The 56728-nt window shown below is 63.4% G+C and carries 54 protein-coding genes, 1 pseudogene and 1 riboswitch (1 of these 56 running past the window's edge); of the genes and pseudogenes, 34 read left to right on the forward strand and 21 right to left on the reverse strand.

Annotated features, from left to right (window positions below; genetic code table 11):
• Nucleotides 1-683, reverse strand: the 5' portion of a protein-coding gene (locus V1288_RS15640) for an NAD(P)H-dependent flavin oxidoreductase (RefSeq protein WP_334357887.1). It extends 292 nt beyond the left edge of the window; the window shows 683 of its 975 coding nt (coding positions 1-683); it begins with the start codon at nucleotides 681-683; its stop codon lies off the left edge, out of view.
• Nucleotides 684-890: 207 nt separating this feature from the next.
• Between V1288_RS15640 and V1288_RS15645 the strand changes: the two genes are divergently transcribed.
• Complete coding sequence (locus tag V1288_RS15645) at nucleotides 891-1778, forward strand: LysR family transcriptional regulator (RefSeq protein ID WP_334357888.1); 888 nt, start codon at nucleotides 891-893, stop codon at nucleotides 1776-1778.
• Here V1288_RS15645 and V1288_RS15650 read toward each other — a convergent pair.
• Entirely contained in the window at nucleotides 1735-2427 is a 693-nt protein-coding gene (locus V1288_RS15650; RefSeq protein ID WP_334357889.1) for a DNA-3-methyladenine glycosylase family protein, read from the reverse strand. The genes V1288_RS15645 and V1288_RS15650 overlap by 44 nt on opposite strands.
• 194 nt (nucleotides 2428-2621) lie before the next feature.
• Between V1288_RS15650 and gluQRS the strand changes: the two genes are divergently transcribed.
• Nucleotides 2622-3533: a tRNA glutamyl-Q(34) synthetase GluQRS gene (gluQRS, locus tag V1288_RS15655; RefSeq protein ID WP_334357890.1), complete on the forward strand. Its 912-nt coding sequence runs from the start codon at nucleotides 2622-2624 to the stop codon at nucleotides 3531-3533.
• A 64-nt stretch (nucleotides 3534-3597) separates the two neighbouring features.
• Entirely contained in the window at nucleotides 3598-4854 is a 1257-nt protein-coding gene (locus V1288_RS15660) for an ATP-binding protein (protein WP_442893955.1), read from the forward strand.
• On the opposite strand, the gene V1288_RS15665 is transcribed toward V1288_RS15660, so the two are convergent.
• On the reverse strand, nucleotides 4778-5638 hold the full coding sequence (locus tag V1288_RS15665) for a YihY/virulence factor BrkB family protein (RefSeq protein WP_442894027.1): 861 nt from the start codon (nucleotides 5636-5638) through the stop codon (nucleotides 4778-4780). The two genes, V1288_RS15660 and V1288_RS15665, sit on opposite strands and share 77 nt — an antisense overlap.
• Nucleotides 5639-5830: 192 nt before the next feature.
• Between V1288_RS15665 and V1288_RS15670 the strand changes: the two genes are divergently transcribed.
• From V1288_RS15670 to V1288_RS15695, 6 genes are all read left to right on the forward strand, one after another.
• Entirely contained in the window at nucleotides 5831-6025 is a 195-nt protein-coding gene (locus tag V1288_RS15670; RefSeq protein ID WP_334357892.1) for a twin transmembrane helix small protein, read from the forward strand.
• 21 nt (nucleotides 6026-6046) lie between these two features.
• Nucleotides 6047-6619, forward strand: coding sequence for a cob(I)yrinic acid a,c-diamide adenosyltransferase (locus tag V1288_RS15675; RefSeq protein ID WP_334357893.1), 573 nt, complete (start codon nucleotides 6047-6049; stop codon nucleotides 6617-6619).
• A gap of 125 nt (nucleotides 6620-6744) precedes the next feature.
• The gene (locus V1288_RS15680) at nucleotides 6745-7494 is read left to right on the forward strand and encodes an electron transfer flavoprotein subunit beta/FixA family protein (protein ID WP_334357894.1); all 750 of its coding nucleotides are present in this window, start codon (nucleotides 6745-6747) and stop codon (nucleotides 7492-7494) included.
• A complete protein-coding gene (locus tag V1288_RS15685; protein ID WP_334357895.1) occupies nucleotides 7494-8438 on the forward strand; it encodes an electron transfer flavoprotein subunit alpha/FixB family protein in 945 nt (314 codons plus the stop codon). The genes V1288_RS15680 and V1288_RS15685 overlap by 1 nt, the downstream gene beginning before the upstream one ends.
• A 165-nt stretch (nucleotides 8439-8603) precedes the next feature.
• A complete protein-coding gene (locus tag V1288_RS15690) occupies nucleotides 8604-9485 on the forward strand; it encodes a 3-hydroxybutyryl-CoA dehydrogenase (protein ID WP_334361317.1) in 882 nt (293 codons plus the stop codon).
• A 235-nt stretch (nucleotides 9486-9720) separates the two neighbouring features.
• A complete protein-coding gene (locus tag V1288_RS15695) occupies nucleotides 9721-9909 on the forward strand; it encodes a putative motility protein (RefSeq protein WP_334357896.1) in 189 nt (62 codons plus the stop codon).
• An 86-nt stretch (nucleotides 9910-9995) separates the two neighbouring features.
• On the opposite strand, the pseudogene tlpA reads toward V1288_RS15695, so the two are convergent.
• Nucleotides 9996-10689, reverse strand: a pseudogene (gene tlpA / locus V1288_RS15700) (thiol:disulfide interchange protein TlpA).
• 111 nt (nucleotides 10690-10800) lie between these two features.
• Between tlpA and argH the strand changes: the two are divergent.
• From argH to lysA, 3 genes are all read left to right on the forward strand, one after another.
• Nucleotides 10801-12198, forward strand: coding sequence for an argininosuccinate lyase (argH, locus tag V1288_RS15705; protein ID WP_334357897.1), 1398 nt, complete (start codon nucleotides 10801-10803; stop codon nucleotides 12196-12198).
• A gap of 112 nt (nucleotides 12199-12310) precedes the next feature.
• Nucleotides 12311-12577, forward strand: coding sequence for an LPS translocon maturation chaperone LptM (gene lptM / locus V1288_RS15710; protein WP_334357898.1), 267 nt, complete (start codon nucleotides 12311-12313; stop codon nucleotides 12575-12577).
• Nucleotides 12578-12592: 15 nt separating this feature from the next.
• Nucleotides 12593-13858 (forward strand): diaminopimelate decarboxylase, encoded by a 1266-nt coding sequence (gene lysA / locus V1288_RS15715; RefSeq protein WP_334357899.1) that lies wholly within the window; start codon nucleotides 12593-12595, stop codon nucleotides 13856-13858.
• Between the two features lie 34 nt (nucleotides 13859-13892).
• On the opposite strand, the gene V1288_RS15720 is transcribed toward lysA, so the two are convergent.
• Entirely contained in the window at nucleotides 13893-14144 is a 252-nt protein-coding gene (locus V1288_RS15720; protein WP_334357900.1) for a hypothetical protein, read from the reverse strand.
• 313 nt (nucleotides 14145-14457) lie between these two features.
• Between V1288_RS15720 and V1288_RS15725 the strand changes: the two genes are divergently transcribed.
• Nucleotides 14458-14739: a DUF4167 domain-containing protein gene (locus V1288_RS15725; RefSeq protein WP_442893957.1), complete on the forward strand. Its 282-nt coding sequence runs from the start codon at nucleotides 14458-14460 to the stop codon at nucleotides 14737-14739.
• Nucleotides 14740-14829: 90 nt separating this feature from the next.
• On the opposite strand, the gene V1288_RS15730 is transcribed toward V1288_RS15725, so the two are convergent.
• Together V1288_RS15730 and V1288_RS15735 are read right to left on the reverse strand one after the other, a co-directional pair.
• Complete coding sequence (locus tag V1288_RS15730; protein ID WP_334357901.1) at nucleotides 14830-16341, reverse strand: L,D-transpeptidase family protein; 1512 nt, start codon at nucleotides 16339-16341, stop codon at nucleotides 14830-14832.
• A gap of 103 nt (nucleotides 16342-16444) precedes the next feature.
• The gene (locus V1288_RS15735; protein WP_334357902.1) at nucleotides 16445-17353 is read right to left on the reverse strand and encodes an NAD(P)-dependent oxidoreductase; all 909 of its coding nucleotides are present in this window, start codon (nucleotides 17351-17353) and stop codon (nucleotides 16445-16447) included.
• 216 nt (nucleotides 17354-17569) lie between these two features.
• Between V1288_RS15735 and V1288_RS15740 the strand changes: the two genes are divergently transcribed.
• Nucleotides 17570-20209 (forward strand): TIGR02302 family protein, encoded by a 2640-nt coding sequence (locus V1288_RS15740; protein ID WP_334357903.1) that lies wholly within the window; start codon nucleotides 17570-17572, stop codon nucleotides 20207-20209.
• 394 nt (nucleotides 20210-20603) lie between these two features.
• Here V1288_RS15740 and V1288_RS15745 read toward each other — a convergent pair whose 3' ends face one another.
• Both V1288_RS15745 and V1288_RS15750 read right to left on the reverse strand, forming a co-directional pair.
• Nucleotides 20604-20981 (reverse strand): response regulator, encoded by a 378-nt coding sequence (locus V1288_RS15745; RefSeq protein ID WP_334357904.1) that lies wholly within the window; start codon nucleotides 20979-20981, stop codon nucleotides 20604-20606.
• 38 nt (nucleotides 20982-21019) lie between these two features.
• Complete coding sequence (locus tag V1288_RS15750) at nucleotides 21020-21904, reverse strand: MJ0042-type zinc finger domain-containing protein (protein ID WP_334357905.1); 885 nt, start codon at nucleotides 21902-21904, stop codon at nucleotides 21020-21022.
• A gap of 225 nt (nucleotides 21905-22129) precedes the next feature.
• On the opposite strand from V1288_RS15750, the gene ftsE reads away from it, so the two are divergent.
• The 3 genes from ftsE to V1288_RS15765 all read left to right on the forward strand — a co-directional run bounded on the left by ftsE (nucleotide 22130) and on the right by V1288_RS15765 (nucleotide 24588).
• Nucleotides 22130-22789 (forward strand): cell division ATP-binding protein FtsE, encoded by a 660-nt coding sequence (ftsE, locus tag V1288_RS15755; protein WP_334357906.1) that lies wholly within the window; start codon nucleotides 22130-22132, stop codon nucleotides 22787-22789.
• The gene (locus V1288_RS15760; protein WP_334357907.1) at nucleotides 22782-23753 is read left to right on the forward strand and encodes a cell division protein FtsX; all 972 of its coding nucleotides are present in this window, start codon (nucleotides 22782-22784) and stop codon (nucleotides 23751-23753) included. The genes ftsE and V1288_RS15760 overlap by 8 nt, the downstream gene beginning before the upstream one ends.
• 118 nt (nucleotides 23754-23871) lie before the next feature.
• Nucleotides 23872-24588, forward strand: a complete 717-nt coding sequence (locus V1288_RS15765) for a YdcF family protein (protein WP_334357908.1) — start codon at nucleotides 23872-23874, stop codon at nucleotides 24586-24588.
• Nucleotides 24589-24598: 10 nt separating this feature from the next.
• Here the strand turns inward: V1288_RS15765 and V1288_RS15770 are convergent, their stop codons facing one another.
• The gene (locus tag V1288_RS15770) at nucleotides 24599-25195 is read right to left on the reverse strand and encodes a gamma-glutamylcyclotransferase (RefSeq protein WP_334357909.1); all 597 of its coding nucleotides are present in this window, start codon (nucleotides 25193-25195) and stop codon (nucleotides 24599-24601) included.
• A 110-nt stretch (nucleotides 25196-25305) separates the two neighbouring features.
• Here V1288_RS15770 and V1288_RS15775 point away from each other — a divergent pair, with 110 nt between their 5' ends.
• Nucleotides 25306-26493: a DUF2125 domain-containing protein gene (locus tag V1288_RS15775; protein ID WP_334357910.1), complete on the forward strand. Its 1188-nt coding sequence runs from the start codon at nucleotides 25306-25308 to the stop codon at nucleotides 26491-26493.
• Between the two features lie 384 nt (nucleotides 26494-26877).
• On the opposite strand, the gene V1288_RS15780 is transcribed toward V1288_RS15775, so the two are convergent.
• Nucleotides 26878-27786 carry a DUF2189 domain-containing protein gene (locus V1288_RS15780; protein WP_334357911.1) on the reverse strand — a complete coding sequence of 303 codons (909 nt, stop codon included), beginning with the start codon at nucleotides 27784-27786 and terminating at the stop codon, nucleotides 26878-26880.
• 535 nt (nucleotides 27787-28321) lie between these two features.
• On the opposite strand from V1288_RS15780, the gene V1288_RS15785 reads away from it, so the two are divergent.
• The 8 genes from V1288_RS15785 (at nucleotide 28322) to V1288_RS15820 (ending at nucleotide 34699) form a co-directional block, all read left to right on the forward strand.
• Nucleotides 28322-29155 (forward strand): cytochrome c oxidase subunit II, encoded by an 834-nt coding sequence (locus tag V1288_RS15785; RefSeq protein ID WP_334357912.1) that lies wholly within the window; start codon nucleotides 28322-28324, stop codon nucleotides 29153-29155.
• 83 nt (nucleotides 29156-29238) lie between these two features.
• The gene (locus tag V1288_RS15790; RefSeq protein WP_334357913.1) at nucleotides 29239-31014 is read left to right on the forward strand and encodes a cbb3-type cytochrome c oxidase subunit I; all 1776 of its coding nucleotides are present in this window, start codon (nucleotides 29239-29241) and stop codon (nucleotides 31012-31014) included.
• A complete protein-coding gene (locus V1288_RS15795; protein ID WP_334357914.1) occupies nucleotides 31011-31715 on the forward strand; it encodes a cytochrome c oxidase subunit 3 in 705 nt (234 codons plus the stop codon). The genes V1288_RS15790 and V1288_RS15795 overlap by 4 nt, the downstream gene beginning before the upstream one ends.
• 10 nt (nucleotides 31716-31725) lie before the next feature.
• A complete protein-coding gene (locus tag V1288_RS15800) occupies nucleotides 31726-32448 on the forward strand; it encodes a heme-copper oxidase subunit III family protein (protein WP_334357915.1) in 723 nt (240 codons plus the stop codon).
• A gap of 9 nt (nucleotides 32449-32457) precedes the next feature.
• Nucleotides 32458-32859 (forward strand): cytochrome C oxidase subunit IV family protein, encoded by a 402-nt coding sequence (locus V1288_RS15805; RefSeq protein ID WP_334357916.1) that lies wholly within the window; start codon nucleotides 32458-32460, stop codon nucleotides 32857-32859.
• Nucleotides 32860-32891: 32 nt separating this feature from the next.
• Nucleotides 32892-33185 (forward strand): GYD domain-containing protein, encoded by a 294-nt coding sequence (locus V1288_RS15810; RefSeq protein WP_334357917.1) that lies wholly within the window; start codon nucleotides 32892-32894, stop codon nucleotides 33183-33185.
• 65 nt (nucleotides 33186-33250) lie between these two features.
• On the forward strand, nucleotides 33251-33673 hold the full coding sequence (locus tag V1288_RS15815; protein WP_334357918.1) for a c-type cytochrome: 423 nt from the start codon (nucleotides 33251-33253) through the stop codon (nucleotides 33671-33673).
• A 114-nt stretch (nucleotides 33674-33787) separates the two neighbouring features.
• Entirely contained in the window at nucleotides 33788-34699 is a 912-nt protein-coding gene (locus V1288_RS15820) for a heme o synthase (RefSeq protein ID WP_334357919.1), read from the forward strand.
• A 253-nt stretch (nucleotides 34700-34952) separates the two neighbouring features.
• On the opposite strand, the gene V1288_RS15825 is transcribed toward V1288_RS15820, so the two are convergent.
• The 3 genes from V1288_RS15825 to V1288_RS15835 are packed head-to-tail and all read right to left on the reverse strand — an operon-like array spanning nucleotide 34953 to nucleotide 37864.
• Nucleotides 34953-35894: a prephenate/arogenate dehydrogenase family protein gene (locus V1288_RS15825; protein ID WP_334357920.1), complete on the reverse strand. Its 942-nt coding sequence runs from the start codon at nucleotides 35892-35894 to the stop codon at nucleotides 34953-34955.
• Entirely contained in the window at nucleotides 35891-36988 is a 1098-nt protein-coding gene (gene hisC / locus V1288_RS15830; RefSeq protein WP_334357921.1) for a histidinol-phosphate transaminase, read from the reverse strand. Before hisC ends, V1288_RS15825 begins: the two co-directional genes overlap by 4 nt.
• Nucleotides 36989-37015: 27 nt before the next feature.
• Nucleotides 37016-37864, reverse strand: a complete 849-nt coding sequence (locus tag V1288_RS15835) for a chorismate mutase (protein ID WP_334357922.1) — start codon at nucleotides 37862-37864, stop codon at nucleotides 37016-37018.
• Between the two features lie 175 nt (nucleotides 37865-38039).
• A riboswitch (SAM riboswitch) is annotated at nucleotides 38040-38119 on the forward strand.
• Between the two features lie 84 nt (nucleotides 38120-38203).
• Here V1288_RS15835 and metX point away from each other — a divergent pair.
• A complete protein-coding gene (gene metX, locus V1288_RS15840; protein ID WP_334357923.1) occupies nucleotides 38204-39409 on the forward strand; it encodes a homoserine O-acetyltransferase MetX in 1206 nt (401 codons plus the stop codon).
• Between the two features lies 1 nt (nucleotide 39410).
• On the forward strand, nucleotides 39411-40079 hold the full coding sequence (gene metW, locus V1288_RS15845; RefSeq protein WP_334357924.1) for a methionine biosynthesis protein MetW: 669 nt from the start codon (nucleotides 39411-39413) through the stop codon (nucleotides 40077-40079).
• A 137-nt stretch (nucleotides 40080-40216) separates the two neighbouring features.
• Here metW and V1288_RS15850 read toward each other — a convergent pair whose 3' ends face one another.
• On the reverse strand, nucleotides 40217-41089 hold the full coding sequence (locus tag V1288_RS15850; RefSeq protein WP_334357925.1) for an alpha/beta fold hydrolase: 873 nt from the start codon (nucleotides 41087-41089) through the stop codon (nucleotides 40217-40219).
• A 261-nt stretch (nucleotides 41090-41350) separates the two neighbouring features.
• On the opposite strand from V1288_RS15850, the gene V1288_RS15855 reads away from it, so the two are divergent.
• From V1288_RS15855 to V1288_RS15870, 4 genes are all read left to right on the forward strand, one after another.
• Complete coding sequence (locus V1288_RS15855; RefSeq protein ID WP_334357926.1) at nucleotides 41351-42232, forward strand: TIGR02594 family protein; 882 nt, start codon at nucleotides 41351-41353, stop codon at nucleotides 42230-42232.
• 297 nt (nucleotides 42233-42529) lie between these two features.
• A complete protein-coding gene (locus V1288_RS15860; protein WP_334357927.1) occupies nucleotides 42530-42733 on the forward strand; it encodes a heme-binding protein in 204 nt (67 codons plus the stop codon).
• Nucleotides 42730-43695 (forward strand): Gfo/Idh/MocA family protein, encoded by a 966-nt coding sequence (locus V1288_RS15865; RefSeq protein WP_334357928.1) that lies wholly within the window; start codon nucleotides 42730-42732, stop codon nucleotides 43693-43695. The genes V1288_RS15860 and V1288_RS15865 overlap by 4 nt, the downstream gene beginning before the upstream one ends.
• 197 nt (nucleotides 43696-43892) lie before the next feature.
• The gene (locus V1288_RS15870; RefSeq protein ID WP_334357929.1) at nucleotides 43893-44813 is read left to right on the forward strand and encodes a tripartite tricarboxylate transporter substrate-binding protein; all 921 of its coding nucleotides are present in this window, start codon (nucleotides 43893-43895) and stop codon (nucleotides 44811-44813) included.
• 714 nt (nucleotides 44814-45527) lie between these two features.
• On the opposite strand, the gene V1288_RS15875 is transcribed toward V1288_RS15870, so the two are convergent.
• Nucleotides 45528-46325 carry a phosphatase PAP2-related protein gene (locus V1288_RS15875; protein WP_334357930.1) on the reverse strand — a complete coding sequence of 266 codons (798 nt, stop codon included), beginning with the start codon at nucleotides 46323-46325 and terminating at the stop codon, nucleotides 45528-45530.
• 1290 nt (nucleotides 46326-47615) lie between these two features.
• A complete protein-coding gene (locus V1288_RS15880; protein ID WP_334357931.1) occupies nucleotides 47616-48404 on the reverse strand; it encodes an MOSC domain-containing protein in 789 nt (262 codons plus the stop codon).
• 220 nt (nucleotides 48405-48624) lie between these two features.
• Here V1288_RS15880 and clpB point away from each other — a divergent pair, with 220 nt between their 5' ends.
• Nucleotides 48625-51264 carry an ATP-dependent chaperone ClpB gene (gene clpB / locus V1288_RS15885; protein ID WP_334357932.1) on the forward strand — a complete coding sequence of 880 codons (2640 nt, stop codon included), beginning with the start codon at nucleotides 48625-48627 and terminating at the stop codon, nucleotides 51262-51264.
• A 39-nt stretch (nucleotides 51265-51303) separates the two neighbouring features.
• Here clpB and V1288_RS15890 read toward each other — a convergent pair whose 3' ends face one another.
• From V1288_RS15890 to V1288_RS15900, 3 genes are all read right to left on the reverse strand, one after another.
• On the reverse strand, nucleotides 51304-51585 hold the full coding sequence (locus tag V1288_RS15890; RefSeq protein ID WP_334357933.1) for a hypothetical protein: 282 nt from the start codon (nucleotides 51583-51585) through the stop codon (nucleotides 51304-51306).
• 181 nt (nucleotides 51586-51766) lie between these two features.
• On the reverse strand, nucleotides 51767-52126 hold the full coding sequence (locus V1288_RS15895) for an SPW repeat protein (RefSeq protein WP_334361318.1): 360 nt from the start codon (nucleotides 52124-52126) through the stop codon (nucleotides 51767-51769).
• 140 nt (nucleotides 52127-52266) lie between these two features.
• A complete protein-coding gene (locus V1288_RS15900) occupies nucleotides 52267-53892 on the reverse strand; it encodes a Vgb family protein (RefSeq protein ID WP_334357934.1) in 1626 nt (541 codons plus the stop codon).
• 173 nt (nucleotides 53893-54065) lie between these two features.
• Here V1288_RS15900 and V1288_RS15905 point away from each other — a divergent pair, with 173 nt between their 5' ends.
• On the forward strand, nucleotides 54066-54599 hold the full coding sequence (locus tag V1288_RS15905; RefSeq protein WP_334357935.1) for a hypothetical protein: 534 nt from the start codon (nucleotides 54066-54068) through the stop codon (nucleotides 54597-54599).
• A gap of 46 nt (nucleotides 54600-54645) precedes the next feature.
• On the opposite strand, the gene V1288_RS15910 is transcribed toward V1288_RS15905, so the two are convergent.
• The gene (locus V1288_RS15910; protein ID WP_334357936.1) at nucleotides 54646-56718 is read right to left on the reverse strand and encodes a M23 family metallopeptidase; all 2073 of its coding nucleotides are present in this window, start codon (nucleotides 56716-56718) and stop codon (nucleotides 54646-54648) included.
• Between the last annotated feature and the right edge of the window lie 10 nt (nucleotides 56719-56728).

Here is a 56728-nt window from a genome sequence, read left to right on the forward strand (position 1 = left end):
GCATGTTTAGTCAGCGCGGCCTTGTAGGCCGCATCGGCGTTGGCTTCCGCGGTCGCAATGAAGCGCGTGCCCATGTAGGCCATGTCGGCGCCGAGCGCGAGCGCCGATGCAATGCTCCAGCCATCGGAAATCGCGCCCGACAGCAGGACTGTCCCCTTGAACCATTGCTTCACCTCGCGCAGCAGCGCGAACGGCGACAGCGTGCCGGCATGTCCGCCGGCGCCGGCGCAAACCAGAATGAGGCCGTCGACGCCGTGCTCGGCGGCTTTCCGCGCATGCTTGACGTTGATCACGTCATGGAAAACCACGCCGCCATAGGAATGCGCGGCCTCGACGATTTCGATCGGCGGCCGCAGCGAGGTGATGATGATCGGAACCTGGTGCTTCACGCAGGTCTCCATATCCTTCATCAGCCGGTCGTTGGAAGCGTGGCAGATCTGGTTGACCGCATAGGGCGCGACCTTCTTCTCCGGATGCAACGCCTTGTACTCGCCAAGCTCGCTCTCGATTCGGCTCAGCCACTCGTCGAGTTTCTCCACGGGACGGGCGTTCAGCGCCGGGAACGAGCCGACGATGCCGGCCTTGCACTGGGCGATCACGAGTTCCGGACCGGAGACGATGAACAGCGGCGAGCCGACCACCGGCAGTTCGAGCGAATCGGCAAGCGAAGCGGGCAACGGCATTCGGTTTCCTCCCTTGATCGCGCAAGGCCGGTAACGTCCGGAGCGCGTCTGTTGCTGTTGATTTGCGAGCGTCGGGCCGGGCGAAGCCGCTGGCCCTGCACTTATTGCCGTTCATTATAGGACTGGACGGGAGGCCTCGGCCGTTCAATATTGAACAGGAAACTCGTCAGGAATGAACAGAGCTGCGGCGGCGCGGCGGAGGAGCCGATGGACTGGGACCTGTGCAAGACCTTTGTCGCGGTGGCCGAGACCCGCAGCTTCGCCGCCGCCGCGCGGCGCTTGCGCTCCAGCCATCCGACGGTCGGCCGCAAGGTCGCCGAGCTGGAGGGCCAGCTCGGCATTCCGCTGTTCGCGCGATCCAACGACGGCCTGTCGCTGACCGCGCAGGGCCGGAAATTTCACGAGCATGTCGAGGCGATGGCGGCGGCGGCGTTGCGCGCCGAAGCGGCGGTTTCGGCGACCGGCGCGCAGGCGAGGGGCGTTGTGAAACTGTCGATTGGTTCGACGCTTGCCTCGCACTGGCTGATGCCGCGGCTCGGTCCGTTCCTGCGCGCGCATGACCATATCCAGCTTGAGATCATCACCCATCCCTATCCGGCCAGCGTGCGCCGCCGCGAGGCCGATGTCGTGCTGCGCCCGGTCGATAGCGGCGAGGAGAATTTGATCGGGCGCAAAGTCGGCCGGCTCGGCACCGGCTTCTACGCCTCGCGGGATTACGCCGCGCGGCGGCGGCTCCCCGAACGGCGCGACGAATGGAAGGGGCACAGCGTCATCGGCTTCGCCGACCGATTGTCGAACGAGCGTCTGGCGCGCTGGAGCGATGCGATCACGCGGCAGGGCTCGATGGTGATGCGTTGCTCGTCGCAAGGCGACATGCTCGCCGCGGCGCGCGCGGGCCTTGGGATTTCAACGCTGTCGTGCTTTGTCGCGGCCGCCTATCCGGATCTCGTCCGCGTCGCCCCACAGAAGCTCGCCAGCGTGGCCGACCTCTGGCTGCTCGCGCATCCCGATCTGGTCGAACTCCCCGCGGTACGCGCCGTGATCGATTTCGTCACGGCTTCCGCGCGCGAGGATCGGGTACGACTGCGGGGATGAGTTTGTCGGGAAGCACGCCCTCGCGCTTTTTCAGCACCCGATAATAGCTCCACCACAGATGCGCCGCCGCGCCGCGCAGCGGGCGCCACGGCTCTGCCAGTGGTGCCATCTGCTTGGCGTTAGGGCGGGTCTGCAGGCCAAGCCCGATCTTGATCGCTTCCTGTATGGCGATGTCGCCCGCCGGCCAGGCGTCGCCATGGCCGAGGCAGAACAGCAGGTAGACGTCGGCGGTCCACGGGCCGATGCCGTGCAGCGCCGTCAGCGTGTGGTGCGCGGCGTCGGCGTCTTCTTCCGCCAGCACGTCGAGGTTCAGCCGTTCCGCGGCCAGTTCGCGGGCGATATTTTTCAGCGTCTTGATCTTGGCGGCCGAAAGCCCCAGCCGGCCGAGGCGGTCGGCGCGGGCCTTGCGGATGACCTCGTGATCGAACGGATCGAACGCCGCCGTCAGCCGCGCCCAGATCGCGCCGGCACTCGCGGTCGATAGTTGCTGGCCGCATACGATCGCCGCCAGCCCGGCGAAGCCCGGCTCGCGCTGCCGTAGCGCCGGCATGCCCGTCATCTCGAGGATGGGTTTCAGCCGCACGTCCTGCTTGACCAGTGCGAGGACGGCGTCTTCGAGGTCGGACTGGCTGTTGAGGTGGATGGTCATTTACGGAATGTTATCGACTCACTGGATCGTCATCGCGGGCTTGATCCGCGCATCCATCTTATATCGTAAAAGGCTCTTGCACGATGGATTGCCGGGTCCCGGCTACACCAAGGCTTCGCCGGGCGCCCCAGTGTTAGGCCGGCGAAGCTTCAGCGAAGACGGCAAGCCCGGCAATGACGAGTGTTTGGAGGATCATGCCACCCGTTTTCCGATTTGCCCCGAGCCCGAACGGCTACCTCCATCTCGGCCACGCCTATTCGGCGCTGCTGAATTTCGACTTGGCGCGTCGGGCCGGCGGAAGATTCCTGCTGCGGATCGAGGACATCGATGCGACGCGCTGCCGGCCGGAATTCGAGGCGGCGATCTACGAAGACCTCGCCTGGCTGGGGATATCCTGGGAAACGCCGGTGCGGCGGCAATCGGAACATTTTGCGCGCTATCGGGAGACGGTCGAAGCATTGTCGGCGCAAGGCCTGATCTATCCGAGCTTCGAGAGCCGTGCTGAAATCGCCCGTCTCGTGGCGCAACGCGAAGCCGGCGCGCCCTGGCCGCGCGATCCCGACGGGGCGCCGCTCTATCCGGGCGCCGCGAAGTCGCTGTCGGCGGACCAACGCAGCCGGCTGATCGCGCAAGGCGCACCTTATGCGCTGCGGCTCGACATGGCGGCGGCGCTTGGACGCGCGAATCAACTCACGAATCAACTCATCTGGACCGAGCATGGCGAAGGTCCTGACGGTGAGACCGGCGTCGTGCGCGCGCACCCGGAAGACTGGGGCGATGTCGTTCTCGCGCGCAAGGAGACGCCGACCAGCTATCATCTGTCCGTGGTGATCGACGACGCGTTGCAGGGCGTGACCGACGTGGTGCGCGGCAGGGACCTGTTCTGGTCGACGAGCGTGCACCTCTTGTTGCAGCACTTGCTCGGTATCCCGCAACCGGTTTATCAGCATCACCGGCTCATCAAAGATGCGTCGGGACACAAGCTCTCGAAATCGACGCAAGCCACGGCCTTGCGCGAATTGCGTGGGCAGAGTGTCTCACCCGCCGATATTCGCAGCCTCGTCGGTCTGCCCGACCACTCGCGTAATACTACTGGGGGTTGTTGAAAACGTCTCCGTGACACTGGCCGTCATCGCGTGTCATGCTGGTCGCGGCAGAGGAAGGGGGACCATGACGGCAAAGCGGCGCTCACGGCGCATCACACGGCCAGTCAAGAAGCGGCGAGCGAAAAAGCGCGTATCCAGCGCCGCGCCAAAGGCGCGCGGTGCGCGCAAGTCCGCCGTCGCCGCCACCGGCATGGTCGAGACCGCGCTGGCGGCCTTTGCGCATGAGGTCCGTACCCCGCTCACCGGCATTCTGGCGATCAGCAATCTGCTCGCGACCTCGGAGCTCGATGAGCGCGAACGGCGCTGGGTCGACACCATCAAGGCGGGCGCGGAGCATCTGGCGAGCCTTGCGACCCTGTTCGTCGATGCGGCGCGCAGCGGCGGTCCCGGGCTCGAGGTGCGGCAGGATTTTTTCGACCTTCGCACGCTCGCGCGCAATGCTGGCGATTCGCTGAGCGGCCGCGCGGCGGCCAAGGGGCTGCAATCCTCGGTCGTTATTTCCGAAAAACTGCCGGGATTTGCGATCGGCGATCCCGTTCGTCTGCGCGCCGCGGTAGAGAACCTGATCGACAATGCAGTGAAATTCACCGAACAGGGCAGCGTTGCGCTGCAGGTCACGGCCGCGCGCCGCCCGAAAGGCAGGATCGCCGTCGGATTCGTGGTCTCCGACAGCGGGATTGGCCTGACGCTGAGCGAGGTCAAGCGCCTGTTCCGGCCTTTCTCGCAGGCCAATGTCTCCATCGCATCGCGCTTCGGCGGCGCCGGGCTCGGATTGTCGTCAGTCAAGCAATTGGCGCGCGCGATGGGCGGCGACATCACCGTGACTCAACGCCGCGGCGGCGGCACCATCTTTACCCTCAATGTCGTGATGTCACCGGCAAATGACGCGGTGACGGCAGCGTCCGGCACCGATGGCGAGGTGTCGATCAGTTCCCAGCGGTCGTTGCGCCTACTCAGTGTCGAGGACAATCCGTTCGGCCGCGTCGTGCTCAACGCGATCCTGACCGAGCTCGGTCATCAGGCCGAGTTCATCGGCCAGGGCGAGGCGGCGCCCGAGCGGCTTGCGCAAGGCGCATTCAATGCGGTGCTGATGGATATGGTCTTGCCGGGAATCAACGGCATCGAAGCGATCCGGCGCATTCGCGCGCTTCAGGCGCCGCTCGGGGGTATTCCGATCATCGGCATCTCCGGCCGCAGCGAGGACGAAGCGGCGGCGCGCGCCGCCGGCGCTGATATCTTTCTGGTCAAGCCTGTGTCTCCGCGCGCTCTCGCGACTGCGCTGCATGAAGCGACATCCCCTTCGGCAACTGCGACTTCATGATGGCCGCATTCAATTCGCCGCCGTAAACGAAAATCGCGGAAATGAAATACAGAAACACCAGCGCGATGATGACCGAGGCAAGCCCCGCATACATCGTCACGTAATTACTGGCGAAGCGCGCCAGATACTGACCGAAAACCACGCCAGAGATCAGCGATGCCACCATCGTAAAGACGATGCCCGGCAGGATCTGCAGGAAACTCCGCCGGCCGCAAGGCAGCCAGGCATGCAGCACGAACAGCGCCACCGTCATCGCCGTGATCGTGATACCGTAGCGGGCGAAAGTGAGCATGCTTTCATTGTTCTCGACGAAGAACGGAATATGGCGGCGTGCCGTTTCGAGGATCAGCGGGCCGAGCACGATCAGGAACGCCATCAAGAGCGACGTAACGGCGGCGACCAGCGTATAGCCGATCGATTCCAGCCGCAGCCAGTACCACGCCCGCGGCTCGACCACCGAATAGGCGCGGTTCAGCGCGACCCGCAGCGCCTCGACGCCGTTGGAGGCGAAATACACCGCGAGCACCGCGCCGACGGTCAGGATGTCGCCGCGCGTCGTAGTCAGCACATCGTGGATTTCGTCTGCCAGCGCGTCCGCGACCTGCTGCGGCCAGGTCTGCAGCAGCAGTCCTACGGCGCCGTCGGCGAGCTCCTTGGAGCCGAAAAAGCCGGCCAGCGACGTCAGCACGATCAGGAACGGGAACAGCGCCATCAGCGTCGACAGCGCGATATGGCTTGCGATCGCCCAGCCGTCATCGGCAAGGAACGTATAAAACGCCTCCATCACGACGAGGTAGACGAAGCGAATGAACCTCACATCTTACCCCGATCTGGCTACGAAGGTCCCGGTCGTAAGTTTGTGCTAGCATCTGATATTATTGGCCTAAAAGCCAGATCGTCGAGCGGCCGCACAAGGCGTTGTGCGAGGGATTGTGAACGTGTGGAAGTCGGCGCTTCGCAGTGTTATGTAGCGACGATGGCATCCTTTCTGAGTTCGATCGTCCTCCCGATCGCGGTTGCGGCCGTGGCTATCGTGCTGCTGCTCGGCCTCGTCAACATGATGCGCGGCGGCTCGCCGAGCCGCTCGCAGAACCTGATGCGGCTTCGGGTGTTGCTGCAGTTCATCGCCATCGTCATCACCATGGTCGCGGTCTGGGCGATGGGCAAATAGGGCAGGAAAGGGGAAGCGCCAATGGTCGTGCTCAACCGCATCTATACGAAGACCGGCGACGACGGCACCACGGCGCTCGGCAGCGGCGAACGCCGGCCGAAATATGATCTGCGCATCGCGGCCTACGGCACGGTGGACGAGACCAACGCCGCCATCGGCGTGGTGCGGCTGCACCTCGGCGAGGCGCGCGAGCTTGATGCGATGTTGGGCCGGATCCAGAACGACCTGTTCGATCTCGGCGCCGACCTCGCAGTGCCTCAGCGCGACGGCAAGGCGGAGCGTCTGCGGATGCTGGCAAGCCAGGTCGAACGGCTCGAGCGCGACATCGACAGCTTGAACGAGCATCTCGCGCCCCTGACCTCCTTTGTCCTGCCGGGCGGCACCCCCGCTGCCGGATATCTGCATCTCGCCCGCACCATATGCCGCAGGGCGGAACGGATCATTGTGGAACTCGCCGCCAATCCTGAGGAGCCGGTCAGCGAGGCTGCCATTCACTATATGAACCGCCTGTCGGATTTTCTGTTCGTCGCCAGCCGCGCCATGAACGATAATGGGGCCGGAGACGTGTTGTGGGTGCCCGGTCAGAACCGTTAAGGTAGGCCTGTCCGGGGGCTGATTTTTGGCTTTCGCGCGTTGACCGCCGATAGCGGGACCTTTAGGTTCCGCGCCCAAGCCATAACAAGCCAATCAAACCCCAGAATTCAAGCGAAAGAGGATCGATGAAGGTTCTTGTGCCGGTAAAGCGGGTGGTCGACTTCAACGTCAAGGTCCGCGTCAAGAGCGACGGAACGGGCGTGGAACTGGCCAACGTGAAGATGTCGATGAATCCGTTCGACGAAATCGCCGTCGAGGAAGCGCTGCGGCTGAAGGAAGCCGGCAAGGCGACCGAAGTGGTGGTGGTATCGATCGGCCCGGCGCAGGCCTCGGAGACGATCCGGACCGGTCTTGCCATGGGCGCCGACCGCGGCATCCTCGTCAAGGCCGAAGGTAATGTGGAGCCGTTGGCGGTCGCCAAGATTCTGAAAGCCGTCGCGGAAGCGGAAAAGCCCGGGCTCGTCATTCTCGGCAAGCAGGCGATCGACGACGACTCGAACCAGACCGGCCAGATGCTGGCGGCCCTGCTCGGATGGTCGCAGGCGACCTTTGCCTCCAAGCTCGAAGTTGATGGCGCCGACTTCAACGTCACGCGCGAGGTCGACGGCGGCCTGCAGACCGTGAAGCTGAAGGGACCGGCGATCGTCACCACCGACCTGCGGCTGAACGAGCCGCGCTACGCGTCGCTGCCCAACATCATGAAGGCGAAGAAGAAGCCGATCGACGACAAGAGCGCGTCCGATTACGGCGTCGATCTCACGCCGCATCTCGAAGTGCTCAAGACCGCGGAACCGCCCGGCCGCAAGGGCGGCGTCAAGGTCAAGGACGTCGCTGAGCTGGTAACGAAACTCAAGACCGAAGCCGGGGTTCTCTGATGACGACGCTACTGATTGCCGAACACGACAATGCGTCGATCAAGGACGCCACCAACAAGGCGCTGACGGCAGCCGCAGCGCTTGGCGCAGACGTGCACGTGCTGGTCGCCGGCGAGAACGCCAAGACGGCGGCCGATACCGCAGCCAAGCTTGCCGGCGTCAAGAAGGTGCTGCTCGCCGACAACGCCGCCTATGCCCACGATCTCGCCGAGCCGCTGGCCGCGCTGATCGTGTCGCTAGCGCCTTCCTACGACGCCTTCGTCGCACCCGCGACCTCGCGTTTCAAGAACGTGATGCCGCGCGTCGCAGCGCTGCTCGACGTGATGCAGGTTTCGGAGATCATCAAGGTGGTGTCGCCGGATACCTTCGAGCGGCCGATCTATGCCGGCAACGCGATCCAGACGGTGAAGTCGAAGGACGCCAAGAAGGTCATCACGGTGCGGACCTCGACCTTTGCCGCGGCCGGCGACGGCGGCAGCGCGCCGGTCGAAAACGCCGCTGCGGCGGCCGATCCGGGCCTCTCCAGCTTCGTCGGCGAGGAGGTTGCGAAAAGCGACCGTCCGGAACTGACCTCGGCCAAGATCATCGTTTCCGGCGGCCGCGCCATGCAGAGCCGCGAGAATTTTGCCAAATATATCGAGCCGCTCGCCGACAAGCTCGGCGCTGGCGTCGGCGCTTCGCGCGCCGCCGTCGATGCCGGCTATGCGCCCAACGACTGGCAGGTCGGCCAGACCGGCAAGGTGGTCGCTCCGGAACTATATGTCGCGATCGGCATCTCCGGCGCGATCCAGCATCTCGCCGGCATGAAGGATTCCAAGGTAATCGTTGCGATCAACAAGGATGAAGACGCGCCGATCTTCCAGGTTGCCGATTATGGCCTGGTCGCGGACCTCTATCAGGCGGTTCCTGAGCTGACCGAAGCGCTCGGCAAGCTCGGAAAGTAACCACAGCGATAAACGACGGCCGGATGCGCAACATCCGGCCGGTGTTTTATGCTAGAGCGTTTTCAAGCGAAGTGGATTTTGGCCTTCGCGTGAAGAAAACGTGCCAAAGACCAGGACCAGGGGATGAACAGGCGCGATGTGCGCGCCGTTCCGGTGGATGACAAGATGGCGGTGACAATCAAGAAGGTCGGCGTGATCGGCTCGGGCCAGATGGGCAACGGCATTGCGCATGTGGCGGCGCTCGCCGGCTTCGACGTGGTGCTCAACGATGTGTCCGATGAACGGCTGAAGTCGGCGATGGCGACCATCAACGGCCATCTGTCGCGTCAGGTCGCGAAGAAGGCCATCACCGAGGACGACCGCAAGCAGGCGCTGGTGCGGATCACTTCCACCGAGACGTTGGATGGCTTGGCGGACTGCGATCTCGTGATCGAGACCGCGGTCGAGAAGGAAGAGGTCAAGCGCAAGATCTTTCACGAGCTCTGCGCGGTGCTGAAGCCGGAAGCGATCATCGCTACCAACTCCTCGTCGATCTCGATCACGCGGCTCGCCGCCTCGACCGACCGCCCCGAGCACTTCATCGGCATTCATTTCATGAATCCGGTGCCGGCGATGGAACTGGTCGAACTGATCCGCGGCATCGCCACCGACGATTCCACCTTCGAAACGGCAAAGGAATTTGTCGGCAGAGTAGGCAAGCAGATCGCGGTATCGGAGGATTTCCCGGCCTTCATCGTCAACCGCATCCTGCTGCCGATGATCAACGAGGCGATCTACACGCTCTATGAGGGCGTCGGGAACGTCGAGGCGATCGACGCCGCCATGAAGCTCGGCGCGCATCACCCGATGGGGCCTTTGGAACTCGCCGATTTCATCGGGCTGGATACCTGTCTGTCGATCATGCAGGTGCTGCACGAGGGGCTGGCGGATTCGAAATACCGGCCGTGCCCGCTGCTGGTGAAATATGTCGAGGCCGGCTGGCTCGGTCGCAAGACGCAGCGCGGCTTCTACGATTACCGCGGCGACAAGCCAGTCCCGACGCGCTGATTTCCCGTCATTGCCGGGCATAGCCGTCTGAAGGACGGCGTCGCTTCCGCTCGCCTATGACCCGGCAATCCGTCGTTTTTGAAAACGCTCCTTGGGAAGCGCGATGGATGCGCGGGTCAAGCCCGCCCATGACTCCGAGGGTTGCGGCCTCGGTTTTTTCCCGTTTCCGGCTTATCTCCAGAATTCGTTAACCGGTGCCCGGATAGGGTGCCCTCAAGTGTTGGGAGTGCGGCGTATGGATATGATGGCTATGGTTTCGAGCATGCTGGCGATGCAGGCGGCGGGCACGCAGCAGCAGATCCAGACCTCGATCATCAAGCAGAACGCGGATGCGGAGAAGGCCGCGGTTCAGACCCTGCTGGGCACGCCCTCGACGGCCAATCTCGCTCCCGGCATCGGCGGCAATCTCAATATTGCGGCCTGAAATTATCGTCCGGTAGCGTGGGCAAAGGCGCACTTGCGCCGTGCCCACCATCGCAGACGTTTACGCGGCTCAGTGGGCACAATTTCCTAGGACCCCGCTTTCACCGGCTGCATGGCGGCCTTGATCAGTTTGATGGCGTCGTCGCTGGCCCATTCGGCGGGCCCGGCAAGGTTGGCGATTTCGCAGCCCTGGGCGTCGACCAGCACCGAGGTCGGCATGCCCAAAGCCTTGCCTATCCCCTTAAGATCCTGAAAAACCTTGGCCTTTGCGTCGGCGAAATAGCTGAGCCTGGTCAGATTGGCCTCTTTCAGGAAGTTTCGGGGCTTATCGGGGTCGCGGGTGTCGATATTGATGGCGACCACCTCGAAATCCTTGCCCCCGAGCGAGCTTGGTCTGCAGGCTGTCGAGCGCCGGCATCTCTTTACGACAGGGGACGCACCAGGTGGCCCACAGGTTCACCAGCACGGTCTTGCCGCGCCATTCCGACAGCTTTCGCGGCTTGCCCTCGGCGTCCTCGAAGGCGAGATCGGGCAGCCGCAGCGGGGTCGTCGCCATGGTCAGCGCGGCCACCTCGCCATGCGCCAGCGGTCCGATCTTGCGGGCCAGTTCGACGGCGCCCGCACAGGAGGGATCGCCGCCGGCGCCGCGCCTGAAGCCGCCGAACCCGTAAAACGCGCCCAATCCGATCACGCCCACAGCCGCCACTGCACCGATGGCGAGCGGGGTCCGGCGTCTCGTGGCCGGGCGGGACGGGGGCATTTCGGGCATATCGTTTGTCATCCTGTATCAGATACGGCTATGCAGGGCGCATGTTACGGTCGAGTTACGGCCGAAACCGGCACGGCGTTTCGCAGCCGGTTCGACGATATAGATGGCAGGGCCTGAGAAGTCATGAGCAACAAGATGTGGGGCGGCCGGTTCACCGAGCGTCCCGATGCGATCATGGAGGAAATCAACGTCTCGATCGACGTCGACCGTCACCTCTATGCCCAGGACATCGCCGCGTCCAAGGCCCACGCGGCGATGCTGGCCGCGCAAGGCATTATCACTGCGAGTGATGCGAAAAATGTCGCCAAGGGTCTAGACACGATTTTGTCAGAAATCGGCAAGGGCTCCTTCGATTTCAAGCGCGCGCTCGAGGACATCCATATGAATGTCGAGAGCCGGCTTGCCGAATTGATCGGGCCCGCCGCCGGACGGCTGCACACCGCGCGCTCCCGCAATGACCAGGTGGCGACCGATTTCCGGCTCTATGTCCGCGACACCATCGACGAGACCGATGCGGCGCTGGCTGCCTTCCAGCACGCGTTGGCCAGCCGCGCACTGGAACACGCCGCGACCGTGATGCCGGGCTTTACCCATCTGCAGACCGCACAGCCGGTGACCTTCGGGCATCATCTGCTCGCCTATGTCGAGATGGCCGCGCGCGACCGTGGCCGCTTTGCCGATGCGCGCAAGCGCTTGAACGAATCGCCGCTTGGGGCTGCGGCGCTGGCCGGAACCTCGTTTCCGATCGACCGCACGGCGACCGCCAGGGCGCTCGGCTTCGACCGCCCGATGGCCAATTCTCTGGATGCGGTCTCGGACCGCGACTTCGTGCTCGAAACCCTGTCGGCTGCCTCGATCGCGGCCGTGCACATGTCGCGGTTTGCCGAGGAAATCGTGATCTGGACCTCGCCGCTGGTCGGCCTAGTGCGGCTCTCCGACAAGTTCACCACCGGCTCCTCGATCATGCCGCAGAAGCGCAATCCGGACGCGGCCGAACTGGTGCGCGCCAAGACCGGCCGGGTGATCGGCGCGCTCAACGGTCTCCTGATCGTGATGAAGGGGCTGCCGCTCGCCTATCAAAAGGACATGCAGGAGGACAAGCAGGGCGCGATGGAAGCGTTTTCCGCGCTCTCGCTCGCGATTCGCGCGATGACCGGCATGGTCATCGATCTCGTCCCCGACGAGAACAGGATGAAGGCCGCCGCCGGCGAGGGCTATGCCACTGCCACCGATCTGGCCGACTGGCTGGTGCGGACGCTGAAAATGCCGTTCCGCGATGCGCATCACGTCACCGGGCGCATCGTTGGTCTCGCCTCGAAGCAGGGCGTGGCGCTGCATGAACTGCCGCTCAAGGCGATGCAGGAGGTCGAGCCGAAGATTTCGGCCGATGCCCTGCGCGTGCTGTCGGTGGAGGCCTCGGTCAAGAGCCGGACCAGCTATGGCGGCACCGCGCCGAAGAACGTGCTCATCCAGGCCAAAGCCTGGCTGAAGCGGCTGGAAAAAGAGCAAAAATTGGGCTGAGGAAAAAATTTCGCTGCAATCTCTTAGGTTTTTCTTGGGTTTCCGTGGCCCATCGGCACTCGCCAGGCTGCGGTAATCTTTGTATGGTGCGGTGCGCATTGGGGATTTCGTCGTGATCAGTAACTACCGCCCGTCATCGTCGGGATGGGCCATCATCCTGTTGAGCGCGACTGCGCTCGCGCTGGGGGGCTGCGGACGCAAGAGCGGGCTCGACCTGCCGCCGAACGCGGCGGCGCCGCAGGCCCAGGCCACATCGGATACCGAGGTCGAGCGCGCCGCGCAGCCCGGCGTCTTCAATTCGACCTACGGATCCGAGGCAGGCCCCAGCGCGCCCAGGGGCGGCAAGAAGAAATTCGTTCTCGATCCGCTGCTGGACTGAGACGGGGCACTAGGCATGAATCACTTCGACTACCGCAACGGCGTGCTCCACGCCGAGGCCGTGAGCCTGTCTGAACTGGCGGATGCCGTCGGCACGCCGTTCTATTGCTATTCGACGGCGACGCTGGAGCGCCACTACCGCGTCTTCACCGAGGCCTTTGCCGGCGAGAAGACGCTGGTCTGCTACGCCATGAAGGCCAATTCCAACCAGTCGGTGCTGCGCACGCTGGCCAAACTCGGCGCCGGGGCCGACGTCGTGTCCGGCGGCGAGTTGAAGCGCGCGCTGGCGGCAGGGATTCCGCCGAGCAAGATTCTTTTCTCGGGCGTCGGCAAGACCGAAGCCGAACTGCGCGCCGCGCTCGCCGCCGATATTCTCTGCATCAACGTCGAATCCGAGCCCGAACTGGAATTGCTGTCGAAACTCGCGGTCGAGACCGGCAAGACCGCGCGGATTTCGTTGCGTGTCAATCCGGACGTCGATGCCGGCACCCACGCCAAGATCGCCACCGGCAAGTCCGAGAACAAGTTTGGCATTCCGATTCTGCGGGCGCGCGAGGTCTATGGCCGTGCGGCGACGCTGCCGGGAATCGAGGTGACCGGCACCGACATGCATATCGGCAGCCAGATCACGGATCTCAGCAAGATGGAGACCGCGTTCCGGATTCTTTCCGATTTCGTGCAGACGCTGCGCGCCGACGGCCACACCATCGAGCATATCGATTTCGGCGGCGGGCTCGGCATTCCCTATCATGCGGACCAGGAGGCGCCGCCGCTGCCGTCGGCCTATGCCGCGATGGTCAAGCGGGTGACGCATAATCTCGGATGCACGCTGATGTTCGAGCCGGGCCGGATGATCGTCGGCAACGCCGGCATCCTCGTCTCTCGCGTCATCTATGTGAAGCCGGGCGAGGCCAAGAACTTCGTCATCATCGATGCCGCGATGAACGATTTGATCCGCCCGACGCTGTACGAGGCTCACCATGATATCCTGCCGGTTCGCGAGTCGGCCAAGGGCGCGCCAACGATTACGGCCGACGTGGTCGGGCCGGTCTGCGAAACCGGCGACTATCTCGCGCTCGACCGCAACCTGCCCGAACCGAAGCCCGGCGATCTTCTTGCCATCATGACCGCCGGCGCCTACGGCGCGGTGCAGTCCGGCTTCTACAATACGCGGCCTTTAGTGCCGGAAGTCCTCGTCAAGGACGACCAGTACGCCGTGGTGCGCCCGCGCATCGAGGTCGAGGAATTGATCGCGATGGATAAGCCGGCGCCCTGGCTGTGAGCGTTGTCGCTTCGATGGTCTCCTGAAGCGTCCGTCAGACAGTTTCGGCTGTTTGGGCCGTTATCACCGCACTCGTTCTTTGCGCTGCGTCATAGACCTTGACCTGAAGCATCGGGAATTTGGTTTTGAGTTCCCGCGCTTTCTTTTCGGCGGCTTCCTTTGTATCGAATACCGCCTTCGTCTGACCGTCGACCTCCATGCCAAAACCTTCCGTGATCGTGACATCAGCGCGCATGATGTTCCTGGGTATTGGCTCCTCGGGCGTTGTCGTCACGGGCTTTCTCATCGCGGACCTCCCTTGTTATGTTCTGGCTACTGCCGCGTTATGGGCACTGGCTGCAAAACGAGGGTGGATGTTTTCGCCAAAGATTCTCACCAAAGATTCTCATTCGTCAGCGACTTGAAATCGCATTCCATGCTCATATCTAAAACGCAGTCGATATGGATTCGTTCGGCAACCGCTCTCCGCTGGAGCCACGAACGGATACCGCGCCCTCGAAGTTTGAGCGCCGCCCGCAGTGGCCCATCGACTGGATTGCAGCAGAACAATTCCTCCAGTGAACGTCGCACGGCTCTGCCGGAGCGGCATATGGACCAACATGAAATACATTTCGGAACTTAAGCCGGCAACGGCACAATCACGCCCAAATGCGAAAGCTATGGCCGGTGCGCTGCACCGCCGATCGCGGCCCGCCCGAAGAAATGAATCTTCCGGGTTCCCTCGCCCTCAGACGAAGAATGCTCAGAGCGCAGAGAAAAACTATGAACGCTACCTGGCCTTGGCCCGCGCTGAAGCGCTGAGGGGAGACCGGATCGCGGCGGAGAATTTTTTCCAGCATGCCGAGCACTATTTCCGGTCGATGGCGAAGAATGCGAATTAGTGTGCCGTAGGTGGAGCGACTTGTCCGCCGCAGCTCATCAACCAGCGAAGGCGGAAGCGATACCCATCACGACAGAGCCGATGAACGGCCTCACCAGTTGAAAAAAGGATTTCCGAAAGGCGAGCGCCCGAAAGGCTGGCTGCGTGGGAATGCGTAGCGGAACTCGCTCCCCGGACTGCGTCGCCGCCGCTTGATGCCGCCTTGCGGTTCGCCGCTCAACAGCACCACGAATTCCGTTCCCTTGCCGGTTTCCGAGCTCAACGGCTCGTCCGTGACGATCAGAGAGGATCGCGGCGCAATACCGACGATGCGATCCAATACGTCCTGCGGAATGGCGATGCGGTCGAGCGCGGCCTTTGCGCTGTCCAGGTCCGTCGGCACCGGCTCAACGTCGCGACCACTGCTCCCATGCGCCCGGACCTGTGGCTCGACCGTGCCGCCCGGCGCGTGTCCGCCGCGCAACGAGACGACGCTCCATCGCAACCTGGCGTCGTCGGTCGTGCGCTCGAGGGCGGTGAAGACATGCGTGCCGATGGGACGATCGGGATCTGCGATCGTGACCGGACTATCAAAGACAGGCTCAAATGCCTGCCGCACATAAAGCCGCTGGGTCTTGCGGCTGATCAACACCGATACCGGCTGGAGTTCGCGCGCGATCTGCCGGGCCGCCTCGGCTGCCGCAGATCGCGCAGCCTCCGCCGCGGCGGCGGCTTCCCGCGCAGACGTAACGGCATCGAGCTTCAGTTGCAGATCCGCTTTGGCGGCGTCCCATTGCAGTTGCAGTTCCGCGAGCCTGGCGGCTGCCTGCGCCTTGGCGCCCTCAGCCTGCTCCTTTGCTTCCGGCGAGGCGGCGGAGCCAAGCGCCGTCTCGGCGGCCGCCAATTGCACCTCGGCTCTGAGCTTCAGATTTTCCGCCGTGCGCACCGGTGCCGTGGCCCGCGTGGCCTCACGGGACGCGGTAACCGCGGCTAATCTCACCTTGACCGCATTCTTCGCCGTCTCTTGCGCCTCTGCGGCACGGGAGGCGGCCAGGGCGGCGGCGCCGGGCTTGGGTTGGAACAGAAGCGGATGGGCGAGCTCAACGGGCGACGCTTCGCTTGGCGCCACGATCACCCGCATGCCCATCGCGGTCGCGTCGAACAGGCGTCCGGCGAAGTCAAATGGCAGCCGGATACAGCCATGGGACGCCGGACGCCCTGGCAGGACGCCGCCATGGAGTGCGATGCCTGACCAGGTGATGCGTTGCATATGCGGCATGAACGCGTCGTCATACAGATTCGAGTAATGCTCCTCGACTTTCTGGATGATGCTGAAGATGCCTGCGGGCGTTTCGCGTCCCTTCGTGCCGCTCGATACCGGCGCGCGCAGGATCCATCCCTTGGCGTCGTAGACGGTGATCCGCTGGTTGCGGAGCGAAACGACGGCCATGATCGGCTCGCCGGCGCTGCGCGACTGAATGAACTCGATCTGGCGCTCGCTCGAGCCGCTTCTGGCGACCGCATGGTCTCCCGCCGCGATCAGCACGGCCAGAGCCGTAGCGGCAAGATAGGCGGGCGGCAGCCGGTTCTGCCTGCACTTCGGATTTACGCAACGAGACGTCATGCGCGTCCCAACTGATCGATCGGATCAACGCCAGTTTCTGCTCACGTCCGTTCAGAACGTAACGCCATTCGGCCGCACTTGCCAATCCAGAACTGCGTCGGCGCTATTTCACCGCGTGGCTGCCCTTTGCCCCGCCGACCACCACACCCGCCGCCTTCTCGATCGGCTTGATGGCGGCGGTGAAATCCGACTCTGCGCCCTCGTCGCGGATCACGACTTCCCAGAGCCGCCCGACCGCCTCGGCGACTTCCATCGATAGCCCCAGCGACTTCATCTCTTCCAGCGCGAGCCGCACATCCTTCACCATCAAGCCGGTGGCAAAGCCGAAATCGAAGCTGCGCGGCAGCACCGAGCGCGGAAACTTGTCGCGGCTGGCGGTATTCAGCCCGGACCCCGCGTTAATGACGTCGATCATCACGGCCGGATCGAGCCCCGCCTTGACGCCCATCACCACGGCTTCCGAGGTCGCCACCATCGCGGTCGCGGAGAGGAAGTTGTTCGCAAGCTTCATCGTCTGCGCCGAGCCGGGTTTCTCGCCGATGAAGAACACTTTCCCGATCACGTCGAGCGCGGGCTTTGCCGCCTCATAGTCGGCACGCGGGCCGGAGACCATCACGGCCAGCGTTCCCTTCTCGGCGCCGCCGACGCCGCCGCTCACCGGGCTGTCGATCTGCACGATGTTGTTCTTTGCCAAGAGGCCGTGAATCCGCGTAGCCATCTGCGAGCCGACGGTCGAGAGATCGACGAAGCGTCTGACGCGCTTGCCTTCCATCACGCCGCCTGCGCCGGTCGCGACCTCGAGTGAAGCCTGCAGCGACGGCAGGCTCGCCAGCACGGTCTCGCAGCGATCGGCGACGTCCTTGGGCGACGATGCCGCTTGCGCACCGAGCGCGACGAGCTTGTCGGTCGCTGCCTTCCGCGTATCGAACACGGTGAGTTGGTGCCCGGCCTCGATCAGGCGGCGCGCCATCGGAAAGCCCATATTCCCGAGGCCGATGAATCCGATTTCCATGGTGCTGTTTCCTTTACTTCGTCATTGCGAGCCAGCGGGTCGCGCGCATGACGCTTCCTCACGTATTTTTACGGATCGAGATCGACGTTATGGGGCTAGAGCCCGGCAGTCACGCCTTCGTGTTATGCGTATTTCCGGGTGTGGGTTACCCCGGGAACAGGTGCCTCATTGCCGCCGTTGTGCTAGGCTGACTTGTCGGCAACCCCGGAGAGATTGTTGAACGGCGCGTCCCCCGACCCCACGAAAACCGCCCGCGAGCCGGATGCTGTCGCACGGCTTCAGCTCACGCAGGCTCAGCAACGGGCGCAATATGCGATTGCGTGGGAACGCGCATGGCCGAGCTTCGCCCGGATTTTGAGCGTCGTCGGACTGTTCCTGGTGGCGTCCTGGGTCGGTTTGTGGCTGGTGCTGCCTTTCCTTGCACGCGCGATCGGCATCGGTCTCTTTGCCGTGCTGGCGCTGGCGGCGTTATTCCCGCTCGCGCGGTTTCGCTGGCCGACCCGCGAAGAGGCGTTGAGCCGGCTCGACCGCGGCACCGGCATTCGCCACCGCCCGGCGACCGCGCTGACCGATACGCTCTCAACAAAGGATCCGATCGCGCAGGCGCTGTGGCGGGAGCAGCGCGAGCGCACGCTGGCCTCGCTCAAGCGGATTCGCGCCGGACTGCCTTCGCCGCGCCTGCCGATCCACGATCCCTGGGCGCTGCGCGCGCTGGTCATGGTGATGCTGGCAGCGGCCTATGTCGCCGCCGGCGACGAGCGCGCGCTGCGAATTGCCGCGGCGTTCGACTGGAACGGCGTGCTGGCGCCGGCCAACGTCCGGGTCGATGCCTGGGTGACCCCGCCGGTCTATACCGGCAAGCCGCCGGTTATTTTGTCCGCCAACCGGGATGCGGCGTCGCCCGATAGCGGAGCGCCGCTGTCGGTGCCGTCAGGCAGCACGCTGCTGGTGCGTTCCAGCGGCGGCGCCATCGATGTCGTGGTCGGCGGCGGCGTGACCGAGGTCGCGCCGGGCGAACAGGCGCCGAAGGGTACCAACGAACGGCACTTCAAGATCACCGGCGACGGCTCCGCCCATGTCCGCGCGCCGTCCGGCCAGCCGCTGTGGCGCTTCGCCGCCACGCCCGACCGTGCGCCGAGCATTTCACTCGCCAAGGATCCGGAACGCCAGGCCCGCGGTTCGCTGCAGATGTCCTACAAGCTCGAGGACGATTACGGCGTCACCGAAGCGCGCGCGCAATTCGCCGCCCGCAACGCGGATGCGGCCAAAGAAACCAACAAGGACGGCAAGAACGAAGGCAAGGACGGGAAGAACAAGGAGGCCGACAAGGCCGAGCCGCGGCCGCTGTTCGAGCCGCCGCAGTTTCCGCTGGTGCTGCCGAATGCGCGCACCCGCAACGGCGTCGGTCAGACCGTGAAGGACCTCAGCGAAGATCCTTACGCCGGTGCCGACGTGACGCTGACGCTCACGGCCAAGGACGAGGCCGGCAATGAAGGCAAGAGCGAGCCGTTCAATATGCGGCTGCCGGAGCGGTTGTTCACAAAACCGCTGGCGCGCGCCCTGATCGAGCAGCGCCGCATCCTGGCGCTCGACGCCAACCAGAATGCGCAGGTCTATACCGCGCTCGATGCGTTGATGATCGCGCCTGAACTGTTCACGCCGGAGGCCGGCCACTATCTCGGCCTGTACAGCGTGTCCCGCCAGTTGGAGGCGGCGCGCACCGACGTAGCGCTGCGCGAGGTCGTCGCCAGCCTGTGGGCGCTGGCGGTCACCATCGAGGACGGCAACATCAGCGATGTCGACAAGGCGTTGCGCGCGGCGCAGGAGGCGCTCAAGCAGGCGCTGGAACGCGGCGCCACCGACGAGGAGATCAAGAAGCTGACGGACAATCTGCGGGCCGCGCTGGACAATTTCCTGCGCCAGCTCGCCGAGCAGTTCCGCAACAATCCGCAGCAATTGGCGCGTCCGCTCGATCCCAATACCAAGATGCTGAGCCAGCAGGATCTCAAAAGCATGCTGGACCGGCTGGAGCGGATGTCGCGCTCCGGCGACAAGGATGCCGCCAAACAGCTCCTGGAACAGCTCCAGCAGATGCTGGAAAACCTGCAGATGGCGCAGCCCGGCCAGGGCGGCGACAATGAGATGGAGCAGGCGCTGAACGAGCTCGGCGACATGATCCGCAAGCAGCAGCAATTACGCGACAAGACCTACAAGCAGGGCCAGGATTCCAGGCGCGACCGCATGCGCGGCAAGCAGGGTGACCAGAGCATGGGCGACCTGCAGCAGGACCAGCAGGGCCTGCGCGACCGGCTGAAGAAATTGCAGGAAGAACTCGCCAAGCGCGGCATGGGACCGGGCCAGCGCGGTCAACAGGGCCAGCAGGGCCAACAAGGCCAGCGCGGCGAACAGGGACAGGGCCAGCAGGGCCAGGGTGGCGACCAGGGCGACGGCGAGGACGGACTCGATCAGGCTGATTCCGCGATGGGCGATGCCACCGGCCGGCTCGGCGAGGGCAATGCCGACGGCGCGGTGGACTCGCAGGGCAGAGCGCTGGACGCGCTGCGCAAGGGCGCCCAGAGCCTTGCCGAGGCCATGCAGCAGGGTGACGGCGACCAGCCGGGCGACGGCCCCGGCAATCCGAGAGGCCGCCAGCAGGGCGCGGCCAATTCGACCGATCCGCTCGGGCGGCCGATGCGCCACAACGAATTCACCGACGACTATACGGTGAAGATCCCCGGCGAGATCGATGTGCAGCGGGTGCGCCGGATCCTCGAGGAACTGCGCCGCCGCCTCGGCGATCCGTCCCGCCCGCAGATCGAACTCGATTACATCGAGCGGCTGTTGAAGGATTATTGAACGGCGCCACTAGCGGCGTGAATCAGGACTAGTTGCTGCCGCGCCGTTTTTTGGCCTGTAGCCATCCAACGATTGCGACCGGAACGCAAAGGCCCGCCCCAATGATCACGGTACCCCAGTTTTTCGTGAGGTAACCCTGTGAGACCAGAACGTGGGCCAAAGCTGCTGATACGAAGAATCCCGCAAATCCGGCGGTCCACTGTACAGGCGTCCACCAGTACGGGCCCTTGTTGATTTTGACCAATTTCTGAGGCCTCTTTGACGCTCTGAATACGATCGGAACATTCTGGAGCGTGTTCCGAAAAAGTAGGTAGTGGCGAAAGCATCTTCTGAAAAAGTAGGTAGTGGCGAACATCATTGCAACGAAAAATTGAGCGCGCGGCCGCTGTTTTTTCTATCCGTTCTTCCTCGCCGCCAGCGCGTCCGCTACCGCGGTGCGGATGTCGTGCACCGAGAACGGCTTCGTCACGACGTCGTGCACGATGGCGTTGAGGCCGGAGGCGCGTTCGCGCTGATCGGCGAAGCCCGTCATCAGCAGGATCTTCAGGTTGGGAAAATCGCGCGCCGCGGTCAGCGCCAATGCGATGCCGTCCATCACGGGCATCTGGATGTCGGTCAGCAGCAGGTCGAACATGCCCTGTTCGCGGGTCAGGATATCGAGCGCTTCGGCGCCATCCTCGGCGGTGACGGTTTCGTGGCCGTCCATGGCGATGGCGCGCGCTACCAGCGAGCGCATGGAATCTTCGTCGTCGGCAATCAGTACGCGTGTCATGAAGTCGTCTCTCGCCTCAGCGGAACAGGCGGCCTCCATCAGGCGTGGCCGGCCAGATCCCGCTTGTTGAAAAAGCGTACGTCGATATTACGGCCTTCGGGCGGCGGCGAAGCCAGCCGCGACTTGAAATAGGCGCGCTCGCCGGGCTTGAGCACCGGCTGCTCGAGTACCGCATTCCAGGCGTAGATCTCGGTGCCCTCCGCGTCGCGCACGCTAAAGCGCAGCCGAGGCAATTCGACCGGTTTCCTGGTCTCCCCGACGATGATGCCTTCGATGACCAGGACCGGCTGGCCGTCCACGGTCTCGTTGGTGATCTTGATGTCCTTGAACGCCAGCCCGCGCAGGTTCACGTCCAGCCCGACCATGTTGTAGAACGTCGCGGTTTGCGGCAGCAGCCGCACGACGTCGATGCGCCAGATCATCAGCGCCAGGATCAACGCGCCCATCGCGGCGCAGGCGGTCGGCAGGCCGACGGACGGCATGAAGGGGATGCGGGGCAGGGAGGGCAGCCGGAACAGGCGGGCGAGCCGCTGGCGGTGCGTGGTGATCGGGATTTCCTGATGGTCCTCCGCATCCTGCCGGGCGGCCGACGGCCAGTCGCGGTCGCCACCCTGGGGCGGACCTTCGCCCTCGGCCGGCCAGCCGGCCGAAATCGAGGGGCTGTCGACCATCGGGGCGTCCTGTCCCTCTTCCTCGCGCGCCATCGCCTCCCATTCGGCCGCGGCATCGTTTGCGGCCGGCTGGCTCGATTGCGCCGAAGCTGGCATGGCGTCCGGCACGGCGGCGGCCATTTCGATCGCGTCCTCGGGCTGCGCCAGCCAGGTTTCCTTGCAGCGGGAGCAGCGCACGGTGCGTCCGCCGGCGCCCAGAGTGGCCGGATTGATGGCGTAAGATGTTGTACAATGGGGGCAAACGATATGCATGGAGCCCATCTCACCAGTGTCTTTGCCCGGATGCTACATAGCGACTGTTAACGAATCGGAAACCATAACGGCCGCAAAACCGTTTTGTCGGGTTGGTTCCCAAACCAGCGGGCCACGAGCCCAAAGTTCAGGTTCGGGTCCAGGTTCAGGTTCAAGTCCGGGGTTTCCGGGCGCTGCCCATGCCGAGCGGAGCTCGGTGATGGCCCATGTCGAGCGGAGCTGAGCTTGGTTCGGTTCGAAAATGTCGGTTTGCGGTACGGGCTCGGCCCGGAGATTTTGCGCGACCTTACTTTCCTGATTCCGGCGCATTCCTTCCAGTTTCTCACCGGTCCCTCGGGCGCCGGCAAGACCTCGCTGCTGCGGCTGTTGTTTCTGTCACTGCGGCCGACGCGCGGCCTCGTCAATCTGTTCGGCCAGGATGTCTCGCTGCTCGGCAAGGATCAGATCGCGAACATGCGCCAGAAGATCGGCATCGTGCTGCAGGATTTTCGCCTGCTCGACCACATGACCACCTATGAGAACGTGGCGCTGCCGTTCCGCGTGATGGGCCGTGAAGAATCCAGCTATCGCCGCGAGGTGATCGACCTCCTGAGATGGGTCGGCCTCGGCGAGCGCATGGATGCGCTGCCGCCGATCCTGTCGGGCGGTGAGAAGCAGCGCGCCGCGATCGCACGCGCGGTGATCTCGCGGCCGCAATTGCTGCTGGCGGACGAGCCGACCGGCAGCGTCGATCCGACGCTCGGCCGGCGCCTGCTGCGGCTGTTCATCGAATTGAACAGGCTGGGTACCGCAGTGATCATCGCGACCCACGACATCACGCTGATGGACCAGTACGAGGCGCGGCGGATGGTGCTGCACCAGGGACGGTTGCACATCTATGAGTAGGGTTGGTGACGAGCATGGGCCGCTGGTGGACCTCGGGACCGAACGCCCGCAGGTGCCGGCGCGTGCGCGCAACCTGTCGCCGATCGTGCCGCGCGCGTCGATCTCCGGCCGCGCGCTGGTCGCCGTCGTCGCCATCATGACGTTCCTCGCTTCCATCACCACCGGCACCGTGCTGCTCGTCAGCGCATCGGCCGCGGAATGGCAGTCGGAAGTCGCCAGCGAAATCACCATGCAGGTGCGCCCGCAGGCGGGGCGCGACCTCGAACGCGACGTGACCGCGGCTGCGGAGGCAATGCGGACGCAGCCCGGCATCGTTCAGGTCAAGCCGTTCAGCAAGGACGAATCGGCCAGATTGCTGGAGCCGTGGCTTGGCAGCGGGCTGTCGATCGAGCAGTTGCCGGTGCCGCGTGTCGTCGTCGCGCGGGTCCAGCCCGGCACCACGCTCGACCTCGCGGCATTGCGCACCAGGGTGACGCAGGTGGCGCCGTCGGCGAGTGTCGACGATCACCGCGCCTGGATCGAGCGCATGCGCTCGATGACCGGCGCCACCGTGTTTGCCGGCATCGGCATCCTCGTGCTGGTGATCGCGGCGACGATCATTTCGGTCTCATTCGCGACCCGCGGCGCGATGGCGGCGAACCGCCCGATCGTCGAGGTGCTGCACTTTGTTGGCGCCGGCGACCGCTATATCGCCAACCATTTCCTGCGGCATTTTCTCAGACTGGGGCTTGAGGGCGGGGTGATCGGCGGCGGCGCCGCGATGCTGGGCTTCGGCTTCTCCGAATCGATCGCCGCCTGGTTCTCGGGCACCCCGGTCGGCGATCAATTCGCCGCGCTCCTGGGGACGTTTTCGCTGCCACCCTCGGGCTATCTGGCGCTCGCGGTGCAGGCCGTGGCGATCGCCGCCATTACCGGCTGGGCCTCGCGGCGAACGCTGTTCGCCACGCTGGACGACATCGATTGATTGGGGCCAATGGCGCCTTCCGGAAACGTGTGCAGGGGACTTGGTCCGGGGTGGGCCGGGACTCCACTTCGTGAGAAAACGTTCTAGAATTGTACGTGAGAGAGGATTGCCGGACCACATGGATTTGCAACACGACGATAGCGCGGCGAGGGCGACGGCCGCGCGGCCGCGCGGATGGCTGCGCGCCGTCATCGTCGGCTCCATGGCGATCCTGTTCGTCGGCGCGGCGATCGGCTTCATCGCCTTTCTCGCGCAATTGCGCGGCGTCGAGATCAAGCCGGCGCGAACCGCCGACGGGATCGTGGTGTTCACCGGCGGCTCGTCGCGGGTGTCGGATGCGATGGAATTGCTGGCCGGCGGCTATGGCAAGCGGCTGTTGATCTCGGGCGTGCATCCGACCAACGCGGTGAGCGACATTTCGCGCTCGCTGCCCGACAACCAGTCGCTGCTGTTGCGCTGTTGCGTTGACCTCGACCGTTCAGCCGTCAATACCAGGAGCAACGCCGCGGAGACGCGGCGCTGGGCCCGCGAGCGCGGCTTCAAGTCGCTGATCGTGGTGACGTCGAACTACCATATGCCGCGCGCCATCCTGGAATTGTCGCATGCGATGCCCGACGTCACGCTGATTCCGTTCGCGGTGGTCGGCGACCGGTGGCGCGACGAGCCGTGGTGGACCAGCGGCGCGACGCTGCGTCTGTTGCTGTCGGAATATGCGAAATACGTCGCCGCCGAAGTGCGTGTGCGGCTCGCCGATGCCGGCATCGGTCTCGTGCCCGAAATTTCCGATCAGCCCATGCCGGCGCCGCGCCGGCCGGCGACGGCGCTGGCCAACTGATCGGGCGGAGCTATCGGTTTGGGGCGACGGGTGGATGCAGCGGATGCTGGTCGTGCAGCATCGCCGCGAGCCGGTGCAGTTGGGAATCGCGAAAACCTTCCGCTTCGATCGCTTTCACGGTGGCCAGAACATAGTCGCGGTTGACACCGGACTGGCCGTGCCCTTGCAGCACATGGCGCAACTGTTCTGCCGGCGACAGCCGCCCGGCATATTGCACGTGGCCGCGGTCGACCACGTAGACGAGGGCGCTGACGCGCTGGCGCGCATCATTCTCCAGCCACACCGATCGTTTCACCTCGCGATACACCGAAGTGACCTGCTCGCGCTCGCGCAAATAGGCGATGGTCGCATCACTGTTCTTTTCCGCGACCCGGAACGCGATGCCGCGGCAGGCGCCGCCGCGGTCGAGCCCGAGCACGAGGCCGGGCTTTTCCGGCGTGCCGCGATGGACGAAGGAATAGACGCAGAGCGCGCGGTGTTCGCCGATCAGCCGCGCCGGAACGCGTTCGATGAATTCGAAGCCCGGGCGCCACATCAGGGAGCCGTAACCGAACACCCAGAGGTCGCCTTTTGAGAATTCCGTATCGTTGAGGTTAATCGCGGACATGCCTGCGCATCGCTACCAGAACGGCGCGACAAAGCGAAGTGGATTCAATGCCTTTTGTTGCGGGAAGCGGATGCTTACATTTGACAAAATCGCCAGCCAAAGGACGCCGCATGCCTGACATGACCCCCGCGCCGCGCCGGCGCCCGCTGTGGCGCCTCTTCATCATGCCTGCACTGCTCGTCGTCGCCGCCGCGGCATGGAGCGCGTTCTGGTTCTATGCCGCTTCGGAAGCCGGCGTCCGCGCCGATGCGTGGGCGGCGCAGGAGGCGAAAGCCGGCCGGGTCTATGCCTGCGGCAAGCGCTCGGTGGCCGGCTTCCCGTTCCGCTTCGAGGTCCGCTGCGACGATGCCAGCGTTTCGCTGGTTTCGCAGACAGCGGGTGCGCAGGTGCCGTTCGTCGCGCGGCTCGGCGAGATCATGGTGATCGCGCAGATCTATCAGCCGAGACTCCTGATCGCCGAATTCAAGGCGCCGGCGACGCTCGCCGATCGCGGCCAGCCGCCGTCGATGCAGGTGAACTGGACCACCGGCCGCAGCAGCGTGTCGGGGCTGCCTGATATTCCGCAGCGCGCGTCCATCGTGTTCGACAATCCGTCGATCGAGCGCGTCAACGGACCGGTACGAACGCCGCTCGCGCGTTCAAGCCATGTCGAACTGCACGGGCGCCTTGCCGATGGCTCGACCCGGGACAAGCCCGTGATCGAGGCGGTGCTGCAGATAACAGGCGGCAACGTGCAGGAGGTGCACCCGATACTCGCCGCGCCGTTCGACGCCGACATCCAGACCAAGCTCACCGGCCTGAAGGATTTTACGCCGAAGCCGTGGCCAGAGCGGTTCAGGGAATTGCAGGCGGTGGGCGGCCATGTCGAGATCGTGCGGTCGCGGATTCAACAGGGCGATCTGATCTCGGTGGCCGCGGGGTCGTTGAGCCTCAACGCGCAGGGGCGGATCGACGGCGAACTACAGATGACGGTGACGGGACTGGAACGCGTGATCCCGGCGCTTGGCATCGAAAAGATGCTGGAGGAGGGCGTGCCGCAGGCAACGCTCGATCGCGTAGCACCTGGCGTCAAGTCACAGGATCTCAACAACCTGTTCGGCGCGCTCGACAGGGCGATCCCGGGGCTCGGCAAGGTCGTCAAGCAGAACGCCAATACCGGCGTCGCCGCGGGCATCAATGCGCTCGGCAAGGAGGCGGAGCTGGAAGGCCGGAAGGCCCGCGCCTTCCCGCTGCGCTTCGTCGACGGTGCGGTGTTTCTCGGGCCGTTGAAAGTGGGGCAGGTGCCGCCGCTGTTCTAGAGCGCTTGGCCGGAACGTTTTCGAGCCTGGATGCTTGAGTCCGGTTGTATTGTGTGCGGGGCAGCGACAAATAGAGAGGCGAGAATGTTCCTGATGGGACTTGGCGCGCTCTTCGTTATCTGCGGAATCCTGTACTTGGCACGCACCGCTATCTGGCGGGGACCGCTCAGTGGCCGGGATTCCTCCCGGCCCCCTCGCGATACTTTGGAGCCGCCACGGCGCAGCTTGCGATTCCTCGGGCTCGGAACGAATTGGCCGGGCCTTTTCCTTATGGCACTCGGTGCAGTTCTGTTGGTATCGGGGGCCGGTTACTAGCCCTCGAACCGATTGCCGGGCAGACATGAATCAGCGGCGCGACTCCGGGATCCGTTCAATCGTTACGAGCTAGCGCTCGCGGCTCCACGGGAAGAGATTGGCCGGGAAATCCGCCGCGTAGCGGTGTCCTTTCCGCAGGTGGGGTTCCTCCTGTGGAGGGTTGGGATCCGGCTCTACCACCTTCCGGTACAGATGCCAGGTGGCATGACCGAGCACCGGCAGAACGACGGCGAGACCGACGAAGACCGGCAACGAACCGATCACCAGCAGTGCCGCGACGATCAGCCCCCACCCGGCCATGGCAATCGGATTCATCATCACAGCTCGCAGCGATGTCCTGATCGCGTCGATCGCAGTGGCATGCCGGTCGAGCATCAACGGAAACGACACGACACTGACGCACAGCGCCACGACCGCGAACACAAAACCGACGCCGCACCCAACGATGATGAGTGACCATCCTTCCGGCGTCGTCAGCACGCGCGTTGCGAAATCGGGGATGCTCGCAGCCGGAGCGTGGCCGAAGATCGAGACGTAGATGGCGTTCGCTGCGCCGATCCAGGCCCCGAACAGAACGAGCAGGAGCACGCCGAGCTCGACCATGGCGCCGAGAGCCGGAGCGCGCAGCACGTGAAGCGCATCCCATACGCCGACATCTTCGCCGCGCTCGCGGCGGCGGCTGAGTTCGTAGAGACCAATCGCTGCAAAGGGTCCAAGCAAGGCAAATCCGGCTGCCAGCGGAAACAGTAGCGGCAATACTGAATAGCCAAGGACCATCCTGAACAGGGCGATGCCGAGAACGGGATAAATCACGCACACCACAACGGCGTGACTCGGCATTGCCTTGAAGTCCTCCCAGCCCAGGCGCAGTGCCTCGCTCAGGTCGGATAGTTCGATTTTGCGAATGGGATACGTGGCGGCATCGCCGAAAACGTGCCGTCCAAATTTTGCGATGCTGTCAGAATACGTGGTGGCCATGGACGCAATCTCCCGTGCTCGGAGTAGCGGCGGTCAAAACGACGCGTCGCAACCCGCGTGTCTCCGCATTGATGTGCGAGAGTCGCGGTTGAGCCGAGTACGGCAAACCCAAATGCAACGAAAGGAGCTTAGCCGGACGAAACTTGTCGCGACCTCCTCGTCAAGCTTAGCGCTAAGGGACCCCGGCAGTGCTCACGGTTCGGTGAACTGTGCACGTTCACGGTCATTTGGTGCATTGCGTCATCGCCGAACGACCTTGCTGACCGACGCTCGCCGGCTTGCGGCATCCGCGCAGCGTCGCCCAAGTGATCTATTGACGCCAGCGCCGACGCGTACCATCCTCTATTTAGACGCCCCAGATCTGATGAAAGCGGTCGTAACGTGTGCTCGGTGCCACGTTTGGATGTCGCGACCGGTCAAAGTGGGCGAGGCAAGACGCACTGCGATGGCGCATGTGAAGTCAGCCATCGAGACAGATGCGGGCTCCGCCCTCTGATTCGACTCCGTTGCCTTTAGTGGCAAGAAGGAGCGAGGGATGGTTGTCGCTGTCATACTGCTTCTGATCGCAGTCGGCTCGGTGCTGTTTCACATCTACAGCCCGTGGTGGTGGACGCCGATCGCCACCAATTGGAGCTACATCGACCACACCATCAGCATCACCTTCTGGATCACCGGCGTGGTGTTCTTCGCGGTGATCGCTTTCATGGCCTATTGCGTCCTCCGCTTCCATCACAAGGAGGGAAGGCAGGCACACTATAATCCGGAAAACAAGAAGCTCGAGTGGTGGCTCAGCATCGGGACGGCGATCGGCGTTGGAGCCATGTTGGCGCCCGGCCTGTTTGTCTGGCACCAGTTCGTCACGGTTCCGGCTGATGCCACCGAGATCGAAGTCATGGGCCAGCAGTGGCAATGGAGCTTCCGCCTCCCGGGGAAGGATGGCCGGATGGGTACAACCGACGTCCGCAACATCGGCCCCGACAATCCCATGGGCTTGAAACGCGACGACCCGCATGGACAGGACGACGTCGTGATCGAAAATGGCGAGTTGCACCTCCCGGTCGGAAAGCCAGTCAAGGTTTTGCTCCGCTCCGTCGACGTCCTGCACGATTTCTACGTGCCTGAATTCCGGGCCAAGATGGATATGGTTCCCGGCATGGTCACCTATTTCTGGATGACTCCGATCCGAACCGGAACGTTCGATGTGCTCTGCGCCGAGTTGTGCGGCGCTGCGCATGCGCAGATGCGCTCCAAGGTTATCGTCGACGAAGAAAGCGAATATCACGCCTGGCTGGAGCAACAGAAGACGTTTGCAGAATTGTCAGGCCAAAGCGCCGTCAAGAGGGCGACGTACGAATCCGGCGGCAAATAAGAAATGCTGCTGCGAAGATAAAATTGGGCGCGCAAGACCCTCTCATCGCGCCCTGATGGAAGAAACGACCGGGAGGTAATTCAATGGTCGATGTCCCCTATGATGCAATCGCGGACGCTCCGCCTGCAGAAGTGCCGGAGGTTGAGCTCTATCACCCCAAAAGCTGGTGGACGCGGTATGTCTTTTCGCAGGATGCCAAAGTCATCGCTATCCAGTACTCGCTGACGGCGACGGCAATCGGGCTGGTGGCCCTGGTGCTGTCGTGGCTGATGCGGCTGCAACTGGGATTTCCCGGCACATTCTCCTTTATCGATGCAAATCAATATCTCCAGTTCATCACCATGCACGGCATGATCATGGTGATCTACCTGCTGACGGCGTTGTTCCTTGGAGGCTTCGGCAACTACCTGATCCCGCTGATGGTCGGCGCTCGGGACATGGTGTTCCCTTATGTGAACATGCTGAGCTACTGGGTCTATCTGCTCGCAGTCGTGGTGCTGGCGTCGACCTTCTTCGTGCCTGGCGGGCCAACCGGCGCCGGCTGGACGCTATACCCGCCGCAGGCGATCCTCTCCGGCACGCCCGGGCAGGATTGGGGCATCATTCTCATGCTGTCCTCGCTGATCCTGTTCATCATCGGCTTCACCATGGGCGGGCTGAATTATGTGGTGACGGTGCTGCAGGCGCGCACCCGCGGCATGACGCTGATGCGGCTGCCGCTGACGGTGTGGGGCATCTTCACGGCTACGGTGATGGCATTGCTGGCCTTCCCGGCGCTGTTCGTCGCCTCTGTCATGATGCTGTTCGATCGCTTGCTGGGAACCAGCTTCTTCATGCCCTCCCTCGTCGAGATGGGGCAGCAGATGAAGTACGGCGGCGGCAGCCCGATCCTGTTCCAGCATCTGTTCTGGTTCTTCGGCCATCCTGAAGTCTACATCGTCGCCTTGCCGGCCTTCGGCATCGTTTCCGATCTGATCAGCACGCATGCGCGCAAGAACATCTTCGGCTATCGCATGATGGTTTGGGCTATCGTGGCGATCGGCGCGCTCAGCTTCGTCGTGTGGGCGCACCACATGTATGTGAGCGGCATGCACCCGCATTTCGGGTTCTTCTTCGCCACGACGACGCTCATCATCGCCATCCCTACCGCGATCAAGGTCTACAACTGGGTGCTGACCCTGTGGCGCGGCGACATCCACCTCACGGTTCCGATGTTGTTCGCCCTCGGCTTCATCATCACATTCGTGAACGGCGGGCTCACCGGCCTCTTCCTCGGCAACGTCGTCGTCGATGTCCCGCTGTCGGATACGATGTTCGTCGTCGCGCATTTCCATATGGTGATGGGCGTGGCGCCGATCATGGTCGTGCTGGGCGCGATCTATCATTGGTATCCCAAGGTCACGGGGCGGATGCTGGATGACTGGATGGGCAAGTTTCATTTCTGGGTGACGTTCCTCGGCGCCTATCTGATCTTCTTCCCCATGCATTACATTGGACTGCTCGGCGTTCCGCGCCGGTATCACGACATCGGCGAAGCGGCGTTCATCCCGTCATCGACCCATACGCTCAATGCCTTCATCACCATCATGGCTTTGACCGTGGGCTTCGCCCAGATGGTATTCCTGTTCAACCTCGTCTGGAGCTATTTCAAGGGCCGGCCCTCAGGGGGCAATCCATGGCGGGCGACAACGCTGGAGTGGCAGACGCCGGAGACCCCGCCCGGGCACGGCAACTGGGGCAAGGAGCTCCCGGTGGTCTATCGATGGGCGTATGACTACAGCGTGCCCGGTGCCGCCCAGGATTTCATTCCGCAGAACCAGCCACGAGCGACGCCGGCCCTTCAGGGAGCTGCTCCGTGAGCGCCATCATCCTGTTCATGGCTGTAATAGCGGTCATCATAGGGTGGTGGCTGTCGCAACAGCGGCTGACAGCCAAGCCCTGGCTGGAAGAAGGTCCGATCGATGACTTCCCGGGCACGGGAGCAATGACCCTGCCGGCAGCGAAGATCGGACTGGGCGTGTTTCTCGCGGTCGCCACCTCGTTGTTCGCACTCTTCATCAGCGCCTACTCCATGCGCATGAACATGGTGGACTGGCGGACGCTGCCCGTGCCTGCGCTGCTGTGGTTCAACACCGGCGTCCTGGTCGTGAGCAGTGTCGCGCTGCAGTGGGCGTATGTGGCCGCGCGCCGGGACGACATCAACGGTGTCATCGTCGGCCTGTGCGCAGGGGGTGCATCCGCCGTTACATTCCTGGTTGGACAATTGCTGGCGTGGCAACAGTTGAGGGAAGCGGGCTATTTCGTCGCGTCCAATCCTGCCAATTCCTTCTTCTACATGATTACCGCGGCGCACGGGCTGCACTTGATGGGCGGCCTGGTGGCGCTTGGCAGAACGACGGGCAAGGTGTGGCGTGGCGCCGAGATGCCCCAAGTGCGCCTGAGCGTGGAGCTCTGCACGATCTACTGGCACTTCCTGCTGCTGGTCTGGCTGGTCTTGCTTGGTCTGCTGACGGGCTGGACGGACGATTTCGTCGACATCTGTCGGCGGTTGCTCAACTAGGAGAAACCAGATGGCAGAGACCGCGCTGACAAACCCTGGAGAATCGCCTGCGCGGGCTGCCGGCTGGCAAGGCATTGCTGCCGACTGGTCCTCGGATCAGCGCGCCTTCAAGAATGTCTCCTGGGGGAAGGCCATGATGTGGATCTTCCTCCTGAGCGACACCTTTATCTTCAGTTGTTTCCTGCTGTCCTACATGACCGCGCGAATGTCCACGACCGTGCCGTGGCCGAATCCGAGCGAGGTATTCGCCCTCGAGATTGCGGGACACCATATCCCCCTGATCCTGATCGCCATCATGACCTTCATCCTGATCAGCAGCAGCGGGACAATGGCGATGGCCGTCAATTTCGGCTACCGCCGTGATCGCACCAAGACCGCGGTACTGATGCTGGCCACGGCGGCGCTTGGCGCAACCTTCGTCGGAATGCAGGCCTTCGAATGGACCAAGCTGATCATGGAGGGCGTGCGGCCCTGGGAAAACCCCTGGGGAGCAGCGCAGTTCGGCTCCAGCTTCTTCATGATCACCGGCTTCCACGGCACTCACGTGACAATCGGCGTGATTTTTCTGATCGCGATCGCGCGAAAGGTCTGGCGGGGAGACTTCGACGTCGGGAGGCGCGGCTTCTTCACGAGCAGGAAGGGGAATTACGAGATCGTCGAAATCACCGGTCTGTACTGGCACTTCGTCGATCTGGTGTGGGTGTTCATCTTTGCCTTCTTTTATCTTTGGTGAGGTCGGCGCATGACAAACGTGGCGGTACAACTGGAAGCACAACAACCTTTGCTGAAAACCCATGTGCATGAGGCAATCGCGGCGGGAGCCACGCACGCAAAGGGGCAGCAGCACCCGATCAAGCTCTATCTCGTGGTTTGGGGATGGTTGTTCGTCCTCAGCACCTGCTCCTATCTCGTCGACTACTTTGGCCTCCATGGCTATCTCAGATGGTCGCTGATCCTGCTTTTCATGGTGCTGAAGGCCGGCTTGATCGTCGCGGTATTCATGCACATGGCCTGGGAGCGGTTGGCGCTCGCCTATGCCATCCTGCTGCCTCCAGTGCTGGTGCTGGTGTTCGTCGCCATCATGGTGTTCGAATCCGAGTACACGCACCTCATCCGGGTTTTGTTCTTCACGTCGCCGACTTAGCTACTGCCGCCTCGCATCAGAAGGAAGAGGTCATGACCACATACGTCATGCTCGCAAATTGGACCGACCAGGGCATCCTGAAGGTAAAGGACTCGCCTCGTCGTCTGGATACGGCAAAGAAAGCACTCAAGGATATGGGCGGCGAGTTCAAGCTCTTTTTCCTCACCATGGGCGAGTATGACATGGTCGCGATCTACGAAGCTCCTGATGATGCTGTGGCGGCGCGCTTTAATCTGCAACTGGGCATGCTGGGAAACATCCGGACGCGCACGCTGAAAGCGTTTCCTGAAGCCGCCTATCGGGAAGTGATCAACTCGCTGGGCTAGCCAATTGGCAAGATAGTCGCTGCGGTTTGCGCGACCACTTCCTTGTCGGCCATGGAGACAGTCGGATGCGCCGCTTCATTCTCGTGCTCGGAGCCGGAATCTTCGCAGTCGTTCCCGGGTATGCCCAGGATGCGGCTTCCGGCGAGAAGATTTTTGTCCAATGCAAGGCGTGTCACCAGATCGGGGAGAACGCAAAGAACGCCGTTGGCCCGTTGCTCAACGGGCTGTTCGGGCGAAAGGCCGGGACGATTGAAGGCTACAGCTATTCAGCCGCGAACAAGAATTCCGGGATCACCTGGGATGAAGCAACCTTCCGCGAATACATCAAGGATCCGAAAGCCAAGATACCCGGCACCAAAATGACGTTTCCAGGCTTGAAAGATCCAAAGCAAATTGACGACATCGTCGCCTACCTCAAGCAGTTCGACGCGAAGGGAAAGAAGGCTGGGTTTGCCCCTGCAGGAAGCAAGCTCGCAAAGGTCCAGTAAAGCGGACTGCTGCGTTTCGGAGACCGCCTGACAAGAGTGTTCTGCAACCGATGGATTTTTAGTACCGGACTAAAAGACGCCGCCATGTTGCCGGCAAGGGGAGGCACTGATCTCATGCAAATCAATCGTTCAATTCTCGTTCGCGGGAGCTATGCCAGCATCGGGGACTATGTCGCGCTGACGAAGCCGCGCGTTATGTCGCTGGTCGTCTTTACCGCACTGGTCGGTCTCATGGTCGCACCGGGCGGCATCGATCCCTTCGCCGGTGTCGTTGCACTTTTTTGCATAGCTGCTGGAGCCGGCGCCGCAGGTGCGCTCAATATGTGGTTCGACGCCGACATCGATGCGTTGATGGCGCGTACCGCCATGCGTCCAATTCCCAGCGGCCGCGTATCGCGCCCGGAAGCGTTGATTTTCGGGCTGGTGCTTGGCATATGCGCCGTTCTAAGCCTCGGCACGTTCCTGAACGCGGCCGCGGCTGCGCTGCTTGCTTTCACAATTTTCTTCTATGTCGTCGTGTACACGATGTGGCTCAAGCGCCGAACGCCGCAAAATATCGTCATTGGCGGCGCGGCTGGCGCACTCCCTCCGGTAATCGGCTGGGTCGCGGCCGCCGGAAATGTTGGGCTCGAACCGCTCATCCTGTTCCTGATCATTTTCCTTTGGACCCCACCCCATTTCTGGGCACTGTCGCTCAATCTTGCCGGAGAATATGCTCGCGCCGGGGTGCCGATGTTGCCAGTCGTAGCCGGCCGCGCCGAAACAAAGCGCCAGATTCTTCTCTATAGCGTTCTTCTGGCTCTTGTCTCACTGCTGCCCTGGGCATTGGGGTTCGCGGGCGCGATCTATGGCGTCGTTGCGGCGATGCTTGGAGCGATCATGATTTTTCTCTCATGGCAAGTACGTCGGAGCAATGACAGGGAAAGGCAGCCTGCGCGTCGCCTGTTCGTGTTTTCCTTGCTCTATCTGGTCCTTCTTTTTGGTGCGCTGTTGATGAATGCTGTACCCTACGTTCAGCCCCTCTAATCCAGAGCGAAAGTCCATCGCTTCGTTTCGCGGAAACGCTTCAGGGAAATTCAGGCCGCGGGCGCCGATGTCGAGATTGTGCACTCGCGGGTTCAACAGGGCGACTTGATCTCGGTTTCCCGCAGGCCCGGTGAGCCTGACGAATCTCACCACGTCATTGTTGTGAGGAGCGAAGCGACGAAGCAATCCATGCTTCGCGCGCGGCAAGATGGATTGCTTCGCTTCGTTCGCAAGATGGCCGCGAGAGTGGGGCTCACTCCAGCTTCTTCGCCAGCGGCGGATGTGGCCGGCCGAAATCGGGTGCTGCCGAATCCTGACCGATCTCGACGATGCCTCGGCGGATGGCGCGGGTGCGGGTGAAGTGCTCGAACAGTGCATCGCCGTCGTTGCGGCGGATGGCGCGGGTGAGTTTTGAAAGATCCTCGTTGAAGGTCCCGAGCATTTCCAGCACGGCTTCCTTGTTGTTGAGGAACACGTCGCGCCACATCGTCGGATCCGACGCCGCGATGCGGGTGAAATCGCGAAAGCCGCCGGCGGAGAACTTTATCACTTCCGACGACGTCACTTGCGCGAGTTCGTCCGCGGTGCCGACGATGGTGTAGGCGATCAGATGCGGCAGATGGCTCGTGATCGCCAGCACCAGATCATGGTGATCAGGCGTCATGATCTCGACCTTGGCGCCCATGCCCGCCCAGAACGCACGCAACGTTTCGACGGCCATCGGATCGGCGCCATCGGGCGGCGTGAGGATGCACCAGCGGTTGATGAAGAGTTCGGCGAAGCCGGAGTCGGGACCGGAATGCTCGGTGCCCGCGACCGGATGGGCCGGAACGAAATGAACATTGTGCGGCAGATGCGGCGCCATTTCGCGGACGATCGCGCCCTTGACTGAGCCGACGTCGGAGACGATCGCGCCGGGTTTCAGGAAAGGCGCGATCTCCTGGGCGACCGGCCCGCAGGCGCCGACCGGGATGCAGAGGATCACGAGGTCGGCGTCTGCAACGGCATCCGCGTTGGTCTCAAGCACGCGGTCGACGATGCCGAGCTCGGTCACCCGCGCGCGGGTCTGCTCCGAGCGCGCGGTGGTGACGATTTCGCTGGCGAGCGCTTGCGCCCGCGCCGCGCGCGCGATCGAGCCGCCGATCAGGCCGAAGCCGATCAGCGCGACGCGCCGGAAGATCGGTGCCGTATTCACTTGGCCGCCATGAAGTCGCGCAGGCCGTCGACGACGAGGCGATTGGCCTCTTCGGTGCCGATGGTCATGCGCAGTGCGTGCGGCAGGCCGTAATTGTTCAGCGCCCGCAGCACCAGGCCGCGCCTGGTGAGGAACGCGTCCGCTTCAGTCGAGGTCTTGCCCTTCTCCTGCGGGAAATGGATCAGCACGAAATTCGCCACGCTCGGCGTGACCTTCAGCCCGAGTTTTGTCACTTCCTCCGTCAGCCAGTTGCGCCACTGCTCGGTGAACGCCTTCGACATCTGGACATGCGCGGTGTCCTCGATCGCGGCCACCGCCGCCAGCATCGCCGGCGTCGAGACGTTGAAGGGCCCACGGATCCGGTTGACCGCGTCGATGACGTTGGCGGGGCCGAACATCCAGCCGATCCGCAAGGCCGCCAGCCCGTGAATCTTGGAAAACGTATGCGTCATCACGGTGTTTTCGGTGGTCGCTACCAGCTCCAGGCCGAGCTCGTAATCGTTGCGCGACACGTAATCGGAATAGGCGGCATCCAGCACCAGCAGCACATGCGACGGCAGACCTGCGCGCAGCCGCTTGACCTCGTCGAACGGCACATAGGTGCCGGTCGGGTTGTTCGGGTTGGCGAGCCACACCAGTTTGGTCTTCTGCGTCACGCGCGCGAGAATGGCGTCGACGTCGGCGGTGAAATCGGTCTCGGGCGCGATGACGTTGTTGGCGCCGTTTGCCATGGTGGCGATCGGGTACACCAGAAAACCGTGCGTGGTGGAGATCGCCTCATCGCCATGGCTGAGATAGGTGTGCGCCAGCAGATTGAGGATTTCGTCGGAGCCGGCGCCGCAGATGATGCGGTTGGGATCGAGCCCGTAGGCGCGGCCGATCGCCTCGCGCAGCACCCGCGAGGTGCCTTCCGGGTAGTCCTCCAGATGCGCGGCCGCCCGCTTGTAGACTTCGATCGCCTTCGGCGACGGCCCAAACGGCGTCTCGTTGGCGGACAGCTTGAACACCTTGCGGCCCGGCTCCGGCACCGGCGTCTTGCCGGGCGTGTAGGGCGCAATGTCGAGAATGCCGGGATTCGGCATGGGGCGGTTCATCTTCTGGCTCCGGATATTCAAGGCGGCTTAGGACTTGGCTGCCCCGTTAGTGGGCACCGTATAGCGCGTTGCGTGGCTGCCGACGAGGGCCGAGGAGCGCACCGAGGCGCCGGCCTGGATCAGGGCGTGCTTGATCTTCTCGAAGCCGGTGCCGGCATCCGACACCAGAAGCGCCGCGCCGTCGAAGGCGGTATCGGGCACGGCGACGATTTCGGCGAGCGGCGCCAGCGCGCGGGCGATATCGGCGCTCCACCCCGAGACGCGCACGCTCCACATCTGGACTTCCGTCACCATGGCGTCGTCGGCAACCCGCGAGATCACGAACACCGGCAGCGCCGCCGGATGGTCGGCGCGTTCGAGGAACGGCAGCCGCGCGGTGATCTTCGGTGCACCGCTGGCTTCCAGCGCGAGCCACCACGGCGTGCGGCTCGAGATCGCCGAGACCAGCGCCAGGTCGCCTTTCGATTTTGCCGCCGCTTCCACCGCGGCCTGCGCGCTGAAATGGCCGACATAAGGCACCACGAAGCCGAAGTGAAAGCGCGCCGAATCCCGCATCGCGGGCTCGCCGACCGAGACGTCCGCATGCACCGAGAACGGCGCCTGGACATGGGTGAAGGTCGAGATGATGACGCGCCAGATGCTCTCGATGGTGTCGAGCGGCAGGATGCCGCGATGGCGCTGCACCAGTTGCCGCATCATGCTGGCCTCGCGGGCAGGCCGGAACGCCGAGCCCACTTCCTGGGTCTGCTTCACCTGGATCAGGCGGTCGATGATGTCGCCGCGCGCTATCAGCAGGCGATGGACCTGCTCGTCGATCGCATCGATCTCCTTGCGCAATTCCTGCAGCGAGGGCGGGGCCGGGGGTGCCTTGGACATCCGAAAAAACCTTGGTGCCGGAACAGCCCGATGCGGCCGGCAGACAGTCGCATTGATTAGGAAAGACGGGCGCTGAAAGCAAAGAGAAACGTCACGGGGGAGCCCTGCACGAGGCGGTTAACCATGCCGCCCGGCCCCGCCTGCCTTGACGAATTGCCAAGGTGGGACTAGCTTTGTTCCATTCCGTGGTCATTTGAGCCGGCCGGCTTGCAGCCACGTTAAACAACTCGCTAAACAGGCCGGGGACAGAGTTGATCCCGGCCGAACCTTTCGTTCAGGCCGGGTTTTTCATGGCTTGATTCTGTCCGTAGAGCCTCCGCGAGGAGGAAGGTCGACGCGATGACAAACGTGCATTCGATAACCGGTCCGTCGATCCAGGGCGAGGATCGCGCCCATGAGGCCGATCACCCGACGTCGCTGGTCGCGACGTTCGGCATGGATCAGCCGCTGAAGCTCGATTGCGGCGTCGACCTGGCGCCATTCCAGATCGCCTATCAGACCTATGGCGAACTGAACGCCGACCGCTCCAACGCCATTCTGATCTGCCACGCGCTGACCCTCGATCAGCATGTCGCCAATGTGCATCCGCTGACCGGCAAGCTCGGCTGGTGGGAAATCATGGTCGGTCCCGGCCGTCCGCTCGATACCGACAGGTATTTCATCATCTGCTCGAATGTGATCGGCGGCTGCATGGGATCGACCGGTCCGGCCTCGACCAATCCGGCCACCGGCAAGGCGTGGGGACTGGATTTTCCAATCGTCACCATCCCCGACATGGTTCGCGCGCAGGCCATGTTGCTCGATCGGCTGGGCATCGAAACCTTGTTCTGCGTGATCGGCGGATCGATGGGCGGCATGCAGGTGCTGCAATGGACCGCCGCCTATCCCGAACGGGTGTTTTCGGCGCTGCCGGTCGCCTGCGCGACACGCCATTCGGCGCAGAACATCGCGTTTCACGAACTCGGCCGGCAGGCCGTGATGGCCGATCCGGACTGGCATCATGGGCGCTATTTCGAACGCAGCACCCATCCGCATCGTGGATTGGCCGTGGCGCGGATGGCCGGGCACATCACCTATCTCTCCGACGCCGCGCTGCATCGCAAGTTCGGGCGGCGGATGCAGGATCGCGAGCTGCCGACCTTCTCGTTCGACGCGGATTTCCAGGTCGAAAGCTATCTGCGCTACCAGGGCTCGTCCTTTGTCGAGCGCTTCGACGCCAACAGCTATCTCTATCTGACGCGCGCGATGGACTATTTCGATATCGCCGCCGACCACAGCGGCGTGCTGGCGCAGGCGTTTCTCGGCATCAAGACACGCTTCTGCGTGGTGTCGTTCACCTCGGACTGGCTGTTCCCGACTTCGGAATCGCGGGCGCTGGTGCATGCGCTGAACGCATCGAGCGCGCGGGTGTCGTTCGCCGAGATCGAGACCGATCGCGGCCACGATGCCTTCCTGCTCGATGTACCGGAGTTTTTCGACATTGCCCGCGCCTTCCTGCAATCGGCAGGCAAGGCGCGCGGGCTCTCCAATGGTGCGGGTGGTTGATATGGCGGTTCAGGAACCGGCCTTGCCGCTCGGCGGCATAGCGCCGGACCGCACGGGCAAGTATCGCACCGACCACCTTCTGGTCGCCGACATGATCGGACGCGGCTCAAAAGTGCTCGACGTCGGCTGCGGCGATGGCGAGTTGCTGCAGCTCCTGGAGAGCCGCGGCATCGACGGCCGCGGCATCGAGCTGTCGCGCGAAGGCGTCAACCGCTGCGTCGCCAGGGGCCTTGCCGTGGTGCAGGGCGATGCCGACACCGACCTCGTCAACTATCCCGACGATGCGTTCGACTATGTGATCCTGTCGCAGACGCTGCAGGCGACGCGGCAGCCGAAGGTCGTGCTGGAGAATCTCTTGCGGATCGGCCGGCGCGCCATCGTCTCGTTTCCGAACTTCGGCTTCTGGAAGATGCGGCTGCAGCTCCTTGTCGGCGGCCACATGCCGCGCACGGAGAACCTGCCGGCGACCTGGTACGACACGGCCAACATCCACTTCTGCACCATCAAGGATTTCGTCGAACTGTGCGACGCGATCAACGTCAAGATGGAGCGCGCGGTGGCGCTCGATCTCTACGGCCGCCCGGTGCCGCTGAATCTGCCCTGGTGGGTCTGGAACATGTTCGGCGAGCAGGGCGTGTTTTTGCTGAGCAGGGGTACGGTGGGGAAGTAGGACTCCGCCGTCATTCCGGGGCGATGCGAAGCATCGAACCCGGAATCCACCGGGCCGCAGGTTTCGTGGATGAATGGATTCTCAGATGTGCAATTGCACATCATAGCTCGTCGCTTCGCGCCGTCCCGGAATGACAGTCAAACCATCGACCGCGCATCCCGCACCGGCCACCGCCCGGCCTCGACCAGCGCGATGAACCGCTCCACCATCTCATTGAACAGCGCCGGCTCCTCGAGATTGAGCACGTGGCCCGATTTGGGAAAGAACGCTAACCCGGCCGCCGGCAGATGCTTCTTCAGGAACAGGCTCGGCCCGATGCAATTGTCGTCCTCGTCGCCGCACAGGATCAGCGCCGGCGTCGGCACGCGCCGGATCGCATCCGTCATGGTGTAGATCGAGGGACGCTGGCCCTGAAAACTGCGCATCGTGTTGGCCGAGCCTTTGGCGTCGTGCCGCGCCAGCGCGGCGTAGAAATCGGCATGGCCGCGCGGGTCCTTCAGCAAAAACGGAATCCGGCTCGGCGCCTCGCGCGTCACCTTGGCGACTTCGACCGATCCGATCGCCTCATACTGCGCGGCATTGGCCCGGCACTGCGCGCGGAAGGCGTCGAGGTTTTCGAGCTCCGAGCCGGCGCCCACGGCGGCGAGCGTCATCGACAGCGCCCTCCCGGGCGCATTGAGCCCGACCTGAAGCGAGGAGTAGGAGCCCATCGACAGGCCGACGAAATGCGCTTTGGCGATGCCGAGGTGATCGAGCACGGCAAGCGCGTCGGTGTAGAAATGCTCGTAGGTGTAGACGGCGGCATCAGGCGGCACGTCGGACGGCGTATAGCCGCGTGCCGAATAGGCGATGCAGCGGTGGCCACGCGAGAAGTAGCGCATCTGCGGCTCCCAGTTGGTGTGGTCGGCCGCGAACTCGTGCAGGAAGATGATCGGCGTCCCGCTTCCCGCTTCTTCATAGTGAAGACGAACGCTATCCTTGGCGCTATCTTTGGCGACGGCATAGGGCATTTCGGATTCCTCTCCATTTTCTTGTTTTTACGTAACATCATTACGTGGCTCGCTCCGAAAATTGCAATTAATTCTCGGGGCTGCAATGCGGCGGAATTGTTCCATTTTCGCCATCGAATCATCGCGGAATCACCCCGGAATCGTTTCCGCGCCGCCACATGAAATCTTCCTCTCGTCACATCGCCACACGCAAAACGCCGACCGCGGTCGTTCGTAGACGAACGCAAAGGGGAAGTTGGGGGTGGCTACAGAGGATTTAGTATGCGTCAGTTGTTTGCATTTCGCCGGTCGCTTCGTTTCATCGCGCTGGCACTGTGTTCGGTTTCTATCATCGCATTTGTCACTCCAGCTTCAGCACGGCCTCACCACGGCGCAGGGCGACACGCTCGCGCTTATCACGCCGGCCATCATGCGAAGCATCATTACGCCTATCGCCACCATCGCCATGCTATCCGGATGTCGCGCTGGGAGCGCGGCGGGGCCCACATGCAGGCCGGCGGCTTTGCCGACACCAACCCGAGCTTCATGGAAAGCAGCCCGATGGTTGCGCCTGGCGGCTTCGGCTCGCGCAACGTCGTCACGGAAGCGCGCGTCGATCGCGGCCGCCGTGCCCGGCTCAAGCACGCCGCGCACGCATCGCGCTGGGAGCGTGGCGTCGCGCAGATGCAGGCGCGCGGTCTTGCCGATGCCAATGCAAGCGTCGATACCAACGCAAGCGTCGCAGCGAATGCGAGCGTGGGAGCGAATTCGACCGTGACACCGGCCGGCGGCGCGATGGCATCCAGCTTCACCTCGTCGAACGTCGTTGCTGAGGCGCGCCGTTACCTCGGCGGCAACCCGACGGGACGCGGCAGCCTGTGGTGCGCGCGGTTCATGAATATGGTTCTGCAGCATTCCGGTTATCGCGGCACCGGCTCGGACATGGCGAACTCGTTCGCGAAATACGGCCAGCGCGTTTCCGGCCCGCAGGTCGGCGCGATTGCGGTGATGTCACGCGGCCGCCGCGGCGGCCATGTCGGCATCATCACCGGCATCGATGCCAAGGGCAATCCGATCATGATATCCGGCAATAACGGCAATCGCGTCCGCGAGGCGCCGGTTTCGCGCGGCCGGATCTACGCCTACGTCATGCCGACGAGCTGATCGACAGCATCCAGGACTCGTAGAGTGGGCAAAGCCAACGGGTCGCGCGAATGCGCGCCCGATGACAGGCTCCGCGTGCCCACCATTTACGCCCGGGATCGTGGTGGTGGGCACGCTGCGCTTTGCCCACTCTACACCTGCTTCAATTCCACGGCTGCCCGATCGCCTCGTCGGCGAAGCACCGCGGCCGGCGGACATATTGCGTCATCGGCGCGATCAGCACATGAAAATTGCTTGATGGCGGCGACACGCTGGCGCACAATCCAGGCGTGTCTTTCGTAGCCCGGAACTCCCGGAATGTACGTCGGCGAGAGCAAGCCTGTCGCCCATCAAGGCGCGAAGAAGATCATGACGTCGGCCGTCGACATGGCCAGCCAGGCCGGTATCGCGATCGCTTCCGCGATTGTCGATGCCGGCGCGCACATGATCCTGCTCGAACGCATGGACGGCGGCCGCGGGGCTTTCGCAGGCGAGTGGCCGCGGGAGGGCGATGGGTCGTGAATACTGGTGCTCTACGTGTAGGGTGCGTCGGGATGGGATGGTGGTCCGATGTGCTGGCCGACGCCATCCAGCGCTCGGGCAAGCTCGAGATTCTTAGTTGCTACGCCCGCTCTGCAGAAAAGCGCCGAAACTTCGCGGCCAAATATCGCTGCCGGCCGGCCGCGAGCTACGAGGCGATGCTGACCGATCCCGAGATCGAAGCGATCATCAACACGACGCCGAACGATGTGCATCTGGCGACCACAAGCGCCGCCGCTGCCGCGGGCAAACATGTCTTCCTCGACAAGCCGATCGCCAACAGCGTCTCCGACGGCCGCGCCATCACGGAGGCCTGCCGCAGCGCCGGCGTGGTGCTGGCGCTTGGCTATCAGCGGCGGCGCGAGAGCCACTTCCGCTGGATCAGGCAGCAGATCGATGACGGCCTGTTCGGCAGGCTCGTTACGTCGTGGCGCTACCAGGCCGCCGGCATGCCCGGCGGCGTGATGCTGCAGATCGGCATCCACTACATCGATGTCCTGGAATATTTGATCGGGCCGATCCATGCGGTGCGCGGACAATCGGCGCAACTGGTGCTGCCAGGCGACAATCCGGATGTCGCGAGCCTGATCCTCGAACACGAGAACGGCGCGCTCTCCGCACTGAACGCGAGCTACGCCTCGGCGTCCGAATATTATCTGATGAACGTCTACGGCAAGGACGCTACCGCCTACTACGATTTGCACAACGGGCTTCGCCTGCTCAAGCGCGGCGAGACCACGCCGGTGGCGGTGCCGTGTGCTGCGAACGACACCGTAGTCGAGGAGCTCGAGGAGTTCGCGGCAGCAGTTCGCCGGCAGGGCCGGCACGAAGTTGGCGGCGAGTACGCGACCAGATCGCTCGCGGTGGTGCGCGCCGGCATTCTCTCGGCGCGCGAGGGACGCCGGGTCGAGGTCGCGGAGATATTGGAGAGTGACCGGAACTAATGACCGCGCGACGGCGCGGACAGGAGTGCGCCATGAAAGCGAGTGTTAGAGCGTTTTCAAGCGGAGTGGAGACCGGTTCGCGTCAAGAAAACGCGTCAAATCGAGAATCCAGAGCCCCGTTTCGACTATATCGAAACGAAAAAGGCTCTAGCGTCTGGCCTTCTATCGTCATCGCGATTGTTTTCGTTGCCGGCATCGTGCCGGCGCCCGCGCAGGACTATCCCTCCAGGCCGGTCACTGTGATCGTGCCGTTCCCTCCAGGGGGCGCCAGCGATGTGGTGGCGCGCATCGTCACCAACCAGATGTCCAAAACCCTCGGGCAATCCTTCGTCATCGAGAATGTCAGCGGCGCCGGTGGCACGGTCGGCGGCGCGCGCGTGGCGGCCGCCGCACCCGACGGCTACACGTTGCTTGCGGCGGCCATGGGCTCGCATGTGGCTGCCCCGGTGCTCACGCCGAATGTCAAATACGATCCGCTCACGGACTTCGTGCCGATCGGCATCACCGCCCATTCACCGGCGGTCGTCATCGCGCGAAAGGATTTCCCGGCACATGATTTGAAGGAATTCGTTGCGGTCCTCCGGCAACAGGGCGGCGCCGTGCGACAGGCGCATGGCGGCATCGGCGCGTCCTCGCACATGGCGTGCCTGCTGTTCACTGCGGAGATCGGCGCGAAGCCCACGCTCGTGGCCTATCGCGGCTCAGGCCCGGCGCTGAATGATCTGGTGGGAGGCCACGTCGACTTTCTCTGCGAGCAGTCGGTCAGCGTGGCGGAGTCGGCTCTCGCGGGCTCGGTCAAGGCCTACGCGGTCTCCGCCGCAGAGCGCCTGGCCACGCTGCCTGACGTGCCGACTGCCAGGGAGGCGGGGGTAAACTATGAAATGAGCGTCTGGGCCGGGCTGTTTGCGCCCAAGGGGGCCGCGCCCGCGGTGATCACGAGGCTTGCAGACGCCCTCGACAAGGCACTGGATGAGCCTCCCGTCCGCGAGAGACTGGCTCAGCTCGGCGGCGCGATACCCGCCAAGGCCGAGCGCAGCCCGGCTGCATTCGACCGCTTTGTCCGCGCCGAAATCGCGCGCTGGGCGCCGATTCTCGCTGCGACCCGCGCGGAGAAATAACTGCGACGGACGCAGCCCGGGTGAGCGCAGCGACATCCGGTACGCTCTCGACAAGCACCCGCATATCGCGGAGTCTGTCACCGGGCGCGCATTCGCACGACCCGGTGGCTCATGCGGGCTACAATTTCTGCTTCCGTTCATCGAGCACCGGCGCTGCGGTGCGCAGAGGCAGAGCCACCGGGTCGCGCGAATGCGCGCCCGATGACAGGCTCCGCGTGTCCCCCATTTACATTACATCGGGGTCGCGGTAGTGGGCACGCTTCGCTTTGTCCTACGCCGCTAAGACGGATGGCGCTGTGGTGCCTCTCCCGTTCCTGGCGGGGAGGGATCGCTTTCCCCCCGAGGCGTGAAGGCGGGTGAGGGTGGCGCGGATGCCTTCGACCTGCACTCACAAATGCACTGCCCCATCTCCAGGCCGTGCCTGCGCCCCTGTGCAATGCCTTCGGCGATTGCCCGCGCGACGATCTCAGCGAGGTCGGGAGACAACTGGTCGAGAGGCTTCCATGAGCGTGCGATTCGGCGAGCGCGCTCCATGTCTTCAAATAACGCAATTGGAGGAGGCGGTTTGATTGACATTTTCGCAACTCCACAACCGCAATGTGTATGAATCTATATTAGCCTGGACCGGTTCAGCTATGCGTTTTGATCGCCGAGTTCGGCACTTTTGCTTTGCGCAAACGCATGGCTGGCGCCAACAGCTTCTGGCGGCAGCGCCTAGCCGTTCGGATGATTCAGATCGGTCTTGGATTGACCGCCCGGCATCGATTCATCGCCGACGATGTGCAGCACAAACGGTTTAGGCGCGCGCCCTTGTCCGGCATCGGCCGGGACCAATGTCTTTCGGCCTGCCCGCTTGGGCCGTGGTGCAGCCTGATTTTCGGAGGACCGAAATAGCGCGTAGTCGCGGCCAAATAGCCAGCACGAAATTTGGAAGACGCCATGGGTGATGAACAGTGCGGCCAGCACATCGATTGAATAATGATAGTGGCCGAGCAGCACGACTGTGCCGAAGAAGGCAGTCAGCGCGAGATAGAACAATCGCCACCGCGCGATGTGCCAGAAGGTCAGCGCTGCGAGAAACGGCAGGCCTGTGTGGCCAGAGAAAAATAGATCGCTGCCATAAAAGATCGAGTTGAAGAACGGCGCCGGCTTCTGCGGATCGATAGGCGATGGCGCCATGTGGGTGAGCGCCACGAACACGGCGCGGACCAGCAGAAACAGCGCCATGGCCTTGAGCGCGAATGGCACCCGGTTCGGCCGCCAGGCCAGCAGGCTCGCCGTAATCACGAACGCTGTGAACGTCCCGTAAATGAAGAGAAAGCGCACGTTGAAGGGGCCAACGCGGCTCAGCACAAAATCGGTGACGTAATTGCTGGCGTGGACCGTGGCATAGCTGACTGCGGCAAATATCGCGATGGTGCTGGCGGCGAGGAAAGCTGCGCCCTCGGCCAGCGAGCGCAGATACGCGCGATTGCCCAGCAGCGTTCGGTAGAGCCGTATGGTTTCTTCCATGACTTATGCTCCTCCGTGCGCAAATTTCCGCTGGGGCCTAGCCAATGGTCAACTGGGAGCGCGCAACTGTAATCTTGTGCGCGATCGCCGCGTGTGAAGCATGCCACATCTCGGAAATCCGTCTCGCTGAGCGCTGTGATGAGGCCTATCCCGATGCCGGCCGGGCTCTCGTTGTCGTGAAGATGCTTTGTCGCGCGTCCAGCACGCAACAGTAGAGCGGACCGATGAAGTCGTTTTCTGAGTGCGACGAAGACATCCTGAAACGGATTGATGGTTCAATGATGTTTGCCTGATTGAGGCATGGGTGCCGTCATGCGCGAAGACATTGCTTCTTCCAGTTTCCTTGCTCTTATCATTGTGAGCCTGATTGTGGTTTGCACCGGCTTTCTCGCGCTTGGAATCTGAAATCCAATCCGAGGCGACCTTGGGCCACGCCGCGCTAACGCGCACCATCATCAAAGGCGGCGGGACCCGCTGCGCGCAAATCGTAATTTGCTTAGCTATTTCAACGTGATTTGGGTCGTCCAGCCTCGGTTGCAAAAATATTCCGCTTAACGTGTCGGGCAAATCAGTTCTATCAACTCGCCCGTCTCGTCCCGGCAAGTGGGGCGTATCGCGATCGTCACGAACGCGAGGCGGGATGTGGTGGACGCAGCAGCGTCGGCGCGCAGAGGGAGTCGCAGGGCAGGTTTATCTTGTGAGCGAAATCCGGCGCGCAGGACGTACGGCGCTGAAGCGTACGGCAAAACCGTGTGGTCCTGACACCCGTGGCTGGTGCCAAGCTGCCGGTGGCGAATTTGATCCAACCGGATCGATTGAGCCATCAAGCCGGCAGCGATGGAGGCAAGACGAATTCGTCTCCAGGGAGAGCGCGGCATAAGCCGTCAACCCATTGCGCAGGGAATGCCGGAGTGCTCCGGCTGTACCTGTATGCTCGTGTGCACAACTCTCTACACCATTGCACACGAGACCGCGGGTGCAGCAAGCACCCGGCATTCCCTGCTCCCTCTTTGTCGGGGGAGGGACAAGGTCCATGCAAACCTCGGGCGCTTGGCGCCGCGAGAAGGCGGGTCCGCATCTAAAATTGGAGATACGTCATTGCGAGCGAAGCGAAGCAATCCATCTTTCCGCATGCAGGGTGACAATGGATTGCTTCGCTTCGCTCGCAATGACGGCAGTCCCGTAGGGTGGGCAAAGCGAAGCGTGCCCACCAGAAATCCAACGGCGTCGGCATTGAGAATGGCGGGCACGGCCAAGTGGCCTTTGCCCACACTACTGCTCCGAATTACGTCACAACAACTCCGGCTCTTCCGCCGCGATCGTATCGTCGGCACTAATCGTGCCGCCCGTGATCACCTCGGCATAGATCCCGCAATCGGCGTGAGAGAGCCGGCGCTGCAGCGCCTGCGGGATGGCGAGGTCGCGCTGGGCCGTATCCGGATCGACATTGATGGCGGCGCAGCGGACGATGCGTTTCACTACCTTCAGGCGCACATCGCCAATGGCGAGCGTTCGGTCGAGCAAATCGAATTCGTGCCAGGCCGGCCAGCCCTCGACATAGAGGTTGGCGCGGAAGCGCAGCGGATGGACCGGTGCGCCGACGATGTCCTCGATGGCGCGGACGCTGGCGAGATTGATGATGGAAACGACTTTGCGGGCGACGTCCGAAAAACTGTGGCCGGAGCTCTCCAGCACTTTGGGCGGGCCCTTGATCTGGCCCGCAAAGGTGGTGGCGAAGAAGTTCTCGATTGTCCGCCGGCCCTCCGGCGTTGCCAGATTGCCCTGAGCCACGATCCGGCCGTTGTGGTTAATCGAGAGGACGTTGCTCGAATCGTCGAACTGGGTGCGCAGGCCGGCCAGCCATTCGTCCCGCATCAGCATCAGGAAGTGCGGTTTCGGCAGCCATTTCGGCGCGGCCGGGTCGAAACCGGAGGGGCCGTTCTCGATGGCGTAGCGGCGGTCGGCCAAAAGGGTCTGGCCGGGACTAAGGTCGGCGCGGCCGAGCTGCTCCGGGGTCAGGCCTTTGACGGGGTAGCGGTAGATTCCGGCAATCCGGGCGGGAAGGGCGGTGGCAGACATGCCGCTTCTTAAGGGATTCCGATGGCCCGCGCCACCGCTCCGAATTTGTGGCCGCGCCTCTTCCGTTTTTCCCCGCGATGCCCACATTCGAGGCAAGCCTGAAAAGCGGGCGACGAGCCGCGGCCGGTTGAGGAATGTCAACGCGGCCCGCGTATCCCCAATGAAGATGCCGTAATCATGCCTCAGGGGTGAGGACGGTAGGCCGAGGGAAGCAAACGATATGAATATTGAAAAGTACACTGAGCGGGCGCGCGGCTTCATCCAGTCCGCGCAATCGCTTGCCATGCGCGACGGACATCAGCAGTTCTCGTCGCTGCACATGCTCAAAGTGCTGCTGGACGACAGCGAGGGGCTGGCCGGCGGTCTGATCGACCGCGCCGGCGGTAGCTCCCGCGCGATCCTCAAGGCCACCGAGGATGCGCTGAAGAAGCTGCCGAAAGTCTCGGGCAGCGGCGCCGGGCAGATCTATCTTGCCCCCGATATGGCGCGCGCCTTCGATGCGGCGGAAAAGGCCGCCGAAAAGGCCGGCGACAGCTTTGTCACGGTCGAGCGCTTGCTGCTGGGCCTGACGCTGGAGAAGAACGGCGAGGCCGGCAGCATTCTCGGCAAGGGCGGCGTCACGCCCCAAAACCTCAACGCGGCGATCGAAACGCTGCGCAAGGGCCGCAGCGCGGACAGCGCCACGGCCGAAAATGCCTATGACGCGCTGAAGAAATATGCCCGCGACCTGACGCAGGCCGCGCGCGACGGCAAGCTCGATCCCGTGATCGGCCGCGACGAGGAGATTCGCCGCACCATCCAGGTGCTGTCCCGCCGCACCAAGAACAACCCCGTGCTGATCGGCGAACCCGGCGTCGGCAAGACCGCGATCGTCGAGGGGCTGGCGCTGCGCATCCTCAACGGCGACGTGCCGGAGAGCCTGAAGGACAAGAAGCTGCTGTCGCTCGACATGGGCGCGCTGATTGCGGGCGCGAAATACCGCGGCGAATTCGAGGAGCGGCTGAAGGCCGTGCTGCAGGAAGTCACCGCGGCCGAGGGCTCGATCATCCTGTTCATCGACGAGATGCACACCCTGGTCGGCGCCGGCAAGGCGGACGGCGCGATGGACGCGTCCAACCTGTTGAAGCCTGCGCTGGCGCGCGGCGAGCTGCACTGCATCGGCGCCACCACGCTCGACGAATTCCGCAAGCATGTCGAGAAGGACGCCGCGCTGGCGCGCCGGTTCCAGCCGGTGTTCGTCTCCGAGCCGACGGTCGAGGACACCATCTCGATCCTGCGCGGCCTGAAGGACAAATACGAGCAGCACCACGGCGTTCGCATCGCCGATTCCGCATTGGTGGCGGCGACCACGCTGTCGAACCGCTACATCACGGACCGTTTCCTGCCCGACAAGGCCATCGACCTGATGGACGAGGCGTCGGCGCGGCTGAAGATGCAGGTCGATTCCAAGCCGGAAGAACTCGATCTGATGGACCGGGAAATCATCCGGCTGAAGATCGAGCAGGAGGCGCTGAAAAAGGAAACCGATGCCGGCTCGAAAACCCGCCTGCAGACGCTGGAGAAGGAGCTGGCCGAGCTCGAAAAGCAGTCCGCCGACCTGACCTCGCGCTGGAGTGCGGAGAAGAACAAGCTTTCCAATGCGCAGAAGCTGAAGAGCGAACTCGATACCTTGCGCATCGAACTCGCCAACGCGCAGCGCCGCGGCGAATTCCAGCGCGCGGGCGAACTTGCCTATGGCCGGATTCCCGAGCTCGAAAAGCAGCTCGCCGAGATCGAGGCCAAGGAGGACGTCGGCGAGATGATGGAGGAGGCGGTGACCGCCAACCACATCGCGCAGGTGGTGTCGCGCTGGACCGGCGTTCCCGTCGACAAGATGCTGGAAGGCGAACGGGACAAGCTCCTGAAGATGGAGGACCAGCTCGGCAAGCGTGTGATCGGCCAGGCCGAAGCCGTGCGCGCGGTGGCAACCGCCGTGCGCCGTTCGCGGGCGGGCCTGCAGGATCCGAACCGACCGATGGGGTCGTTCATGTTCTTGGGGCCGACCGGCGTCGGCAAGACCGAGCTGACCAAAGCGCTCGCCGAATATCTGTTCAACGACGAGACCGCGATGGTCCGCCTCGACATGTCCGAATACATGGAAAAGCACTCGGTGTCGCGGCTGATCGGCGCGCCTCCCGGCTATGTCGGCTATGACGAAGGCGGCGCGCTCACCGAAGCGGTGCGGCGCAGGCCCTATCAGGTGGTGCTGTTCGACGAGATCGAAAAGGCGCATCCGGATGTCTTCAACGTGCTGCTGCAGGTGCTCGACGATGGCCGTCTGACCGATGGCCAGGGCCGCACCGTCGACTTCCGCAACACGCTGATCATCATGACCTCGAACCTCGGTTCGGAATTTTTGGTCAACCAGCCGGAAGGCGAGGATACGTCAGCGGTGCGCGAGCAGGTGATGGGGATGGTGCGGGTACATTTCCGGCCCGAATTCCTCAACCGCGTCGACGAGATCATCCTGTTCCACCGCTTGCAGAAGAGCGAGATGGGGAGAATCGTCGAGATCCAGTTCGCGCGGCTGCAGAGGCTGCTCGAGGATCGCAAGATCACGCTGACGCTGGATGCGGCGGCGCGCGACTGGCTGGCCGCCAAGGGCTGGGATCCCGCCTATGGCGCAAGGCCCCTGAAGCGGGTGATCCAGCGCAACCTGCAGGACCCGCTGGCCGAGATGATCCTCGCCGGCGAAATCGCCGACGGCGACCGCGTCGTGATCTCGAGCGAAGGCAATGTGCTGACTTTCAACGGCAAGGTGGCACAGACCGCCGAGATCGCGCAGTTCGAAGCGCCGGTGCCGAAGCGTAAGCTGAACTGACCTAAATGATGCCCCGGCGCGCGCCGCGTGCCGGGCATCCTATTCCGGACTGATGGGAGCGGGCGCTCCCCGGCCATCCTCGTCATCGTCGGGCTCGAGTTCGGCGAGGATATCGACGAGTTCGCGAACCCGCCCCGTCGCCAGCGGTCTGCCCTCATTCATCATCGGCTCATCATTGGCCATCCAGGCAAGGGCCTCGGCGAGTTCGTCGGTTGTTGCACCGGTAGCGATGATTTGGGCGATGGTGACATCATCGGCTTCGCTGATCGCCTTGGTGACGTCATCTCGCGTAATGCGCTCAGATCCCGACAGGTTCGCCATGACCTTCCTCCATCGAGGTTCTGCCGATCGGGATCAAATGGGATGCTCCCCGGTCAGGTTCCCTCGCGGCCAATGAAAATGGCGAAGCGGAGCGTCATCGCCGCACTGTTCGAGTTCATTCACCAACCCGGCGCCGGGCAGATTTGTCCAACGCCGGGCCGGCTTATCCAAAGGTTTGGCCTCAACGGCCTGTCGTCAGCCGAGGCGGAATCTGGGACATCATCCAGAGTTCGATCGCCGCCAGGATCGCCACGGCCACGCCGATCACCACATGCACGGTCATCGCGGTGGTTCCCTGGAAGCCCAAGACCCAAGGCGAAACCAGCGCCCAAAGTCCGACGACGAGGTTCAACCACTCTTCCCAGACCGCGAATGCCGCCAGTGCCGCGACCGCAAGGACCGCGATGACGAGACCGGTAATATTAGCATTCGCGGAGACCTTTCCGCTGTCGAACCCAAATATCCAGGGCGATAACAGAAGAACCGCACCAAGGATCAGATTCGCGACGTCACAGAATTTTGCGTTCGTCCAGTTCTCCATGACCGCCTCCATTGGAGGTTTTCCTATGCAAATCAACCGGATAATCGCGTCCCGGTTCCGTCGCGGGCGGAAAATTTGATGAAACCGGCATGGCCCACGGTCGGTCAGTGTCTGGAACCGACTCAGTACGGCTAGTTCCCCTACCTCCTCACCACCTTGTAAATCGCATTTTCCAGGTCCGACGAGAAATAGATCACGCCGGTCGCGCCCACACCAACGCCGGTCGGGATGTTGCTCGGCAACCCGCCGGGCGCGGCCGGCAATCCGATCGGCAGGTTGGCGGCGATCTCGGTGATGGCTCCGCTGGCCGGATCAATCGATACGATCCGCTTGGCGCCGACCTCTGCCACGATCAACCTGCCGTCGGGCGCCACCGCGATGCCCTCGGGGCCCTTGAGGTCCTTGGCGATCACGGTCTTTTCGCCGTTGGCTTCGACCTTCGAGATCTGGCCGGCAAAGGCTTCGGTCAGATAGACCGCGCCGCCGGATCCGGCGGCGAGGCCGACCGGTCCCTCGAGCCCGCCGATCACCGCGGTGCGGTCCTTGCCGTGCTCGCCGCTGGCGCGGACCAGCGATTTGCTGCCGAGCTCGTTTACGAGAATGCTGCCGTCGCCGAGCTTGACCGCGTCATGCGGGGCCTTGAAGCCGTGCAGCATCTCCTTGGTCTTGCCGGTCTTGCGGTCGATCAGTTGCACCGTGCCGGTAAACCAGCTCGACAGCAGCACGTCGTCGCCCTTGGCGGTGGCGCTCATCGGATATTCCAGCGTCACGCCGTCGGCATGCATGCGGGCGGGTTCGGAGACCTCGCCGGTCGCGCCATCCACGGTGCGGTAGGCGAAGACGTCGGCGATGTAGATCGTATCCTTGCCCCCGTCGGAGACGACACCGATGCCGCCGGGCAGTGCCAGCTTGCCGATGATGACCTGCTTGGCAGTGCCGGTTTCCGGATCGACCTCCTGGATTCCGTTGTCTGCCATGTTGGAGACGAAGATGCGGTCCTTGTCGTCGATCGCGAGATTGTCGAGCGAGGGCTTGAGCTGGGCCACCATCTTCTTCGCGCCGGTCTTCGGATCGACCCGCACCAACTGGCCGAGCGCGGTATCGACCACAAAGAGATTGCCCTTGGAATCGAAATTGACCGCCGCCGGAATCTTGAAGCCGTCGGCGACCACGCTTAGTTCGGCCTTGTCGACGTCGACCTTGGCGACCTGGCCCTTGAACCAGAGCGGGCCATACAGCATGTCGTCCGGCCCGAATTCAAAACCGTTGAGGCCGCCCATTTTTTCCATGATCTTGCGCGGCGGTTTGACGCCCTCGACGTCGATCTCATAGAGCGCGTCGCCCAAAAACACCTGCGTCGCGTACAGCCGTCCGTCCTTGCGGAACGCGAGCGAATTGATGCCGGGAAGGCCGGAGGCGAGTTTCTTCACCGGGCCGTCGCCCTTGCGCGAATAGAGATCGCCAGTGAGGAAGGCGGTCCATGCCATGGTGCCATCGGGCGCAAATGCAATGTCGTCGGACATACCTTCCGGTGAGGGGACCGCAATCTTCGCCGTGCCGTTATTGCGATCGACCTCGTAGAGCGCGGCGCCCGCGACGCTGCCGGCAAACAGGCGACCGGACTTGTCGATCCCGAGCCCGTGCACGCCATGAAACGCCGATCCCGGAACCAGCTTGGTGACTTCGTAGGTCTGCGCCGAGGCGCCGACCGTGGTGCCTGCAACGATCGCCGCAACCGCCGCCCAAAGGGCAAGCTTGCTCGTCATGACGCGTCCTCCCAGTGTTTTTTATGGGAGGCAGTATTTGTCGCGGCCGGCGGTTTGGCAAACGAAACTGCCGCGCCCCCGCGCCGCAAGTGCCATAAATCCGACACGCGGCGCGAGAAGCCGCGAACTGCCGCGCGGCAGCCTTGCGGCATGAAATTTGATGAAACCGGCGTGTGGCATGGCGAGTTTTCTCAGAAGCGGGCGGCCAGCGCGGCTTTCGAACCGAGCAGAACGCCAATTTTCAGCGCGCCGCTGCACATCCTCACGAGATGGAATTGCGGGCCGCCCATCCCAAGCAGGAGGCAATTCGCATGGCCACTAACAGAGCTGTCTTCGGTCAGTTCCATCCGAAGGTCTACGGAACTGCGGTCGGCCTTGTCGTCTGGTTTGCGCTGGCGGCGTGGATCTTGTTTGATCGGCAGAGCGACATCAGCCTGCCGCTCGGGATGGTCAGCGTGCTGCTTCTGGTCGCCGTCCTGCTGCCCTGGTCGCTGTCTCTCGTCTGGAAAAGACACCGGCTGCCACCGGAGCGTGATGTAGACAGGCTATCGTTCAACGATTGGAAGACCGGCGATTTTGCCGTCTGGGGAAGCAGGATTCGCAGCATTCACGCAGCGATCGATATGCTGCTGCCGCTTGCCGCCGTAGCGCTTGGTCTGACCGGTATCGGCATCGTGTTCCTGATCTCCGCATACAACGCTCCATAGGAAGCTGCGCAGCCAGAAAGTTCCGATCTTACCTGGTCCGCTGCTATCAGCGGTTGCTGATCGATCGAGTTTGCGGAGCGCCGGTGGCGCCGGTGGCGTCGGAAACGACGCGCGCGCCGCCGCGGGTGTTCATCTGGGTATCGAGGCGGTCGCGCTCTTTTTCGAAGTTCGCCATCATCGCACCTTCGAGCGAACGGCCGCGCGGCAGCTTGACGCGCATCGGATCGACGAAGCGGCCGTTGACCAGGATTTCGTAGTGGACGTGGGCGCCGGTCGACATGCCCGTCGATCCGACGAAGCCGATCACCTGGCCCTGGCGCACGCGCTTGCCGGGCTCCATGCCCTTGGCGAACGCCGACATGTGGCCATAGGCGGTCTCGTAGCCGTTGTTGTGTTTCAGTCGGACATATTTGCCGTAGCCGCCTTCCCAGCCGACCTTCTCGACCACGCCGTTGCCGGAGGCGAAAATCGGCGTGCCGTAGGGGGTCGCCCAGTCCACGCCGGTGTGCATCTTGGTATAGCCGAGGATCGGATGGCGGCGGCCGCCGAAGCCCGAACGCATGATCGCGTTGTTGACGGGTTTGCGCACCAGGAACTTCTTCGCGCTTTTGCCGGTCTCGTCGTAAAAGTCGACGACGGAATCATCGGTGGTCTGGAAGCGATAATATTTCTTGGTCTCGCCGCCGACGGTGAGCGAGGCGAACTGCACCTCAGGTTTTTCAGTGGTGGCGGTGCTTTCGTCGTCGCCGGCGAAGAATACGTCGAAGGAGTCGCCCGGCTGCACCTTGCGCTGGAAGTCGACGTCGTAGGAATAGATGCGGACCATGTCCTCGATCACGGCGGCCGGCACCTTGTTGCGCAGGGCGGTCTCGTAGATGCTCTGGTAGAGCCGGACGCCGCTGCCGTCATCTTCATCGTCGTCGTCGTCATCCTTGCCGGTGGCGGCCTCGGCGACGGTATTCATGCTCTGCACGTCGACGGCGACGTATTTGCCGACGTCCGACAGTGCGGCCACGGCCTCGACGGTGGTGTCGTTGGCGACGACCACGCGATAGGGCTGCAGTCGGGCGGCGGGGCCGAGCCCCGAGGGCGCCATCAGGATGCGGATCTTCTGGCCTTCCTTCAGGCCGCCGTCGCGGCCGCGCGCGCCAAGGGTCAACGCGACCGCTCTGGCCTCATCAGGTGTCGCGCCCTGGTCGCGCAGGATCGAGGCGATGCTGTCGCCCTTCTTCACGACGTGAATGCGTTCGCCGGACGGGTTGCCGCCGGTGATCTGGTCCTTGGTCTTCGGCAGCAGGGTAACGTTTTCCGGCACCACACGGGTTTCAAAGCCGGCATAGGGATCGGAAACGTTGCCCTCGGTAGCATAGGCGAGCTTGAGATCGGCGCCGCCGGCGTCGGCCGCAGCATTGGCCAGCGCCGTGTAGCGGACGCCGCCCGAGCCGCGCCAGTTCGCGGCATCCCGTACCCGCATCAGGACCTCATCGAGCGCGACCACGGCGGCGAGTTTCGCCTTCGGCAGCACCGTTGCGAGGTCCTTGGTCACGAAGGAAACCTCGGCGTCGGGTTCGACGGCTTCGGGATTGTTCGGATCCTCGGAGGCGGCCTGGGTCGTGGTGCCGACATCGGTCAACATGCGCTGGGCGTTGAACGGCGGGATTTTTGAGCTGAGATCGCTCGTCGTCATCGACAGGTTGCCGGAGATGCGGATGAACGGCCGCACCCGCATCACGTCGCGGTTGCCGACGCGGGTGACGGTGGAAACCCGCACCACGTTGCGCGAGGCGGTGGATTCGCCTGGCGGCGGCAGGCGGTCGCTCTTGTGCAGGGTGGCGGTGCGATCATTGGCGCCGAATGCGCCGCGCAGCGCGCCTTCGACGCGCTCAGGCACCTTGGCAAAGGTCATTTCGCCGTCGAGCGACGCAAAAACGGCGCCGCCGATGAGGGCCGCGCCGCACAGACCGGTCAGAATAGTGCCGCTAAACCATTGTACGGAGACACGGCGGCGATCGATCACCGCAGCCTCGGAGCCATCGACGGAAAGTGGCGGCTCGTGACCGAGATCGATGATCCCGGTCTCGCGTCCATAGCCGCTCCCGCGTGGCGCCTTCTGGCTCAACCCTGTGTCC

It is taken from the genome of Bradyrhizobium sp. AZCC 2176 (genome assembly GCF_036924645.1).
Taxonomy (GTDB): domain Bacteria; phylum Pseudomonadota; class Alphaproteobacteria; order Rhizobiales; family Xanthobacteraceae; genus Bradyrhizobium.

Coding starts and splice junctions, on each gene's coding strand:
- V1288_RS15645 (WP_334357888.1), top strand. CDS start 891: ATGGACTGGGACCTGTGCAAGACCTTTGTCGCGGTGGCCGAGACCCGC.
- V1288_RS15650 (WP_334357889.1), bottom strand. CDS start 2,427: ATGACCATCCACCTCAACAGCCAGTCCGACCTCGAAGACGCCGTCCTC.
- gluQRS (WP_334357890.1), top strand. CDS start 2,622: ATGCCACCCGTTTTCCGATTTGCCCCGAGCCCGAACGGCTACCTCCAT.
- V1288_RS15660 (WP_442893955.1), top strand. CDS start 3,598: ATGACGGCAAAGCGGCGCTCACGGCGCATCACACGGCCAGTCAAGAAG.
- V1288_RS15665 (WP_442894027.1), bottom strand. CDS start 5,638: ATGGAGGCGTTTTATACGTTCCTTGCCGATGACGGCTGGGCGATCGCA.
- V1288_RS15670 (WP_334357892.1), top strand. CDS start 5,831: ATGGCATCCTTTCTGAGTTCGATCGTCCTCCCGATCGCGGTTGCGGCC.
- V1288_RS15675 (WP_334357893.1), top strand. CDS start 6,047: ATGGTCGTGCTCAACCGCATCTATACGAAGACCGGCGACGACGGCACC.
- V1288_RS15680 (WP_334357894.1), top strand. CDS start 6,745: ATGAAGGTTCTTGTGCCGGTAAAGCGGGTGGTCGACTTCAACGTCAAG.
- V1288_RS15685 (WP_334357895.1), top strand. CDS start 7,494: ATGACGACGCTACTGATTGCCGAACACGACAATGCGTCGATCAAGGAC.
- V1288_RS15690 (WP_334361317.1), top strand. CDS start 8,604: ATGGCGGTGACAATCAAGAAGGTCGGCGTGATCGGCTCGGGCCAGATG.
- V1288_RS15695 (WP_334357896.1), top strand. CDS start 9,721: ATGGATATGATGGCTATGGTTTCGAGCATGCTGGCGATGCAGGCGGCG.
- argH (WP_334357897.1), top strand. CDS start 10,801: ATGAGCAACAAGATGTGGGGCGGCCGGTTCACCGAGCGTCCCGATGCG.
- lysA (WP_334357899.1), top strand. CDS start 12,593: ATGAATCACTTCGACTACCGCAACGGCGTGCTCCACGCCGAGGCCGTG.
- V1288_RS15720 (WP_334357900.1), bottom strand. CDS start 14,144: ATGAGAAAGCCCGTGACGACAACGCCCGAGGAGCCAATACCCAGGAAC.
- V1288_RS15725 (WP_442893957.1), top strand. CDS start 14,458: ATGAAATACATTTCGGAACTTAAGCCGGCAACGGCACAATCACGCCCA.
- V1288_RS15730 (WP_334357901.1), bottom strand. CDS start 16,341: ATGACGTCTCGTTGCGTAAATCCGAAGTGCAGGCAGAACCGGCTGCCG.
- V1288_RS15735 (WP_334357902.1), bottom strand. CDS start 17,353: ATGGAAATCGGATTCATCGGCCTCGGGAATATGGGCTTTCCGATGGCG.
- V1288_RS15745 (WP_334357904.1), bottom strand. CDS start 20,981: ATGACACGCGTACTGATTGCCGACGACGAAGATTCCATGCGCTCGCTG.
- V1288_RS15750 (WP_334357905.1), bottom strand. CDS start 21,904: ATGCATATCGTTTGCCCCCATTGTACAACATCTTACGCCATCAATCCG.
- V1288_RS15760 (WP_334357907.1), top strand. CDS start 22,782: ATGAGTAGGGTTGGTGACGAGCATGGGCCGCTGGTGGACCTCGGGACC.
- V1288_RS15765 (WP_334357908.1), top strand. CDS start 23,872: ATGGATTTGCAACACGACGATAGCGCGGCGAGGGCGACGGCCGCGCGG.
- V1288_RS15770 (WP_334357909.1), bottom strand. CDS start 25,195: ATGTCCGCGATTAACCTCAACGATACGGAATTCTCAAAAGGCGACCTC.
- V1288_RS15775 (WP_334357910.1), top strand. CDS start 25,306: ATGCCTGACATGACCCCCGCGCCGCGCCGGCGCCCGCTGTGGCGCCTC.
- V1288_RS15780 (WP_334357911.1), bottom strand. CDS start 27,786: ATGGCCACCACGTATTCTGACAGCATCGCAAAATTTGGACGGCACGTT.
- V1288_RS15785 (WP_334357912.1), top strand. CDS start 28,322: ATGGTTGTCGCTGTCATACTGCTTCTGATCGCAGTCGGCTCGGTGCTG.
- V1288_RS15790 (WP_334357913.1), top strand. CDS start 29,239: ATGGTCGATGTCCCCTATGATGCAATCGCGGACGCTCCGCCTGCAGAA.
- V1288_RS15800 (WP_334357915.1), top strand. CDS start 31,726: ATGGCAGAGACCGCGCTGACAAACCCTGGAGAATCGCCTGCGCGGGCT.
- V1288_RS15805 (WP_334357916.1), top strand. CDS start 32,458: ATGACAAACGTGGCGGTACAACTGGAAGCACAACAACCTTTGCTGAAA.
- V1288_RS15810 (WP_334357917.1), top strand. CDS start 32,892: ATGACCACATACGTCATGCTCGCAAATTGGACCGACCAGGGCATCCTG.
- V1288_RS15815 (WP_334357918.1), top strand. CDS start 33,251: ATGCGCCGCTTCATTCTCGTGCTCGGAGCCGGAATCTTCGCAGTCGTT.
- V1288_RS15820 (WP_334357919.1), top strand. CDS start 33,788: ATGCAAATCAATCGTTCAATTCTCGTTCGCGGGAGCTATGCCAGCATC.
- hisC (WP_334357921.1), bottom strand. CDS start 36,988: ATGAACCGCCCCATGCCGAATCCCGGCATTCTCGACATTGCGCCCTAC.
- V1288_RS15835 (WP_334357922.1), bottom strand. CDS start 37,864: ATGTCCAAGGCACCCCCGGCCCCGCCCTCGCTGCAGGAATTGCGCAAG.
- metX (WP_334357923.1), top strand. CDS start 38,204: ATGACAAACGTGCATTCGATAACCGGTCCGTCGATCCAGGGCGAGGAT.
- metW (WP_334357924.1), top strand. CDS start 39,411: ATGGCGGTTCAGGAACCGGCCTTGCCGCTCGGCGGCATAGCGCCGGAC.
- V1288_RS15850 (WP_334357925.1), bottom strand. CDS start 41,089: ATGCCCTATGCCGTCGCCAAAGATAGCGCCAAGGATAGCGTTCGTCTT.
- V1288_RS15855 (WP_334357926.1), top strand. CDS start 41,351: ATGCGTCAGTTGTTTGCATTTCGCCGGTCGCTTCGTTTCATCGCGCTG.
- V1288_RS15860 (WP_334357927.1), top strand. CDS start 42,530: ATGTACGTCGGCGAGAGCAAGCCTGTCGCCCATCAAGGCGCGAAGAAG.
- V1288_RS15875 (WP_334357930.1), bottom strand. CDS start 46,325: ATGGAAGAAACCATACGGCTCTACCGAACGCTGCTGGGCAATCGCGCG.
- V1288_RS15880 (WP_334357931.1), bottom strand. CDS start 48,404: ATGTCTGCCACCGCCCTTCCCGCCCGGATTGCCGGAATCTACCGCTAC.
- clpB (WP_334357932.1), top strand. CDS start 48,625: ATGAATATTGAAAAGTACACTGAGCGGGCGCGCGGCTTCATCCAGTCC.
- V1288_RS15890 (WP_334357933.1), bottom strand. CDS start 51,585: ATGGCGAACCTGTCGGGATCTGAGCGCATTACGCGAGATGACGTCACC.
- V1288_RS15895 (WP_334361318.1), bottom strand. CDS start 52,126: ATGGAGAACTGGACGAACGCAAAATTCTGTGACGTCGCGAATCTGATC.
- V1288_RS15900 (WP_334357934.1), bottom strand. CDS start 53,892: ATGACGAGCAAGCTTGCCCTTTGGGCGGCGGTTGCGGCGATCGTTGCA.